This is a genomic window from Sphingopyxis sp. HIX, assembly GCF_001468285.1.
GTDB lineage: Bacteria > Pseudomonadota > Alphaproteobacteria > Sphingomonadales > Sphingomonadaceae > Sphingopyxis.
In genome coordinates this window covers 1-46,964 of sequence record NZ_LNSB01000043.1, presented here as the reverse complement: position 1 = coordinate 46,964, position 46,964 = coordinate 1, and the positions used below count along the sequence as shown (strand labels likewise).

The following is a 46,964-nucleotide window of genomic DNA, read 5'->3' as shown; positions in this document are numbered from 1 at the left end:
ACCCTATAGAATAATGTGAAGGACGTGGCGAAATGTTCCGCAGCTTTGCAGGACTACGCCGCGTTCCTCCGCATTACCGCTTCCTCGCGATAAAGCATCATCCACCGCCGCCTCGACGAGGTGCTTGAGGCCACCAACATCGTCGACCGCATGACCGGGCGGTCGCTCAACGCACAAGCCAAGGGGGCCGCGCTCTCGCGCTTCGAAAGCGCGAAGCAGCTCTTCTTCGGCCAAGTGCTGATCGCCATGAAACTGCCCACGCTCTTTGGCGCGATCGAGCATCATCTCGCGCGCGACCATCATGTCGTGATCCAGCTCGTGACCACCGCCGAGGCCATGCTCGAACGCCGGCTTGCGGGACTTGGCGCCGACGAACGCGCAAACCTTGAAATCGAGCTCTCACCCCGCGAGTATATGGTGGAATATCTCAAAACGGCCTTCCCGACGCGCATGCTGCGCGTCTTCAAGGGCACCGACGGTGAGCCTCGCTCCGAAATCGTCGTCGATGCGGCGGGCCATCCGATTCACAGCCAGGAAGCGCTTCGCGCGCGCGACGATCTCATAGAGCAACTCTGCGCGATGCCTGCGATCCCGAGTGCCCTTGACGCGATCATCTCCCGGTTCGGTACGGACCTTGTTGCCGAGGTGACCGGACGAAGCCGGCGGCTGTTGACCGATATGGTGGGGCGGCAGCGGATCGAACGGCGCACCGCGCGCAGCAATATCGCGGAGGCCGACGCCTTCATGGCGGGCGCGAAGCGGATCCTCATATTCTCGGACGCTGGCGGCACCGGACGGAGCTATCATGCCGATCGCAAATGCCCGACCGCGCACCGCCGCCGCGCGCACTTTCTTCTCGAACCGGGATGGCGGGCGTCCAACGCGATCCAGGGGCTTGGTCGCTCCAACCGCACCGACCAGCAAAGCGCCCCGATTTTCATTCCCGCGGCAACCAATTGCTGGGGTGAACGGCGCTTCATCAGCACGATCGCCCGCCGGCTCGACAGCCTCGGTGCCCTGACCCGTGGTCAACGCCAGGCCGGGGGCCAGAATCTCTTCGATCCTGCGGACAATCTCGAGAGCGACTATGCCAAGGATGCGCTCCAGCAATGGTACAGGCTGCTGCACCGCGGAAAACTCAAGAGTACCTCGCTTGCCGACTATGTCGGCATGACGGGTCTCAAGCTGGTCAACGAGGACAGCGGGGAACTGCTCGACAAGCTGCCGCCGATCCAGCGCTGGCTGAATCGCCTGCTCGCGCTCAGGATTGCGACTCAGAATGCCATCTTCGAGGAATATTTCGGGCTGATCCAGGCCCGCATTCAGGTTGCGCGGGAGGCGGGCACGCTCGACGTCGGTGTCGAGACGATCCTTGCCGATGAGATGCGCATCGTCGAGGAACAAGTGCTGCGGTGCGATCCGGTGAGCGGCGCTGAAACCAAACTGTGCCGGATCGAACTGAAACGTCGGCGGCGCGCCACGGCGCTTCCCGTCCTCCTCGATCAATGGCGCGACTGCGGCGATATCCAGTTCCTCCGCAACGAACGATCGGGCCGTGTCGCGCTTCGCGTGCCGTCCTGGTCGATACTCGATGACGATGGCCAATCGATCCGCATCTGGGAGCTCATCCGACCCACCGGTTCCGATCGCATTCGCGAGTCCAGGCTTGCTGCCAGCCACTGGCAGGCGACCGGAAAAGCCGACTTTGCGCGGCTCTGGCAGGCGGAATGCGAGATGGCGGCGCAGGAGGTCGAAACCAGCGACATCAACGTCGCAACGGGTCTTCTCCTGCCGGTCTGGGACAAGCTTCCCGATGATGACGTCCGCGTCTGGCGGATCGCGGACCAGGCCGGCAACGCCGTCCTCGGCCGCATCGTCTCGCCTGCGGGATTGGAGCGCCTCGCCGCGACATTTGGCATCAACATGGAGTTCGGCCTGACGCCGGCCGAGATCATCAGAGCTGCCCGTTCGTCCGAGGGCGTGGCAATTCCGGGCCTCGAACCGGCGCGTCTCCGCCGCGCGCTGGTCAATGACGAGCCTCGACTGGAAATCATGAACTATCCTCCGGACAGCCGTGCCCGATTGAAGGCGCTCGGCTGCTTTACCGAGATCATTGCTTACAAGACCCGGGTCTTTGTTCCCCCGAAGCAGGCCGAGGCGATCATCGCGGCCATCGGCGAGCCGATGGCCAGCCAGGCCGCCGCCTGATGGAGATTGACCGTCGGCACCCAGCGTGCCGGATTTTTATGTCGCGGGGCACGGGGCGCGGCTATTACAGCTCGGTCATGACCTTCGTACCCGAAGCCCAGTTGCAGGCCTATGCTCTGGCGCTGCTCCGCAAAGAACTGAAGCATCTGTCCCCTGGAGATTTTCAGGTCGAGAAGCGATTCAAGCTGCGGATAGGACATCATGAGGATGACTATGATGGCGCCGCGCTTTGGGAGGCCGAAGGTCGCGCCGACTTGCTCGTTCTTCACGGCAAGCGGCCACTCGCGCTCTTCGAACTCAAGCGCGAGGACAAGACTCTCAGCGAAGACCATGTTGGCCAGGGACGCAGCTATGCGGCGCAACTCCTCGATCGTCCGCCGCTGGTCATCGTGAGCAACGGCAAGGAGACATGGGTGCGGCAAGCCAGCAACGGCGAGCCGCTCGACCCCGGTCTGGACGGTGCGGACTTCGCGGAGAAGCTGTTCAGCAATATCGGCAAGGTCGCAGCGTCAAACCTCGCTTGGGCGATCGAAATGCTCATGGGTCCGGAGACGACCATCTGGGTCGAGGCCGTCCGCGCACGCACCGACGCGCTGATCGAGCAGCTCACCGGAGACCCCGATGATGCCCGGCTGCCTTATGGCCGTGATCTGCTGTTCGGTCGACGGGCCACCGTCGACATCCTCTCCATGCTCAACGATGGCGCCAAGGCCGTTGTCCTCGAAGGCGCGCCGCTCTCCGGCAAAAGCAATGTGCTGCGCGATCTTGCGCGCTTGACCCGCTCTTCTCCCGACTGGGCCATGTTGATGATCAACGCCGCCACGGCAGGTGCCGGACTCTTCCAGCGGATCGCCAATCTTTTCGAAGCGACGCTCGAATGGTCGCTTTCGCCGCAGGAAGTTCGGACATGGCTGCGGCGCATGTCCAAGTCGAACCGCAAGCCTGCTCTCATCCTCGCCGTGGATGGCGTCGCACCAGGTTCGGCCGTCGCCTCGGACCTGGAAGAGCTTGCCGAAACCGGCTTCGGCGATGCCTTGCGGCTCGTTCTGTCTACCGATCGCGCCGATACGATCCTCCGCGGCGCGAATGGCCGCACACCGGGTGCACTCGAGCCGGTCGCGAAAGTGATCGAAGTCGACCTTCTCGACGATCAGGAATTTCAATATGTCCGTGAAGCGATCGCACCCGCTCGCCTCTTCTTCTACGGCGGCGCCGAGCTAAGCCAGGAATATCGCAGGCCTTGGGTCCTTCGCGCCGCGCTTGCTGCCGGCTCCATACCCGATGACGAGGATATCGCGGCCTTTATTCCGGCATCCATGGGACTCAAGTTCGTTCAGACTGCCCGTCAGCACCTTTCGAAGGTGGGCGGCGATACCGCCCGGCTCTTTCGCCTTCTGGCACGGGACGCGCTCGCGGACGGCGGCGAGGTGTCCGACGCTCTCGCGTTGACGCAAGCCAATGCCCTGGTCGTTCGCCGTGACGCCTTCGGCCCTGCGTCGGACGCAGCTGCGACAGCGCTCGCTGCACAAGGCTGGGTCAAATGCAGCCGTCATCATGGCGGTGAGGATATCGTGGTTATTCGTGCGCCCGAGTTCCTGGTCAGCGAGCTCGCCTCCGAACTGGCCACACGCGTTTCCGAACGCCTGGCAGATGGCGCCGAAACAGCCGCAACGGAGCTCCTCTGGCAATCGCAGCGCTTTTTCCTGGGAGACCTGATCGGTGCCTGCGCCATCGTCGACCTCGCAGCGCGCCAGCGGGCCCTGCCTCTCGAACTGCTTGCTTTTCTGATGAACTTCTTCCCCGAAGCCGAGACCATGGCGGGCAAGCTGGTCAGTGCGGAAGGAGAAGATGGAAGGCCGTTCTACATGGTCTTTGACGAAAAGGGATGGGCAGCCCTTGCCGATGCAAACGGGAACCCGCTCAGCCCCTTCGAACGAGTCGATGAAGGCGATGAAGCCAGATCCTACAAGGACATGATCGCCTGGATGATCCTCTCTCAGCTTGCTCGTCTCCGCTCCGCATTCGGCGATTCCGACGGAGACCGTTTCGATTTCGAAATCATCACCCATCTCGGTCAATGCGGTTTCCCGCTCGTCAACGGCGGCCGGACACCGATGCGACATGCAATCGAAGACCTGGGAGGCACGGCAACGGTTCTGGACCCCGGCCATGCGCTTGCCGAACCCTTGACCGCCGCAATCCACAAATTGATTGCCGAGGAATGGCCGTCCCTCGACCCCTTTTTCGAGAAGGTCCGGGAGGCGAATGCGCTTCCTCTTACGGTTAGGGTCCAGCATGCGCTTTTGGCCCTGCGAAATTCTGCGGCACCCGGTTTGCCGGCATGGGTCGAGGCCAAACTTGAAGATTTCATTTTCCCGTTGCGCCAGGAACAGCAGGGCGCCGGCTTTCTCTAGGCGTCGGGCCTCTGACAGGACCCGGACACGGACTGACAATCTCCGCGCTCCGGGTCTGTTTCACCGCGACCGGTGCGCCGGATGTTGATCGAATTTCCCCGCTGGTCGGCTTCGGCGTACAAAATGCCGCAGCCTTGCGGCGGCGGCTTGAGGTAACGCCGCCCGCCAGGTTCACGGCATGCGATCGAACGTTCGTCCCTGCCGGATGCTCAGGCCGGATGCCGCGGAGCGGGACTCCTCCGGCTTTTCAGAAATGACCGCGTTGAGCCGAATATCCGGCCGGCGACGGTTGATCCGCCTGTGGTCGGAGGAGGGAGGGGGACAGAGAAGGGCGGAGCAGCGCGATGCTGTTCCAGATCCTCTATCAGGAGACCCTTCCCATGAACATGATGGCTCCCGCTGCGCGCGCCGCACAAATACCCTATAAGGTCGACATCAGTCGCGGCCGCAATATCAGCCGCGTGTCGTCCGAATGGTTTTCAAGACCCGACGACGAACGCTTCCTCTCGCTTCCCGACCTCTATCATCGCGTTCACGCGCGGGCCGAGGCGGCAACGACGCGCGTCGTCGAGAGCCGCACGGTGCGTGTATTCGCGCGCAGCGACGAACCTGAGCGCCTGACCCTGGCCGTACCCGGCCGTGACGAACCCGTCGCACCGACCAACTGGTCCTTCGGCCAGCTCTGCAGCCTCGTGGGCGCGCCGGCCTCCTATTTGCGGACTCTTCCCGCAGCGCTCGCCGGGATCAACATGCAACATGGCTTGATCGATCATCGCGGCGAGCAGGTGAAGCTCCTTGAGACCAGCGATGGCCGCGCCGAACTCCGCGCGGTCACGGGCCCCGATTATGGCCGCATCTGGGACCATGAACTCGTCTCCGCCGTCATGCGCATCGCCGGCAATGGCACGGGCGATACGCGCTGGAAGGTGCCGGGCGTCCTCGACTGGTCTACGATGCACTATAACCCTCATGTCGATGTCTCGCGCGACACGACGACGCTTTACGCTTCCGACCGCGACGTCTTCCTCTTCCTCGTTGACGACACACACCCGATCGAGGCCGGGAAACTGCCCAATGGCGACCCCGACCTCTTCTTCCGCGGCTTTTACTGCTGGAACTCCGAGGTGGGATCGAAGGCGCTGGGCATCGCAACCTTCTATCTGCGGGCGGTCTGCATGAACCGGAATCTCTGGGGCGTCGAGAATTTCCAGGAAATCAACATCCGGCACTCAAAATTCGCCGCCAATCGCTTCGCGCACCAGGCTGAACCGGCACTCGCGCATTTCGCAGACTCCTCGCCCGCCAGATTCGTCGATGGGATCAAGACGGCGCGCGAACGGATCGTTGCGCGCACCGATGAGGACCGGGCTAGCTTCTTGCGCAACCGTGGCTTCTCCAGGTCCGACACGCAGCAGATCATCGCGCGCGTCTTGAGCGAGGAAGGTCATCCGCCGGCATCGCTCTACGATTTCGTGAACGGCATCACCGCCGTCGCCCGCACGAAGTCGCACCAGGACAGCCGCCTCGAACTCGAAGGCAAGGCAAGAGGACTGCTCCAGCGGGCCGATTGAATGGCGCGCGCCGATAACACCGGCGTCCTGCCAACCCGGTCATCTCGGACGTGATCATGCCGAACCCGAATCTCGACACTGCCGGCGCTGATACGCCCGCGTCGATCAAACTCGCCATGGTCCGCCGTCCAGGTCAGCCTTGCCGCGCGGGCACGCTCGCTCTCGCGAGTCCGGCCGCGGATGACGACGCCGACCTCGATGCAGTCGCCTCCTGCATTACCGATATCACGAGCGGCGCACGCAAAGGCTGATGTTCGCTCCAACCATTCCAGCAACCCGCAGAAGAGCCCGGCCCCGGCGCCGGTCATTTGCATTTCAAGGAGTCCCGTTCATGACGACCACCCCGTCTGTTCTCACCTACGCGGTCCGCGTGGAATATTTCACTGGTGACGACGTTTTTGCCGCCGAGACGTTGCTTGTCGACCAACCCGCCAGCGGCGAAATCGAGGCGGCAGCGACGATCGCCGCCGAGGCCAGTCCCTATTTCAACGCGTCTGTCCCCGAGCTTTCCTATGCAATGACGATCGCGCCCTTCGACCCCGACGACCCCGAACCACCGCCAGCCGGCGCGCGCGCGGCCGGTCTGTACCCATTGCGGTTCGGACCAACTCGTGCGCGACGCCTCCGCGCGGTGGGATACGGATGCGCAGGACTGGACGATGTCGGGACTCTATGACTGCACGACCTGCGATATTTGCGGCGCGGAGAGCGACGATCTCGCGCGGTGGGTTCCCGCCGACCATGTGATGCCGCTCGACCGCTACCGGCGCGACCTCGCGGCCGCGCTCGGCGAGGAGGACATCGCCCAGGAATATGACTTTATCCAGTTCTGTCTCGGACACTTCCGGGAAATACCGATCGCGGAGGCCAAAGCCGCCTGGAAGGGGCGTGACCGCACGGCCACATGAGGGCCGCTGATTTTGATCCGGCGAGCCCCGCCCTCGCGGCAGCCCTCCGCCACGCCTGAGCAAAGGAGACCAATATCATGGAAACCGGACAATATCTCGTGCTCAGCACAGCGCACATACGCTGTGCGACCGGTCAGCTGCTCAGCGACTGGGCCGACCTGCCGCCCGTACGCCAGCCATTGCCCGTCGCGCCGACCCAATATGGCTGGTTCCTGCCTACCCGGATCGAGACCGGCAATACTGCGCGGCATCTGCCGAAGGAAATTCCTCCGATCCTGGCGCTCGGGCGGGCGTATGGCTGTGACTATATTCTCCTCGACTGCGACGGCCCCACCGAGGCGGTGCTGCCGACCTTTCCCTGGTAGCGGCGCGACGGAGGGAAGAGGGCTGGGGAGCAGGCAGCCCGAGCGATGCCACACCAAGAGGATGACCGTCATGTTCCGTCACGCCGCCCGCCGCGCCGGCGCCGCGCTTCAGCGCGCGGCCCGCGCTTGCCTTGCATCCCTGCGGTTTTTTTCCGCCGCGCCGGGCACCGCCGATCTCCGTTCTCGATACCGAGCCGCCGTTGACGCGCTTCCCGTCGACCAGCTCGCCGTTTTCATGATGCACCGCGTCGATGATCTGGCGATCAGCGAAATCGCGACCCGCCTCGGTATGACCAGCGCGGAGATCGAACACAATCTTGCCAATGCGCTGCATGCCATTGCGATCGCCCTTGAGGGCGACTGAACCTCGGCTCCGCGTTGTGCACACTATCCCGGACACTCCCATGAAGACCCTGTCACCTCTGCGGGCGCGCCTCGCCTCGTTCGAGCATGCCTATGTCCTCGCGACCCGTCTTCGGTATGCTACCGGCTGCAACCACTATGTGGTGCGCACAGGCGATCCGTTTCAACCGGTCCGTGTGACGGCTACGCTGCCAGCCCAACCCGGATGCGTGCTGGCCTGGATTCGATGACGGCGCTGCGCACCTCTCCTTGTCGCCCCGGGCGGGCGCCGGCTCCACCGCGAAGATCAGCGAGCGTGTCGTCCGCGGCGCACCGCCTGACGCGGTGTCGATGGCCGATTCCGTCCGCGACAGACCCGGGACGGCTCGTTTCGTTCCCCTCCATGCAGCACCCAAAAGCGGACGTTCGGGTTAGTCTGCCTCGCGACCGTCGCGGTCGGACCGGCAGCCTCCCACCGTCAGGCCCATGCCGGCAAAACGTCCGCGACGCCCCGGAGCGCCTCTGAAAAGCGTCGCGGCAATAGCCTTGGTTATTTCTTGACGCGCAGTATGAGACTGCCACAGTGCAGGCCAGCACTGTAATTCGGGGGCGGTCGCAAGATGAGCAAGCGAGGAATCGAGAGGGAATTTGCACGCCCGGCGGCAGTCGGCCGGCTGGCGGCCGGACGTGCCTGTTTCCGGGTGGAAACGGGGTTCCACGCACAAGGCAAGGTGGCCCATGGCTGACAGGAAAATCCTGCTTATCGAGCCGGGCTACAAGAATAAATATCCGCCCCTCGGCCTGATGAAGATCGCGCAGTATCACGGGCCCGACGGCAAGAAGGACCATGTCCGCTTTGTAAAGGGCGAGGATCCGAGCGTGCTGTCCAAAGCCTGGGACCGCATCTACGTGACGACATTGTTCTCGTTTGAATATCCCCGCATCGCGAACAGCATCGATTATGCTTTGAAGGTCGCGAACGGCCAGGCCGACAAGGTGTTCGTCGGTGGCATCGCCGCCTCATTGATGCACGAACGCTTTCTTGAGGAACGGCGCTGGCAGGGTGTACGCTTCATCAAGGGACTGCTTTCGGATGCGCCGGCAATTTCGCTGCAACTCGACGATTTTTCTGAGGAGCTCTATTCCGACGATCACGCGGGAATGCCCATAGAAGACCTCGTGCCCGACTACAGCATCCTCTCGCAGATCGACTATCAATATCCCGTCCGCGACGCTTATTTTGCGTACACGTCCCGCGGCTGCATTCGCAAATGCCAGTTCTGCGGCGTGCCAAAGCTCGAGGGCATGCAGCGTGACGTCGAATCGTTGACCGATATCGTCCGTGCGATCGACGAGAAATATGGTCCCAAGAAGGACCTTATTCTCATGGACAACAATGTTGTCGCAAGCCCGCGGTTCAAGGAGATCATCGCCGAGATTCGCGATCTCGGCTTCACCCCGGGCGCGAAGCTTTTGCGGTCGGGCTCGCGCGTCCCCGTTCAGCGCCGGGTCGATTTCAATCAAGGCGTCGATGCGCGCATTCTGTGCAAGGACCCGATGTACCTGCGGGAATTGGCATCGATCTGTCTCAAGCCCTTGCGCATCGCATTCGATCATCTCGGCGTTCGCAAGCCCTATGAGCAGGCGGTGCGCTACGCTCACGAACATGGGCTTACCGAGCTCTCGAATTACATGCTCTATAATTTCCACGATACGCCTGCGGATCTCTTCGAGCGCATGCGCCTCAACGTGACGCTGAACGAAGAACTCGACATTCGCGTCTGGTCCTTCCCCATGCGTTTCCAGCCGACTAACCGACCGGACCGCGGTCATATTGGCGAGCACTGGTCGCGCTACCAGCTGCGGTCGATGCAACTCATCCTTCAAGCGACACATGGTGTCGTGAGCGGCGCCCCCGAATTTTTCCGTCGGGCGTTCGGTGACACCGTGGCCGAATTCGAGAATATCCTGATGATGCCGCACGACATGATCTTCAACCGCGACTGGTATGACAAGCAGGGCGGGCGGGCCGAATATGATGACTATGTGGCCCAGGCCTCCCGGCTCTCGCCGGACCGGCGCCATGAACTGATAACGCTCCTTTCATCGTGCGACCCGCGCCATTATCCGACTTTGACCGAAATGACCGACGATGCGGCCGTTCGCAGCATCCTCCAATTCTATATGCCTCGCTCGAAGGAACTTCTTGCGGCAATCTGGAGCGGACGGGGTTCCTGGCCAAAGGTTGCCGCTGACCTCGGGGTTCCAGAGGACGAACGCGTTGAGGATGCGGGCCTTGACGCCGAAGAAGAGCCGATTGAGGCGTCGGCGAACCGAAAGGTGGCAGCATGAATACGATGATGCAGCTTGGTCGCGGCGACGCGGAAAGCCAACTCGAGCAGACCGCGACGGTTGGAAAGGACATCATCGAACTCCTCTCGACGGCGATGTATGTCGACCCACTTACGGTTTACCGGGAATATATTCAGAACTCGGCCGATGCGATCGATGCCGCGCGCGCCGCCGGGCATCCCGCCGGACAGGTCCAGATCGCGCTCGATCCCGCCGCGCGCACAATCGTCATTCGCGATGACGGGGACGGCCTGCCGATGCAGGGTTTCGCCGCAAGATTGACGGCTGTAGGGGCGAGTCTCAAACGGGGCACGCAGGCGCGGGGGTTTCGCGGCGTCGGCCGGCTGTCGGGACTGGCCTATGCGCGCGCGCTGACGTTCCGGTCGCGCGCGCGCGGCGAGGACATTGTGTCAACAATGCGATGGGACTGTCAGCGTATGCGCGCTGCGCTCAAGGACCCCGACGATCACCGCGATCTTCCCGCGCTGGTCGCGGCCGTCACAGAAACACATATAGAAACCGAAGCCGGCCCTCCCTTTTTCGAGGTCAGGCTCGAGGGGGTGGTGCGCCACGGTGACGACCGGCTCATGTCGCCGGGCGCCGTCGCCGATTACCTGTCCCAGGTCGCGCCGCTTCCGCTCAACACCGCCTTTTCGCACCGGGAGGGCATCGTCGCGAAGCTTTCGGCCGAGCTTGACATGGCCGGTATTGAAATTTCCATCAACGGCGAACCGCCGCTCATGCGTCCACATGTCGACGAGATCTTGGTAGAGGGCGTTCGTCCGCTTCGGCTGCATGAAATCAGCTTCGTGGAAATCCCGTCGACGGATGGCGGGACCGCGGCGCTCGGATGGATCGCCCATCATGATTATGAAGGCGCAATCCATCCTTCGACCAAGGTCCGTGGACTTCGCGTGCGCGCCGGCAATATTCAGATTGGCGATGCGGGCGTTCTCGCCGACGCATTCCCCGAACAGCGTTTCGACAGCTGGGCGGTCGGTGAAATCCATATTCTCGATCCCCGCATAGTCCCGAATGGGCGCCGGGACGATTTTGAGCGCAACATCCATCTCGCGAATTTGAAGAACCATCTCGCGCCGCACGGACGCGAGGTTGCTAACCGCTGCCGCACCAGTTCGCGGGAGCGCAAGCGGGTGCGCGATATCGAGCTCGAGCAAGCCTCCGCCCGCGAAGGGCTTTCAATCCTGAGACAGGGAAGCCTTGGTGCCGCCGAGCGCGACCGCGTGGCGCTTTCGGTCGAACTCGCGCTGATGCGTGCCGAGAAGCATACCGGCCAAACGGAGCTCGTCGTCGATGTGCATCAACAGACGCGCCTGGAGCTCGACGGGTTGCGCGAAGAGCTCGACATGCTGGCGTCCGACGAGCAGGCCCCCGCATCGCCACTTGACCGGCTGAACCCCGAACGACGCGCCTTTTACGAGGAAATGTTTGCTCTAATTTACAACTGCTCAGTCAACCGCTCGGCCGCAAAGGGCCTTGTCGACCGGATTATTGCCCAGATTGCCTGAGTGGTCTTCGGTGAGGGGCTCGGCAGGCGCGGAGCAGCCTTCAGTTTCGGGCTGGCGGCCCCATGCTCGCTATTTGGAACCGATCCGGACAATCGAATAGCATTGCACTTTCATTTGAACGCTCGAGACGAAGCATTGTCCGGCAATGGGCTGTTTCCAAACTCGAGTTTGTTCACCCTCGACTCAGAAGGTTGAATCAGTAATCAGTCGTCGCATCCAATAAAATTCTTGCGCGGGGCGGCTTTCACACAATGATATTTCCGGAAATCGCTCCCTCTCGCAGTGAGTGCATGCGGCAGATCCAGGAGGCTTTCCGGTCTGACGGCGCCCGGATTTATGTCGACGCAAGCGTTCTCATCCACTGCTACGAAATGAGCCGCAGTGCCCGCGAGGAACTGCTCAACGCGCTCGATTCCTTCGGGCCCAAGGTGCGTATTCCCGTCTGGTCAGCGAAGGAAACCTGGGATCATACCCGCGCGCTGCGGACAAAATGGCCCTTGAAAGCAACCGCCAAGACCCTGAGCAACTATATGGCGCGATTTCGGTCCGAAAGCCTTCGCTACGTCGATGAGCGCACCTTCGGCGACATGAGCATGGAGCAATTCTCACGCGAGCTTGATGGTTTTCTCGCTACGGGAGAGGCGCTCGCCAAGCGGGCCGAGCACATCGACCCCGGGCACGATGACGCAAATGCGCGCTTGCTGCCGTTCATCGCCGGTCACGCCCTCACATCCGACATGACGATCATCTACGATGAGGTAAACCGGACGGGCGAGGCGCGCTACAGTCATGACGTTCCTCCCGGCTTCGGCGATGGCGGCGTGAGGACTCAAAATGGAGAAGGCGAGGAAGGCGAAGGATCGGCCCAACTCAAGGGTAAGAAGCGCAACCGCTTCGGCGACCTTATCATGTGGCTCGAGGCGCTGCAGGATTGCGGTGCGCCGGAAGCCAAGCATCTTGTGATCGTGACACGCGACAACACCAAGAAGGACTGGGTCTATAATCCCGAACGCGTTGCGACCGACGAGGGCGGCCTCCTGCAGAATGGCGGCCTCATCACCCTTCCGCTCCCGCTTCTCGCACAGGAAGCGAAATTTCGCTGCCCGCACCTCGAAGGGATCCACGTGATCTCGCTCGAAATGCTCACGCACATTCTGCGGACAGGTCATGGCGCGCGCGTCACAAACCTTGTCCGCGCGCTTCAGCCCGATGTGGGCAACCCGCGCGGAAGCGTGCGCGACGGGCGCGCCGAACGACGCGGGGAAAGTGCCGAGGGCGAGCCCGTTGCCGTGAGCTTCGGATCGTCGGACATGATATTCGAGCCCGGGGAGGATACAGAAGGCCCGGTCTGGCGAGCGGTTAACGCGCTCCGTGCGGAAGGCTGGAGCATAACCAACGCGGCGGCCGCGGCGCTGACCGAATATATGCACCAGGTCAATGCCGATCAAGCCAAGCAAATTGGCCGGGGCATTGTCGCAGCGTCGAACGACGACGCGCTGAAGCCGATCGAACTCGCACAGCATGTTCTCAACGGCGACGAATATTCGGCGGAGATACGGGCCAACCTCCTCGTCGGCATGCTCGGCGAGACCTATTTTGACGAAAATGGCGAGCCGAGGAAGCCGACGGCGCACAGCGATATCACCGGTATCCTCTTCGATCACGCCGGCGACGCCGACACACGCGTCGCCTATGAAGCGACGATCGCGACGACACTCGATCCCTTCCGGAAACTCTATCTCGCTCTTCCGGGCGAACCGGAACGCGGCATCCCGATCGAACTCCAGCTCAGCGGCAGCCGCCTTATCGGTTGCCAGGCCGATGGAAAGGATTTGCTCGAAATGAATGCCCCTGAATCGCGTCAGCTCGTGAGCGGCGGCAAGAGCGAGGAAATGCCGGTCACTGATCTGCTCGCAGCACTGGCGCGCGAGTTCGTGGTCCCTGAGACCATGCTGACTCTCGAAGGCCCGACCAATTTCCAGATCGAACTTCCCGAGCGGATAGGTTTTGTCGGCTGGGGCCCGAACAGCGGAGAATTGCTGCGATGACGAAAGCCCAGGTGCCCGCCGACTCAGTGATCGTCGGATCCTATTCGCTCGAATCCCTGACCACGGGTATGTATGAAGATCCGCGGCACTGTATCCGCGAATATGTACAAAATGGCTATGACGCGATCCGTGCCGCGCGGGCCGTTGAACTGATCGGTCCGGCCGAAGGCCTCGTCACGGTTTCGATCAGCGGCTCGCAAAGTCGTCCCACGATCACCGTCAAGGACGATGGCACCGGCATTCCCTCCGCGCAGGCCGTCGGCATTCTCGTGTCTGTCGGCGCCAGCACCAAACGCTCGACGCTGAATGCAGGATTTCGGGGGATCGGGCGCCTTGCCGGCATCGCCTATTGTACGACCCTTCGTTTCTCCACCACCGTGGCCGGTGAGGATGTCGCGACCATCGTCGAGTTCGATTGCGGCCGCCTGCGAGGTTTCATGAAGCCCAGCGCGGACTATCAGGATATTCGCGAAGTCATCCGGCAATGCTCCACGAGCGACATCAGGACGGCACCGGTTGATGCCCATTGGACCGAGGTTGAAATGATCGGCCTCACCGGTGTCGGTCTCGAATTTGCCGAAATCGAAAAGCTGGTGCCCTATCTCCGACAGGTTTGTCCGACCGACTATTCGGATCGCTTCACCTTCGCGCCGCGCATCCGGAATTTCGCCGAGACAGTCGGACATCCGATCGGCTCGATCGAGGTTGAAACGCGCTACAAGCGCGAACGCACCCAGATCCTCAAGGCCTATGACGATGCGACGCCGACGAGCGATCCGCGCAAGCCATCGACCGTGAATGACATCGAACTCATCAACAACGCCGAGCTCGGCTGGCATGGCTGGATCGCCCGTTCGAACTTCAAGGGAGAACTTACCGACGACACGGTCGCAGGCGTGCGCTTCCGGATGAAAAATATCCAGATAGACGGGTCGAGCCTCATCGAGACTTTAGGGTCTGAGCTGACACTCGGTGGCACCGAAGGCCGCCTCCAACGCTACGCCGTCGGAGAGATTTTCATCACCAATCCCGCCGTAATCCCCAACGCGCGCCGCGACGGGTTCGAGGACAGCGCGGCCTGGCGCCAGATCCGCACTGACGTGAAGACGAAGGTCGCAAAGCGCGTCGTCACCCTCGTCCGGGAAGCCTCGAAGAGCCGGACGACGCTCCGCTCGATCGCCAGCGAAATAGCCGGGCTCGCGCGAACGATCGATGCGGAGTGGATCGAACCTGTCGTTGCCGACCGGGTCGCCGCCACCATCAATCGCATCCTTGCCCGGCTGAAGCCTGAGAAGCTCACCGGCGGAGACCCCGATGAGGTCGGTGGCCATGTGTCGAGGCTCAAGACATTGCAGGAGAAGCTCGACGAACTGCGCGCCCGCCCGAAACCGGAACCCGAGAGACCCCAGGAGGGAGGTGGCAACGTGCCTGCGCCGGAGGACGATGATGGCGGTGGTGCGGATGACGGCAACGACATTGGCGGCGGCAGCGGCGAAAGCGATGACGTCGGCGACGACGACAAGATGGATTCCCCCGACGCCTGGCCTGCCGACCGCATGCTGGCAGCTGTGCGCTTCATCATCGAATCCGAACAGGGTGCAGAGGAGGCGCAGCGCATATTCGCGGCTGCCGCTGCCCATCTTGCTGCGGGAGGACCATGACCCACGGGCTTTACGTCATCGCATCTCTCGCCGGATGAGCGCTGCCGCCCTGTTCCAGACGATATCCGTGAGAATCAGACCATGCTGCCGGACGGCAAAACAGAGCCCATAGGGAAAGATACTCATGTCGTGCGCCGAAGCGGTGCCTCGAGGAGCAGTTGCAGCGTCTTTCGCTTGCGCCTTATTCGGGCAATAATCTCCGTCACACGCGACGGCGACAATCCGAATTGCCGTCCGAGTGCCGCATAGCTTGCCCCTTCGCTATGCAGCCTCTCCATTTCGGCATTCCGGGCATCCTTCACCGTCATCGATCTTGTCCTCATATCGAGATCCCCGACGGCGTTTCGCCGTTGGACCGGTCCTCCCAGTATCTCGCCGCGAGATCATCACGCAAGTAGAAGTTCATTCTATGTTCCTGTCCGCTCTCCGGCTTCGAATTCTTCTCGTTCTGCCACTCCGGCGAAGGACGCTATAGCGATCCACGGCTTTGACTGGCTTTGGAACAAGCTTTTCTTCATGGTCCGTCCGCATCATGGATATGGAAAGGGGAATGGCCGGCCGATGATCGAACAGGAACAAGCCAGCTGGAAATCCCGTGACTATTTCGCCGAAATGTATGTGGCGGGCCTGATGGCCGACGCCGGCTGGAACCTCTATTTCCCGCACCGCGACCAGGGGTTCGACATGATCGCAACCTATGCTGCCGCCGACGGTATGATCGTCCGGCCAGTCCAGGTGAAGGGCAAATATCCGACCGAGGGAAAAACAGACAAGGCTCGCTACGGTTATGTGGGTCCGATCACGGCTTTTCATGACGACATGATCCTGGCAATCCCGCTCTTCGCAGGGCTCGAGGATCCTGCGCCGCGACACATCGCCTGGATGCCGCGCAAGGCCATTCGTCCCGCCGCCCAGGATCGCTGGCGATGCGAACCGGCGCGCTTCGTCGATGGCTTGCCAAAGCCCCGCGACACTTTTCTGGGATATTTCGACCAGGTGGGATTAATGCGCTGGGTCCTGCCCACCATCGATCCGATCCTGGCGGACTAGCCGCCGCGATGCCGCTAACCTTCAACATGCTGCTGCGCTCGGAAGGCATCGATCCGGCCGAGGTGCGCCTGCTCCGTCATCAGACCGAGAAGGAGCGTGGCCGCACACCTTATTCGCTCTGGCGCGACGATCCCGCTGCCTTCGAGCGATATCAATCCGTCCAGGACGTGAAACAGCGCAGCCATTTCCGCAGTGCCTTTTGGGCGAGCTTCGTGGCGCCGCCCGGCGGCGGCACCCTGTTCGTCGGCCTCTATCGGGTGAAGCTGATCGGCGCCGTCGCGGTCGGTGCGATCGACGCCTTCACCGGGCGGGGCATCGGCGAGGAGAAGGGCTGGGCGCAATATGATCAATATGACTGTATATTGATGCCGGATCTCGCTGACTATGTCGGCCGCCTGTCCATCCATTGGGGTGATAGCGCGAGCAGCCGCCGCGCCTGGAAGCAGCGGGCGGAGCTGCGCGACAAGCCGATCGTTGAGCTCTTGCGTGCCTTTCGCGAGGATCCCTTCCCGGGCTTCACCAATCTCGTCCGTCCGCTGTCCGAGGTCGAGACGATACCAGCGGCGTGGAAGGAAGTGCTCGCCGCCAGCCGAGGGGTCTATCTGCTCGCCTGTCCGCGCACGCGTGAACATTATGTCGGGTCCGCCTGCTCAGCCGGAGGGTTCCTCGCGCGCTGGCGCGATTATGTCGCGTCCGGTCATGGCGGCAATGTCGGCCTCAGAATCCGCGACCCTTCCGATTTTACGGTCAGCATCCTCGAGGTCGCGGGGTCGGCCGCCTCGGAGGCCGACATCCTTGCCATGGAAGCTCAATGGAAAGCGAAGCTTTTGAGCCGCACCATCGGCCTCAACCGCAATTGAGTAGGTGCGATGCGACCTTGCCCCTCGGTTGCCAGCCCGGCAGGAGAATACGGCCATGATGCGCGGTGACGAGATCGACCGGGAATTCCGGGCCATCGTGTTCGACTTCTTCTATTGGTTCTCGCGCTTCGAATTCGCGCTGAAGGAAAGGCGCTATCTGAAGTCGCATGTGGTCGGACGGAAAGCGGAACCGAGCTGGAAGGAATTCTGGGAAGCCCATGAAGGTGCGTACAAACTGACGCCCGCAGCCAAAGCGCTCATCGCGGCAAAACCCGAACGGCAGATCGTCGGCGAGCCCGACCATGATTTCGAAGAGCCGCCGATCCCCGAAGATGCCTCGGACCTCCAAGCACTGACGATATACGTCCGGACGGTCCGTAACAACCTCTTCCACGGCGGCAAGCATGGGCTTAGCTATTGGAGCGATCCGCCGCGTACCCGTCTTCTCCTCACGACCACGATCACCATTCTCGATGAGCTGGCCAGACTCGGCGGTTTTGGCGGCGATTATGATCTCTATTACTGAACCCCATGGCTCTCCGCCCGAACCCACCGCCTATTTTATCGATGAGAGCGGCCATAGCGGCGATCTCGCAGCCACCCGCGCGCTCGATTTCGCCGATCAGCCGGTCTTCGCGCTTGCCTGTATCGGCGTCGCCGATGCAAGGGCGCTCGGCGCCGAGATGGAACGCCTGCGCGGTGTCCATGGCTGCGGCCCGGGCGAGCTCAAATCGGCCATGGCGCGCTTGCCCCGGTTCGTGACCGACCTCGCGGCCTATCTGAAGGCGCGGGACTGCCCGGTCTTCATCGAGCTCGTTGACAAGCGCTTCTTTATCGCCACGCATGTTGTGACCTATCTGCTCTGCGGCGGGCTTGGCCTGGGCCAGGTGCCCGAACCTGTTCGCAACGCCGTCGCCGAATTCCTGACCGACGAACCGGCCGACGCTCTCCTGCTCGGCTATCTCGCAGCATGCCGCGAGCCGTCGCTCCCGGCTATCCGCGTGCTTCTCGATGAGCTGTGGGCCTGGTTCGACCCTCGGACGGAGACATCGCCAGAGTCGGCCAGTTTCTCACAATGGAAGCCCGAGACCGTGCCTGTCGGGCCGACGCCGACACAAGGGCCTTCCTGCCGCTGCCCGACCGGACCGAGTCCGACCGGATGGTCTGGATGCTGCCCAACCTGACATCGCTCGCTCATATCTATGGCCGCATCAACCTGTCCCGTGCCGGGGGTCTCGAAGGCGTGAGCCTCGTCCATGACGAGCAACTCCAATATGGCCGCGTTCTTGCCGACACCAAGGCGGCGATGGATGACCTCGCCCGGCAGGGGCCTGTCATGCATCTTCCCTTCGCCGACTATGACGTGTCCGGCGCCGCCGCGTTATGCTTCACCGCCAGCACGAACGATCTGTGCTTGCAGGCCAGCGATCTCCTTGCCGGTTGCGCCATGCGGTTCGCGCGCGATGCCGCGGACAAGCGGCGCCGGCTCGATCCGTCGCTGCGCGAGGCCTTTTTCGCGCTCTTGAGGCTCACCGACGCGTCCAGGGGCCACGGTGTCAATCTCGTCTTCACCTATGCGGCGCTGGGCCGGATGGGCATACCGGTCCACCGGGCGTTCTGAACGCCTTGTGGGAGGGAGGGCCTAAAGCGGCCAAACTTCGCGGGGGAGCGTGAGATGATCCATATCGAACCCCTGATGACGCGCTTGAGCGCCCGACGTCCGATCTTCCACTCGGAGGCGGACTTTCAGCACGAACTGGCGATCGAACTCCGCGCCATGGATCCCGCGCTCGCGCTGCGGCTCGAATATCCCTTCGGGCTCGGTGCGCGCGCCAGCCTCGATATCCTGCTCCGAAAGAAGAACGTACTGGCCGGCCTCGAGCTCAAATATCTGTGCCGCGCCGCCGATGTCTCGGTCGCCGGCGAGGCGTTCCGCCTGCGCCATCAAAGCGCGCACGACATCCGCCGCTACGACGTCTGCAAGGATGTCGTCCGCATGGAGGCCTTCTGCGAACGCTTCGGCGCCACCGGCGGCGTCCTCATCCTCACCAACGACCCGGCCTATTGGTCGCCGCGCCGGCACGCCGACACGTTCGACGCCGCGTTCAACCTCGCCGACCTTCGGGTGCTTGGCGGCACGCTGGCCTGGGCCGAGGGCGCCGGCTCGGGAACGACCAGGGGGCGGGAGGTGCCGCTGGCAATCGCCGGTAGCTATCCGCTGGCTTGGCGCGACTATGCCGATGTCGGTGGAGCCGGCGGCCGCTTGCGCTATCTCTTTATCCCCATCGGCTGCGTCGAAACCCGAGGCGCCGCGGACGCTTGAGCATCGCGTCGTAGCATGTCGTCGCTATTTTCAGCCACGGCTCCGCTAGACCCAGACCGCGGAGCCATAGGCACGTCGGAGCGCGCGACGCCGCTCTTCTTCGCGGCGGGCCTGCGCCCGGGCTCCTTCGGGCCTGATCTCGCAATCAAGATCGTAGAGCGACGCCTTGGCCATGTTGAAGCCCGCATTGAGAGTCTCGCGGCCAAAATCGTCGGTATGGGGCTTCGCGTCGAACCCGGCATGGATTGCGGCCGCGATCAGCAGGCCATTGGGGACATAGACCGGCCCGAGCTTTTCGCCGCCGGGATAGCGGCATTCATAATTCTCGGCGATATGCTTCAGCCAATAGCTGTTGGTCGCGGGCCGGATCGTTTTCGTTCGTTCGACCCGCGCGACGAAGGCGAGACTGGCGAGGAAGGGTTCGGCCGAATGACCGCTGACCAGCTCGGCCCGGTCGTCGTCGAAGCGCTGGCGCCGCACCGCTGCCGTGTCGTCCGGCTGCCATTCGCCGATGCCGAAGCCGCTAGCGGTCAGCGTCGGATAGCGCTCGGCTACCTGCTCGAGTGCAGCCTTGGCGACCGCTCGGTACAGTGCCGTACCCGGACCGTGGAAGTCATGCTGCGCCAGATAGGCCGTAAACGCCGCGCCATCGGCGACGGCATGATGACCCGCGTCCGTATTCGCCTTGAGCGACGCATAGGTCCGGTATGCCAGCCCCCGCGCGAGCGCTTCGCAGCGGTGCGACGATTTGACCTCGGGCAGCGCCTTGGTCAGCGAACGTTTGACCGCATCGACAGCGGACGCAGTGACGGAAATGGACAGGGTGAACATTGAGCACCTCCAGGAGGGGCATGGCCGTTCGCCGATTACGCAGCTGCCCGGTGGAAGGGTGCCTCGGGATCATGATGCAAAAGCTCGATGGTCTTCGGACGTTTGACCCGGCGACAGGTCACAGGTGTCCAACCCGAAATGCGATATAGGAATCCCGGTTCGGCGCCGCAAGGGGCTGCGCAGCGGTTCGCTCTGAACCATTCCGCTGACGGAGGTGAGCGAGGACGGCTGCCCGCTGGCGCGGGCACCGCCGCTCTATCTCCGCGTCGCTCGCGCGCCGCTCCGACCGAGCGCCGGCTGCGCCGGATCTCGGCCCTGCCGGATGACGATAGGCTCCCGGGGGAAGAAAGGCGCGGGGTGAAGGATAGGGTGGATGTGGAGATCAGCGGCGCTAGCGGAAAGGCCGCGGACGGCGGTCGGCCGCGTCGGCGGAGGCCTCGAGATCGGCAGCAAGCTGACGCAGCGCCCGTGCGGCGCCCAGCCGTTCGAGGCCGTCGCCATGCGCGGCCGCGCTGCCGCGCTCGGCGCGGGACCGCGCCAGCCGCGCGACCGTTCGCATCGTCTCCGAGTCCATGGGTGCGATCATAGCGCCCGAGCCACCATGAAGCGAGCCTCGGTGCGGCGGCGAAGGTGAAGATCCCCTTGCGCGTCGGCACGCGGCCGCGGCGGTGGGACAGAGAGGAGAGAGGGCTTTTGGAAGGTGTCGCTTGGGACTGGCCTGAGCGACATATGTCAAAGGAAAGTCTCATGAATATCGGTGAATTCAACGTCCGCAATGGCCGTCTCCTGGGTTCGATCGCCACCCGCACGATCGATCTGCCGCGCCTCGGCCTCCGTCCCGTCGAAAGCGACAATGACCGCGCCCCGGTCTTCGAGATCATCGCGCTCAATGTCGGCAATCGCTGGGTCCAGGTCGGCGCACTCTGGGAAGCCGTCGCCAAGCACACGACCGGCGAGGTGTTTCTCCAGGGCTCGATCGACGATCCGGGCCTCGCCGAACCGCTCCCTATCGCGCTCTTCGGAAGCGATGAGGATGGCTATCGCGTCGCCTGGCGTCGCCCGCAGCGGCGCGACGATTTCGGTCCCGCGATCCGCTCGGGCCGCGCCGGCGATCCCTCGGGGGATCAGGGCGGCTTCGGCGACAGCACCGCTGGTCGCGACGGTGGCGTGATGGGCGACGAGCAGCCCGTCGATGACGAGATCCCCTTCTGACGGGCGGCTTGGCCGGGCCGGGGGCGTTCGCGCGCCCGGCCCTTTTCTCTTCTTTCATTGGAAAGGTCAGGACATGACGCACAGCCGTCCCCCAAGCATCGACCGCTTTGCCGACCTCAAGCAGCTTTATGCCGAAGCGATCGCCACCCCCGAATTCCAGGCCGCTTTCGGCGACCCGATGCCTCTCTCGATCATCGAGGCCGGGGACGAACCCGGCGAGCATGACATGCCCGAGCCGATCGCGGCGCAGGCCGAATGCGGCGGCATCGTCGCCGCCATCTTCGATCTGTTCACCGGCACGCGGCTCGAGCCCTTCGCCCCCGACATCGCCTGGGGCATCGTCAATTCCTTCCATTTCGTGGCGGGCAAGATCGAACGCCGTGAAGATGCGGTCGCCGGGGACCTTGGCGAGCTCGCCCGCCGCCCCGATCTCAGCGAGGTCTATGCGACGAGCCTCGAGGAGAAACAGATGCTCTGCCGCTCGCTCGCCGAGCAGCGCGGCGCTCTCGAATGCATGCGCGATTATGCCGCCGAGATGTACCGCGCCCTCGCGGGCTGGCCCTGGTCCCCGGCCAGGGGCTCGCGCGTCTCGACCGTCGCGACCGCGAGCCAGGTCGCGGTGCAGGACTTCCTGCGCGAACGCCAGCTCGCGGCGCGCGAACGTCATCTGCCGCAAGGGCCGATCATTGTCTTCTCCGGCCCTGCCCAATGGGAGAATTGGCAGCCGATCTGGGCGAGGCTCGACGCGATCAAGGCGCGCGTCCCGCACATGACGTTGGTCACGACGGGCCAGCGCAAGGGCGCCGACGCGATCGCCGCGGCATGGGCCGCGCGCCCCGAAAACGGGGTGCCGCTCGTCGCTTATGGTCTCTATGGTTCGGGCAAGAAGATCGCCTTCAACCGCAACCGCAAGCTCGTCGACCTAAAGCCGGTCGAGGCCTTGCTCTGTGAAGGATCGGGCCTCCAGGCCAATCTCTATCAGCTGCTCCGCAAGGCCGGCATCCCAATCCACGCCTTCCGCAAGACCGACGCGGCGATCCCGGCGGATGCGCCGCGGCGCCCCGGGGCCGCCGCCCCGGCCGCGCGGGCGGCGTGAGGGGGCCATGGCGTTCCCCGCGCGCTGCCGCGACACTTATGCCCTGCTCCTGCGCGCCGCCGAACGGCGTGACCTGGCGCTGATGGAATGCACCGGCCGCGCGACGGGCGCCCCGGTCTATGTCCTGTGCGAGATGCGGCGCGAAGGCGGCGGCCATGTCATCACCCCGCTTGCGCATCTCCATGACGGCGACCCCGCCGAACTCATCTGGCCACCGGGGCACCAGCCGACTCCCAGTTGAACCTCAAGGGCGACCCTCCTTTCGGAGTGGTCGCCTTTTTTGTTCACTCGGTCAGCAGAGCGAGCCGTCGAAGCGCGGCAGCGAGCGCCTCGCGATGCGTGTCCGCGCCGACCGCGTCCGGTACGCCGGTCGCGCGCAGCGTCACCTTGGTCCCGCTCTGTGCCGCCTCGATCAGTGTCTCGAACGTCATGGCGGCGATCTCGCGACGGTCCTCGCCGAGAAAGCGGACTCTCTCCAGTACCCGTTCGTCCGCCAGGAAATCGACGAAATGGCCCTCGACGAGGTCCTTGCCAGGCGCCGACACACCATGAGCTTCATCCGCGTAACGCAGCTCCAGGCGATAGCCGCCGCCGGCCCTGGGATCGAGCGCCGAGAAGCCGCCATCGACCCCTTCGGGAATCCGCCACGCCTTCAGCGTCTCCGGGTCGAGAAAGGTCCGGAAGAGCATGCGCGGGCTCGCCAGGATGATTCGTGACGTGCTGTCGACCCGTTCCCCCTGTTTCGGCGCACTCAAGACCTGTCATCCTTTCATGGCTACCCCGGTGCCACAGGGGCGGGGTGATCGTTGGTGCCGCCCCCCGGTCTTTTGAGGGTGGCGCCTGGGGCGCACCATTTGCGAATCGGGGGCATCGAGCCCCCGCTTCGCAAGCCTCTTCTTCTCTCTCAACTCTTTTCAGCATGGCACGGGGACGGCGCCGGCCTCAAGCACGGCGGGGCCCCACCATTTTCCTTGGCGGGGCGGGTGCGGCGCCTGTCCTTCGGGCCTCGGTGTCCGCCAAGGAAAATCGTGACCCCCACCGCCGCTTCGCGGCCCGCTGCGCGGGTCCTTGACCCCGTCGCCCGGAGCCCGTGCCGGAAAGAAGACCTCTTTTGTTTCAAGGAGGTTCTCATGACGACGATCAAATATACCCGTACCGCAGACGAAATCGCCGACCTCATCGCCGAGGAAACCGCAAGCCCGGCCTTTGAACAGGCCTTTACCGAAACCGGGGGCGGCTTTCGGATGAGTTACGCCGAGGACGAGACCGACGCGGCGATGCCGCTCGCCCGCGAGGCGGAGCTGGCAACCGAGATGGTGGTGCGCACCTTCTTCGACCTGTTCCGCGATACCCGCCTCGAAAACCTCGCCGACCGGATCGCTTGGGGCATGGTGCACAGCCTCCACAAGGTCGCGGGCCAGCTCGACGGCGAAGCCGACAAGGCGGCGCTCAAGGTCCGGGACCTCATCCGCGACGCCGACGGAAGCGAGGTGTTGTCCGCCGAACTGGAGGAGGCCCAAAGGCTCTGCCAGTCCCTCGATGAAGCGCGCGACGCGATCGACTGCATGCGCGACCATGCCGCCCGCTCCTTCGCCGCCGAGACCGGCCGCCCATGGTCGGCGCCACGGGGATCCCTGGTGTCGAGCAAGCGCACGGCTTCGGTGGTTGCAGCCGCCGACTTCCTCGCCGCCCGCCGTCAGCAGCGCATCGACCGCCACGCGCCGAAGGGGCCGGTCGTGCTCTTCTCGGGCGGCCAGAAATGGGAGGATAGCGGTACTCTCTGGAACCGGCTCGACAGCATCCGCGCGCGCGTGCCCATGATGGTCCTGGCAACCACCGCGCAGGACAAGGGCTGCGACGCCATCGCCGCCGCATGGGCCGCGAGCCGCAAGGTGCCGCTGGTCGCCTTCACCCTTGCCAAGTGGCGGAACATGGGGGACCGGGCAGGGTTCGCGCGCAACGACGCGATGCTGGCCTTGAAGCCGGTGGAAGCGATCGTCTGCGAAGGCAGCGGACTCCAGTCGCACCTCGCGCGGGGCGTGCGGGCTAAGGGCATTCCGGCGCATTTCTTCCGGCTGTCCGATCAGCGCCACGCCGCCTGAGGGCGGAAAAGGGCCGGTCCGGGCTTTCCCGGATCGGCCCTTTTTCTTGTGCGGGAGGACATTCGCCGAGCTCCAGGACCCCGTATCGGGGTCCATCGCCCGGCGATGCGATGCCGCGCTTCGCTGAGCGGCATCGGCCTCCTGCGCGCGGCTCCGCCGTGCTCGTCGCAGGGACGCCGTTCCGGCGATGACCGGGGTTCAGGTAGCAGCCGCCGGGAGCGCCTTCAGCGCTGCCACAGCGGCCGCACCGCCCGCCCTGGTCGCGAGGACGAGCACGTCCTTATACTCGCGTTCGGTCAATTGTTCCACCGGGATTTCGGCAGCGAGCGCGCCATAGCGGGCGCGGATCTGGCGGCGCACCGCCTCGGCTTCGTCCGCGAGCTTCCTCTGGTCATTGTCGATCTTTGCGAGACGTTCGCGGTCGGTCATCTTGGGCATGAACTGTTCCTTCGAAAAGAAGGTCCGCCCGCCGCTCTTTCTTATCCGCAAAATCACCCAGTGACGCAAGGACATAGGATGGGCCGGCGTGCCGCCGGCCGAAGAGAATGATCCCCTCCGGGGGGCCCCGCGCCTTCCGGCACGAGGCGGCGCAGCGCGAAAAGCGCTGCGAAGCGAGGACGCACGCCGCAAGGGCGTTTGTAATGCACCGTACGCACGGGTGCTGCGGGCGCAAAATCGCCGGAAAAGTGCCGGTTTTGCGGGTCACAAAATGGCGGACGCGATGTCTCCGATCGTCCGACGGCGTCTGACCCTTCCGCGCAAGAAACGGGCTAACCCGCTGATATCATGCGTCATACTGCGTCTGACGCCGGCAGACGCGATAAGATGTTGAGATCATGGTGCTAATCTGCTATCAAGCGGGTGCTTCATCACGCTCGGCGCTGTTCAAGGATCAGTGCTTGGCCAGAATAACGCTCCGTCTCGACGATGCGCTGCATGACCGGTTGGTTGCCGCTGCGCGAGGGATCGGGACTACACCCTCCGCCTATATCCGGGATATCCTTGACCGGTACGAAGGTCATGATCCGGCCGGCTATCACGCCCGGTTCGACGAGCTTCATGCGACCGCGATCCAGACGCTCGCGATCCTCGCCAAGTCGATCGGTCGGCGGTCGCCCGAGACCCTCGAGGAGGGACTCGCCGATGCCCGGCGCCTGCTCCGCGAAAGGGGGCTGCTCGACCCCGAGCAGGACCGCGCATGAGCATATTCCGCCATGACACGCTGGGCTCCTGGACGAGAGGCGGTCAGGCGATCGTCCACAACGTCCGGATGACCACCCAGGTCTTCTATCAGACCTGTCTCGCCGGGATCATCCTCTGGATAGGGGGTGTCCTCTGGTACGCGTTCGAGAAATCCACCGACTATGAGCGCTTCGTCCTCCTGAAGCTCGCGCAGGCGGCGATGATCGGGGACACGGTCCCCGGCGCCGCCGCGCCCCTTCTGTTCAGGACGCCTGCAGGCCGCGAATATTGGGTGAGTCCCGGGGCGCTCCTTGACTCCGGCATCGCCGAGAAAACGCTCCATGCCTTCGAAACCTATCTCCTCCAAGGGGCGGCGCTCTCGGGGGTGTTCGCACTCGCGATGCTCGCCTGGGCCTGGTTCTATTTCACCCGGACGGGCAGGGGACTCGGCTCCAACCAGTTCCTGCGCGGAGCGCGCTTCGGGACAGTCCGCCAGGTTCGTCGGGCGCTGCGCTGGCAGCCGCGCGGGAGTTTCGAGATTGGCGGCGTACAAGTGCCCGAGGCCTTCGAGCCCGAGCATATCCTGATCTGCGGTGCGCCCGGAACCGGCAAGACCAACATCATCGTCAAGATGCTCGACGGCATCCGCAAGAGAAAGCGTCGGGCTATCGTTTATGACACCGCGGGGACCTTCGTCGAGAAATTCTACCGCCCCGGGATCGACGTGCTGCTGAACCCGCTCGATGCCCGCGCGGACGCCTGGTCGCCTTGGGTCGATGTACCCCGCGACTATCATTATGACCAGATCGCCGAGTCCACGATTCCGGACAAGGCGGGCGATCCCTTCTGGGCGAAGGCGGCGCGCGGGACACTGGTCGCGGTGCTCCGGAAACTTGCCCGGCAGGAGCGGACCCTGGTCTCGATCCTGCTCGACACGCTGCTCCGGTCCAAGCTCAAGGATCTCGCCGCTTTCGCTGCCGGAACCGATGCCGCTGCCTTCATCTCGACGGAAGGTGAGCGCACCTCGGCCGGCATCCAGGCCGAGCTTGCCTCGGTGATGCGCAGCTTCTCCTATCTCGACGATACCGTCGATGGGCTGTCGATCCGCGACTGGGTGGCGAACGAGAAGGATGACAGCTGGCTTTTCATCACCGTGAAGGCCGACCAGCTTCCTTCGCTCCGGCCGCTTATCACGGTCTGGCTCGACATCGCGATCAGCGCGATCATGAGCATGGCGCCCGATCGCGACCGGCGGCTCTATTGCGTCATCGACGAACTCCCGACCCTCCAGAAGTTGCCATCACTTTCCGACTTCCTCGCCCGCGCCCGGAAATATGGCGGATGCGGTATCTTGGGGTTCCAGAGCTATCCCCAGCTCGAAGCAACCTACGGAATCCAGGATGCCGCCGCGATCACCGGCTATTGCTCGACTTGGGTGGCTTTGCGCGCGAACGACACCCCTACCGCCAAGCATGTCAGCGAGAATCTCGGCCAGGTCGAACAGGTCGAGGCCAATGAGGGCATGAGTTACGGCGTCAACGACATGCGCGACGGGGTCAATCTCTCGCGGATGCAGGTGACCCGGCCTTTGGTGATGCATACCGAGGTCACCAATCTTCCGAACCTTGCAGGCTATCTCCGGTTCGGCCGCAATCTCCCGGTTGTCCGCTTCGAGGATCGCTACAACAAGGTGCGGTCGGTGGCGGTCGCGTTCGAGGAACGAATCGATCCGCCGATCCGCCTCGATGCGCCTGGCGGTGCGGCGCTGCTGACGGAAACTCCCGCGGCGGCGAGTAAGCCGAAGCGCCGCCGCCCGGGTGACGATGCGCCGATGCTGCCACTTCCCGAGCCGCAGCCGCCGAAGAATGCTCCAACGCCCGTAGACCCGGAACCAGGGGCGCCCTCGCCACGGCCTCAGCCGGAAATCACCCTTTTCGGCAAGCCGGCGGGGTTCCGCCTGCGCCAGCACGGTCGCCGCGATGGCGACCGCGATGAGGCGAGACCGGCATGATCCATCCACGCCGCCTGAAGGGTACGCCTCGCAACCTGTCCCGCTACTACTCGGTGGGGGATTACTATACCAAGGGTGTCGACGAGCATTCGGAATGGGGTGGCCGGATCGCCGCTGAACTCGGGCTTGAGGGCAAGGTCGATCCAGCCATCTTCGAGGCGTTCCTCGAAGGTACGGTTGCCGGCCAGCAACTCGGCCGGCACAGGCAGGACGGCCGGATCCAACATCACCCCGGATGGGACTTCGCGGTCAGTGCGCCCAAATCCGTGTCGATCTTGGCCCTCGTCGCCGAAGACACGCGCATCGTGGCCGCGCATGAGCGCGCGGTCGGCGTCGCGCTTTCCTATCTGGAGGAACATGCAACGCTACGCCACCGCGATGGAGGTACGATTGTCCACGAGACGACCGGGCGCCTGATCTTCGCGCGGTTCACCGAACACGCCTCGCGCGAGCTCGATCCGCATCTCCACACCCATGTCGTCGTAATGAACATGACTAATCGCGCGGATGGCGCGCAAATGGCCAGCCTCGAGACCCGCGCCATGTTCGCCGAGCAGATGACCGCGGGGCAAGTCTATCGGAGTGAACTCGCGCACGCGCTGAGAGAGCTTGGCTATGCCGTCGATTTCGACCCTCGCAAGGGTCTTTTCGAGATCAGGGGCGTTCCGCGCGAACTGATCGAGACTTATTCGACCCGCGCCGCCCAGATCGAGGAACATGCCCGTGAGCACGGTCTCACAGGGCAGGCGGCGCGGCGCATATCCTTCTACGAAACCCGCGGACCCAAGGAACGCGCGTCGCTGGATGATTTGCATGGGCGCTGGACCGCTCGCCTCGAACCCCATCGGGAGATGCTGGACAAGCTGATCCTCGCCGCAGCTCAAACCGGCGAGCGGATGATCCCGGTCGAGCCGATGACCGCCGCGCGCGCGATGCTGTTCGGCATCCGGCAGTCGGAAGGCCGCGAGGCTGTCAATAATCTCGGACAGTTCCTCCGCACCGCGCTCGCCAGTCATGTCGGCGAGGTGCGGCTAGCCGACATCCGCCCTCTTGTCGAAGCGCACGAGGATCGCGCGAAGCTCCTCGTGACCCGGCACGAGACGGGCGACGCTGTGCATGTGCGCGGGCGGACCACGCGGCGCACGGCACGGCTGGAGCTCGCGCTTGTCGATCATCTGGCACTGGCGCTAGGAGACGCCGTTCCGGTCGCGCCGCGCGAACGGCTGGAGCGGATGAGCGAGGAAGCGGGGCTGAACGCAGCGCAGGAGGCAGCGCTCCTCCATATCGGCACGACGACTGATCGTGTGGTCGGTGTTCATGGTGTCGCCGGCGCGGGGAAGTCGACGCTGGTCAAGGCACTCCGTGAAGCGGCGGATCCGGACACGGCGATCATCGCGCTCGCCCCGACTTCGTCGGCCGCCGCGAATCTCGGCGCCACCGCGGGAATAGAGTCGCGGACGGTCGCGAGCCTTATCGCGGGCGGAGGGTACGGCCTCGATGACCGGCATGCGCTGGTGCTCGACGAGGCGGGCCAGCTCGGCAACCGGCAGGCGCTACGGGTGCTGGAGATCAGCCGGCTGACGGGAGCGCGGCTGATCCTGCTCGGTGACAACCGGCAGACGGGTGCGATCGAACAGGGCAAGGCCTTCTGGCTGATGCAGCGCCTGGGGCTCCCGAAGGCCGAACTTCCCGAATCGGTCCGCCAGGAAACGCGGGCGATGAAGGCGGCAGTCACCCAGGCCCGGCTTTTCAACTATGCCGCATCAATCGCCAATCTCGACAAGGTGTCGAGCGGAGAAGCCGCCGACAAGCTCGCCGAGGAGCTCGTCCGCGAATGGACGCATCTCAAGCCTGAGAACCGGGCGAACACCAATATCCTTGTCCTTGAGAATGCGACCCGGCTTATCGTCAACACCAAGGTGCGCGAGGCACTGAAGACCGAAGGCGCGGTCGCGGCCCAAGAGACCCGTCTCGCTGTGCTAACCCCTTCAGGCCTGACGGATCAGGAGAAGCATTTTGCGCGCTTTTATTCGGGCGGACAGGTGCTCGTTTTCTCGCGCGAGAATGCCGGGCTCGGCATCGCCCGAGACACCGAATATCGGGTCGTTGGCATCGGGCGCGACGCGCGCGGACGACAGATCGTCCGCCTCGTCGACGAGAATGGCAGGACCATTCGTTGGGATCCGAGCCTTGGGCGGGCCTCGCAGGTTAATGTGTTCAAGGCGGAGGAACGCGACCTTGCGGCGGGCGACCGCGTTCAGTGGCGTCTGGTGTCGCATGATCTCGGCGTCCGCAATGCCGACCGCGGAACGGTCGAGCGGCTGGAGGGCGCGCAGGCGACGATCCGCTGGGACCGCGACGGGCGTGTGCAAACGATCGATCTCGGCCGGCACAAGAATTGGGACCATGGCTATGCCGAGACCGTCTATTCGGCGCAGTCCAAAACCTATGACCGCGTCTATGTGCTTGCCCCGGTCAACTCCCCGCTGGTCACGGGCCAGAATTATTACACGGCGATCACGCGTGCGCGGTTTGGCGTAAAGCTCTGGACTGAGGATGAGAAACGGCTCGTCGACCGGCTCGAACGGCGGTCCGGTGAGAAGACGTCGGCGCTTGAAGGCTTGGGGCGTCTCCACCGCGACAATGAGCGAAGCCGGACTGCGCGGCATGGAGGTCGTCTCGATAAGCTGCGTGACGAGCAGCGGCATGACCGTGAGGAGCGGATGATGGCCGACCGCGCTCGACGCGAGCAGACAGAGCCCCCTGACTTCCGCTCCTATTTCGCAAACCGGGCGTTGTCGGCAGCCGAGACGATGGACAGATTCTTCCGCTCGATCCTCGACGGAGACCGGTCTTCGCGGCGCGCGTCATCCGATAGCTCGCAGGCTCCGCAGCCATCTCCCGACCATGCGAGTGAAGGAGGCCGTCATGACCGCTAACCGCCTTTATTGGATATCGATCGTAGTCACCGCGGTTGCCTTGTCGCCAGCTAGTGCCACGTTTGCCAGAGCGGAAAGCACTGCTGGAGAAGCAAGGATTGCCCAATGCATTCGCGCCGCCGCCGGCGGCCGTCAATGGCTTGAAAGGACGCTTTGGGGCTTGCGTGATCAGGAAGGCGGATGGATCGGGGCCGAGGTCAAGAACAGCGACGGCAGTCACGACCTTGGACCGCTTCAGGTCAATAGTTGGTGGGTAGGCAAAATCGCTTCGATGACAGGTCGCTCGCCCGAGATAATTCGGTGGTGGCTCGCGAACGATGCCTGTTTTAATGTCGATGCTGCACGATGGATATTCCTTTCGGGCCTTCACGCGACCGGCGACTACTGGAAAGCGATCGGCAAATACCACAGTCCAACTCTTTGGCGGCAGCGTCGCTATGCGAACGCCGTTTCCGAGCACTTGCGTCGCCGCTTCGGTGCAAACCTGTTTTCTCGACGGGCAGGCGTGACCGGACCGAGTCCGATATTCGACACGAGATCTAAGGACTGATGAAGTGAGAAAAATGAACTCCGAAGGAATTGCCCAAGCTGTGGAGCCATTGGCGGTCCGAATCCCTCTAGCTGCGCAAATGCTGGGTATCGGCAAATCGACCTTATATGAGATGATCGCCGCTGGTGAGATTGAAACAATCAAAATCGGCAGATCCACTCTTGTTCCCACGGATAGCCTTCGCGCGTTCCTGGCTAGGCGCCGTAATCCGATCTGAACAAGCATTTCCAGAACCCGTCCTTGGCCGTGTCACTCCGCTGATCGGTGCAGTCGCTTGGCGGCTCGATGTCGTCGTAAAAATCGAAACTGCGGCTTTGAGGGCTGCCGTCCAAGATCATTTCACCAAGGAGAAATGCACAAGCTGACAAAACTAGCCAGCGAAGTAGCATCGGATATTTCGTGAGCGTAACGCTTACCAACGCCGCTCCTGTTACGAAGAGCAGGAAGCCCAGGATGAGACCAAAGCTCCACCATCACGAACGATTGCCGCCGCTTTTCGGCGGATTGAAGGTTTGAATCCGAAGGCTTGGCGCCAAATCCGACGATGAATGAATTCTGGGCGCTTTACGGCCGCAGACCGTTCATCATTCCTGCCAGCTGCTGGTCCGCAATCGGCCCCGTTGCCGCAAGTTTTGGGATGGCGATGCCAAAACCACTGGCGCCACCGATCGATTGCTGATGGCCTCCGGCACCCTCCTACGCAAAGAGTGAGATTGAAACGTCCGCTTTTCGCGATCAGCGCCTAGAAGCGGATGAGGTGGATGGCTCCCGCTCACGGCATCTAGGTGCCAAGATGGGTTGCTGTCATGCAACCCGAGCAAAGGAGCCACCCACCATGGAGATTAGCACGATCGGCCTGGATTTGGCCAAGAACGTTTTTCAGGTTAACGGCATCAGTGCGACCGGCGAGGTCGTAATTCGCAAGGCGCTGCGGCGATCGCAGATGCTGCCGTTCTTCGAGAAGCTGCCGCCGTGCCTGGTAGGCGCCGAGGCGTGCGGGACGTCGCATCACTGGGCGCGCGAACTGACCAAGCTGGGTCATGAGGTGCGGCTGATGCCGGCGGCTTACGTGAAGCCCTATGTGAAGCGCGGCAAGAACGACGCCGCCGACGCGGAAGCGATCTGCGAAGCGGTCACACGCCAGACGATGCGGTTCGTGCCGATCGAGTCGCGCGAGCAGCAAGCGGCCTTGTCGCTGCATCGTGTGCGCAGCCTGTTGATCAAGCAGCGCACGCAGCTGGTCAACATGATGCGCAGCGTGCTCGCCGAGCTGGGCGTCGCCATCCCGGTTGGTATCGTAAAGGCACTGCAGATGGCGCGCGAGATCGTCGACGGCGAGTCGAGGCTCGATTTGCCGACCGAGGCGACCAATGTCGTCACCATGCTGGCAGAGGAACTGCTCCAGCTTCACACCCAACTGCGTAAGCTCGACCTGCGTCTCGCCGCTCGGCAGCGCAGCGACGATCGAGCCCGACGTCTGGCAACTATCCCTGGTATCGGGCCGATCGGTGCGACCGCGCTCGCCGCGTCGGTGACCGACCCAATCCAGTTCTCGTCAGGGCGCCAGTTCGCCGCCTGGCTGGGGCTGACCCCGCGGCAGAGCTCGAGTGGCGGTAAGGAACGCTTGGGGCGCATTACCAAGATGGGCGACAGGTATCTTCGGCAGCTCCTGGTCGTCGGCGCAACCGCGTTGGTCCGATACGCCAAACATAAACCCGGCACGGTCGATCCGCGCTTTGTCGCTCTGCTCGCCAGAAAGCCCGCGCGCGTGGCCTCGGTCGCCATCGCTAACAAGATGGCGCGGATCGCATGGGCGATCATGGCGCGCGGCGGCGTCTTCGAACGCGGGCATGCGCCAATGCTGGCGGCCGCATAGACCGAGAACTTAGCTGAGGAGATCAGCTTCACGAGGTTGTGAGAGCGAAGGATGTGATGGCAAAACCGGTCGAACCGGGAACAAGGACAACCCAAAGACTGTCATAGGCGTAATAGCCTGCAAAGCCGATCGGACCTTGTTCACGGACCCCATCAGGGCCAGCAGTCTACACCGACTGCATCAACAGGCCGGACAGACGACTGCAACCGACCAACGGCCAGATCATCACTTTACACTTGCAACGCGGGAGCCATCCACAGACGACGGCCCTCTACAGGCCATTGCTCTTATGTTGTCTGACCGTCTCGCTGACGGATAGCGTCTGTTTGAGATCCAAGGCGCCACTCGAGCCACTAGCTTGGGCAGGCCGAAAGGCGCGGCGAGGCAACGGGTGAGAACAAGGCTCTCAGAGAGCGATTATTGGCAACGCCGAATCTGGAGCCAGATGGATTCTCTTGTCTGTCGGCGACCACCAAGGTCCGCTAATGATCGGCGTCGCGATGACACCCATATGGCACCCATAGCAGCACCTGGGTGTCAAATTGCGCCAGGGTGCCCGGGGATAGTGTCTATTATTCTGATATTATTGGGAAATTTGGTGGACGCACTAGGGCTCGAACCTAGGACCCGCTGATTAAGAGTCAGCTGCTCTACCAACTGAGCTATGCGTCCACTGCCGTTTCCGGCGCGCTTCGAAGTGCCGGGGAAGTCCCCTTTGCTGCGAAGCGAGCGGCCCGCTATCATGGCCGTGCGGGGATGGCAATGGCCCGGGCGCTATTTCACCGATTATTTTTTCAGCGGAACCGCCCGCCGGCCTTTTTCGTGTCATTCTCGATCGCCAGCACGATGCCGACGCAGGTCATGATCGTCAGCATCGACGAGCCGCCATAGGAGAAGAGCGGCAGCGGAATGCCGACCACGGGCGCGAGCCCCATCACCATCATCAGGTTGATCGCGATGTAGAAGAAGATCGTCATGGTGAGCCCCGCGGCGGCGAGCTGGCCGAAGCGCGTGCGCGCACCCAGCGCCACCCGCGTCGACCAGCGCAGCAGCAGGAAAAAGAGCCCGAGCAGCACGAGCCCGCCGATCAGCCCCCATTCCTCGGCCATCGTCGCGAAGATGAAGTCGGTATGTCCCTCGGGCAGATAATCGAGGTGGCTCTGCGATCCGTTGAGGAAACCCTTGCCGCCGATGCCGCCCGATCCGATCGCGATCTTCGACTGGCTGATATGATAGCCGGCGCCGAGCGGGTCGCTTTCGGGGTCGAGGAAGATCAGCACGCGCTTCTGCTGATAATCGTGGAGGAAGGAGAAGAGGATCGGCAGCGCGGCGACGCCCGCCGCGGCGGTGCTGCCGAACCACCAGAAGGGCAGGCCGGCGCAGAACATCACGATCACCCCGCCGATGCAGATCGCGAGCGCGGTGCCGAGGTCGGGCTGGAGCATCACGAGTGCCGCGGGAAAGCCGATCATCACCAGCGCCGGCCACAGCGCGGTCCAGGTCCGCGTGCTGCCCGGCGGCAGCTGGGTATAGAAACGCGCGAGCGCGAGCACGATCGCGACCTTCATCAGCTCGGAGGGCTGGAGGTTCATGAACCCCAGGTTGAGCCAGCGCTGGCTGCCCCCGCCGACGAAGCCGAGCAGTTCCACCGCGATCAGCAGGATCAGGATACCGATATAGCCCAGATAGGCGAAATCCTCGAAAATCTTGATGTTGAAGCGCCCGATCACGAGCGCAACGGTCAGGAAGACGAGGAAGCGTACGCCCTGCTGCAGCGCCCAGGGCGACCAATTGCCCCCCGCCGCCGAATAGAGGACGAGCAGCCCGAAGCCGGTGATGCCCGACAGGATCGCGATCAGCTTCCACGGGACACGCTGGACGGCGGCTGGGACCGGGATCATTGCGGGATCTCCGGATCGGGGTCGCTCGACGCGCCGCTCTTCCACGCCGCATAGTCGCGGTCCATGCGTTCCTTGATCGTCCCGCCCCAGCCGGCCTCGAAGGTCTCGAGCGCCTCCATCGCCTTTTCGCGGTCGTAGAGGAAGGTCATGAAATCCTTCGCCACCGGTGCTGCGGCGCGGCTGCCGCCCATACCGTGCTCGATCACGATGCCCGCGGCATATTTGGGTTTGTCGACCGGCGCAAAGCAGACGAACAGGCCGTGGTCGCGAAACCGCCACGACCCGCTCTTGCCGTTGCCGGTGTTGAGCCCGCGCACCTGCGCGGTGCCGGTCTTGCCCGCCATCGCGATGCCGTCGAGCGGCAGTCGGCTGCGCCCCGCGGTGCCGCCCGGGCCGTTGACGACCAGGTCCATGCCGTGGCGCGCGACCGCGAAGGCATCGGCCGAATAGGGCAGGGGATCGTTGCGGAACTGGCGGTTGACGAGCCGCGGATAGAGCTTGCGCCCCGACGCGATGCGCGCCGCCATCACCGCAAGCTGGAGGGGGTTCACGCTGACATAGCCCTGGCCGATGATCGCGTTCAGCGAATCCGACGCCGACCAGGCCTGGTCGTATTTGCGCATCTTCCACGCGCTGTCGGGGATGGTGCCGTACCGCTGATTGCTGCCCGCGAGCTGGAATTCCTCGCCGAGCCCCAGCATCTTCGCGGTGGGGGCGAAGGCGTCATAGCCCAGGCGGTGCGCGAGCCAGTAGAAATAGCTGTTGCAGCTCTTCATGATCGCCGTCGGCATATCGACGCTGCCGTGCGTGCCGAGGCAGCGGAAGAAGCGGCTGCCGAGGCGGTAACCGCCGATGCAGGTGTGGCGCTCGCTGGGGTCGACGCCATGCTCGACCGCGGCGATCGCGGCCATCGGCTTCAGCGTCGATCCCGGCGGATAGAGCCCGCGCGTTGCCTTGTTGATCAGCGGCTGGTGGTCGTCGGCGCGCAGCCAGGCATATTCGTTGCTGCTGATCCCGTCCGAAAAGCTGTTCGGGTCGAAGCTGGGCATCGAGACGAAGGAGAGGATGTCGCCATTGTCGCAGTCGATGACCACCGCGGCGCCCGATTCGCGCCCCATGCGCCGCGCGATATATTCCTGCAGGTCGGCGTCGATCGTCAGGTGGACGGTCTTGCCCTGCTTGTCCTCGGTCGTGTCGAGCTCGCGCACCACCTTGCCGCGTGCGGTGACCTCGACGCGCTTGGCGCCGGGCTCGCCGCGCAGCATCGGCTGGAAATATTTCTCCAGCCCGTCCTTGCCGACGCGAAAGCCGGGGGTGATGTAGAGCGGATCCTTGTTCGCCGCCTGATATTCCTCGGCGGTCGGCGCGCCGACATAGCCGATCAGATGGCCGACCGCGGCGCCGGTCGGATAGTTGCGCGCGAAGCCGCGCTGCGGCGCGACGCCGGGCAGGTCGGGCAGACGGACGAGGATCGAGGCATAATCGGCTTCGGACAGGTCCTCGGCCACCGCGACGGGCTGGAAACCCGACGCGGCTTTCAGGTCGCGGTTGATCCGCTCCATCGCGTCGCCATCGAGCCGCAGCAACGTCCGCAGCTGCCCCAGCACCAGCTCCTTGTCGTGCAGCCGGTCGGGGATCAGGTCGATGCGCAGGCTGACGCGGTTGTTCGCGAGCGCCTTGCCGCGCCGGTCGACGATCCAGCCGCGGCGCGGCGGGACCAGCGTCAGATTGACACGATTGCTTTCCGATTCAAGGACATAGTGATCGTTGTCGATAATCGATATATAGGCCATGCGCGCGGCGAGCGCGCCGCCGATGACCATCTGTCCGCCGCCGACCAGCATCGCACGGCGCGTGAAGGTCATGCCCCTCCAGGCTTCGGTGATCGGCGGGCTTTTCTTGCGAAACATGGCGCGGAATCTATCGGCGTTTCAGGCGGAAATTGTCAAACTTGCCGGTCAGCCGAAGGAAGAGCGGCACGAGCAGCGCCGAGATGACGATCTGCGGCGCGACGAGGCCGAGGACGCGGCCCACATGCGCGTCGGGATGTGCGATCAGCGCGGCGAGCGCCTGGATCGCGGCGACGAGCAGCGCCGCGACGCCCCAGTCGTGGATGAAGCCGCGCCAATAGACGCGCTGCGAGAAATAATGGATCGCGATCGTCGCGAGCGTCCAGAGCCCGACCGCGGTGCCGATCGGCGCGCCGCTGAACAGATCGTCCCACAGCCCCAGCGGCAGCCCGATCCACACCGGCCACATCTCGATGCGCAAGAGCTGCCAGCAGAGGAAGAGCAGCAGTCCGAGCGGCGGCAGCACCGGCGAGCTCGCGACCATCGGCAGCATCAGTGGCAGCGCCGAGGCGAGCATCACCGTCGCGACGGGCACCGCGCGCATGCGCCAGCGCGACGCGGGTTCGCGCTGCAGGGGCGCGGCGGCGCGGTTCATGGCGCGGTCTTGGGCGCGGGCGCCGCGGCCGGGGCGGGCGGACGCGCGGCCTGCGCCTCGATATTGTCGGGCGTATAGGGGCGCAGTACCGACACCGCGTCGACTTTGGCGGGGTCGGCGAGCGGACGGGCTAGTGCGCCCTCGCTGGTGCGGCGCACGACGATCGCGACGGGGATGTTCGGCGGATAGAGGCCACCGGTGCCCGAGGTGACCATGATGTCGCCCGGCTTGAACGGGTTGTTCGCGATATTGAGCGTGCGGATGTCGAGGTCGCCGTTGCCGCGGCCATAGGCGAGTGCGGGCAGCCCATCGCGTGCGCGGCGGATCGGCACGATATTGTCGATGTCGGTGAGCAGCAGCACCTGCGACACCGACGGCCCGCTCGACAGCACGCGGCCGATCAGCCCGTCGGCGCCGCGTACCGGTTGTCCCGCCGCGACGCCCAGGTTGCGCCCGATGCTGAGCAAGGCGATGCGCTTGCTGCTGGTCGAGGTCGAGGTGAGCAGATAGCCGTTGGCGACCCCCGTCTTGTCGGCCTCCTGCAGCTTGAGCAGTGCTTTCAGCTGGCGGTTCTCTTCCTGCAGCGCGCTCGTCGCGACCAGCTGCCGCCGCGCGTCGGCGAGTTCGGCGCGCAGCCGGCTGTTCTGCGATCCTGCGCTCACATAGGCCGAGACCGCATCGTCGATGCCCGAGATCGAGCCGATGACCGATCGCGTGCCGCGCGCGACGGGCGCGGTGACCTCATGGCTCGCGACGCGCAGCGCCGCGAAACCCACGGGGTCGGCAACCGACAGGATCGCCAGCAACAGCCCCGTCACCGCCCCGGTCACCGCGATGACATAGGCGACGAACAGGCTCGTCTGGGCCTTTCGGGATTGCCCCGGACGCCGAGCTGCCGGGCGGGTCATGGGGGAACGCTACCCTTCGATCAGGCTTGCTGGAGCACGCCGCGGAAGGCGGGGTCCTCCATCGCGCGGCCGGTGCCGATCGCGACGCAGGTCAGCGGGTCGTCGGCCACCGTGACGGGCAGCCCCGTCGCGTCCTTCAGCAGCTCGTCGAGCTCGGCGATCAGCGCGCCGCCGCCAGTCAGCACGATACCCTGGTCGACGATGTCGGCCGCAAGTTCGGGCGCTGTATTCTCGAGCGCGATGCGCACGCCCTCGACGATCGTGCCGATCGGTTCGGACAGCGCCTCGGCGATCTGCGCCTGGTTGATCGAGATTTCCTTGGGCACGCCGTTGACCAGGTCGCGGCCCTTGATGTGGATCGTCAGGCCCGTGCCGTCGGCGGGGATGCGCGCGATGCCGAAATCCTTCTTGATCCGCTCCGCGGTGGTTTCGCCGATCAGCAGGTTGTGGTGGCGGCGGACGTAGGAGACGATCGCCTCGTCCATCTTGTCGCCGCCCGCGCGGACCGAGGTGGTGTAGGCGAGGCCGCGGAGCGAGAGCACCGCGACTTCGGTGGTGCCGCCGCCGATGTCGACGACCATCGAGCCGATCGGCTCGGTCACCGGCATGTCGGCGCCGATCGCGGCGGCCATCGGTTCCTCGATCAGCCACACTTCGCTGGCGCCGGCGTTCGACGCGGCGTCGCGGATCGCGCGGCGCTCGACGCTGGTCGAGCCCGAGGGGACACAGATCACGATCTCGGGGCTGCGGAACGCGTTGGGCTTGCCGCCGTGCACCTTGGTGATGAAGTGCTTGATCATCTCTTCGGCGATGTCGATGTCGGCAATGACGCCGTCGCGCAACGGACGGATCGCCTCGATGCTGTCGGGGGTCTTGCCCATCATCAGTTTCGCATCGTCGCCGACGGCCTTCACGCGGCGGTGGCCGTTCAACGTCTCCATCGCGACGACCGAGGGTTCGTTGAGCACGATGCCCTTGCCCCGGACATAGACCACCGTATTGGCGGTGCCGAGGTCGATCGCCATGTCTTGGGAATTGAACTTAAGCCAACGCGAGAAAAAGGACATCGATCGTCATTCCTGTCTGCCTTGCGAACGGAGCGCCCCGTCGCCGTCATTGCCGACGCGATCCCGTCCGGGGGCAGGACTAATCAGGGGGAGATTCCGGCCTGTCCAAGGGGGGCTGGCTGGACAAAATGATCAGGCTGTGCGGGTGGGTCGCGAATTGCGTCCGACTGCGCTAGGGAAGGGATTATGTCAATACGCCGCCTGCCGGAAACGCTCGTAAATCGGATCGCAGCCGGTGAAGTGGTCGAAAGACCGGCTGCGGCGCTCAAGGAACTGGTTGAAAACGCCATAGACGCGGGTTCGACGCGCATTTCGGTGCGAATCGCCGACGGCGGCATCGCGCGAATCGAGGTCGAGGACGACGGCTCGGGAATGACCCCCGCCGATATGGCGCTGGCGCTCGAACGCCATGCCACCTCGAAGCTGCCCGACGACGCGATCGAGCGCGTCACCACGCTCGGTTTCCGCGGCGAGGCCTTGCCCTCGATCGCCAGCGTCGCGCGCCTCACCATCGAAAGTCGCATGCCGGGCGCCGACGGCTGGAAGCGCGTCGTCGACAATGGCGCGCTCGTCGCCGAGGGACCCGCGGCGCTCGCCAAGGGCACGCGCGTGCTTGTCGAGGACCTCTTCGCGCGCATCCCCGCGCGGCGCAAATTCCTGCGCAGCGGGCGCAGCGAATATGCCGCCTGCCTCGACGTGGTGAAGCGCCTCGCGATGGCGAACCCCGGGGTCGGTTTCACCATGGAGCATGACGGGCGCCGCGTGCTCGACGTCCAGGGCGGGCAGGACCGGCTCGCGCGCGTCGCGGCGCTCACCAGCCGCGATCTCGCGGCGAATAGCATCGGGGTCGATCTCGACCGCGGCGAGGTGCATCTCGGCGGCGTGATCAGCCTGCCGACTTACAATCGCGGCATATCCGACCACCAATATCTCTTCGTCAACGGCCGCCCGGTGAAGGACCGGCTGCTCGTCGGCGCGCTCCGCGGCGCCTATGCCGATCTGCTCGCGCGCGACCGCCACCCCGTCGTCGCGCTGTTCCTCGACGTGCCCGCCAGCGAGGTCGACGTGAACGTCCACCCCGCGAAGACCGAAGTCCGCTTCCGCGACCCGCAGCTCGTGCGCGGGATGATCGTCGGGGGCCTCCGCCGCGCGCTCGACGAACATGGCTTCCGCAGCGTCCAGCGCCCCGCCGAGGCGGCGCTCGCGGCGTGGCAGCAGGAGCCGGTGGCGCCCGCGCCGACGACCGGCTTCCTCTTCGGCGCCGCGCCGCGCGGCGAGCCCGCGGTGCACCTGTTCGGCGCCGACATCGCGCCGCCGTCGCCCGAGGTCGCGCGCGTCTACGACCGCCTCGTCCCCTTCGCCTCGCCCGCGCCGCTCGCGGGCCGCGCCGAGGTCGCCGTCGCGCCGGTGCCGGTGGCCGGGGACCATCCGCTCGGCATCGCCCGCGGCCAGATCGCGCGCACCTACATCGTCGCCGAGGCCGAGGACGGTCTCGTCATCGTCGACCAGCACGCCGCGCACGAACGGCTCGTGCTCGAGCAACTCCGCCACGGCATGGCGGGCCGCGCGGTGCCGTCGCAGGGCCTGCTGCTCCCCGAGGTCGTCGAACTCGACGAACCCGCGTGCGACCGGCTCGAGGCCGCCGCGCCGCAGCTCGCCGCGCTCGGGGTCGAGCTCGAACGCTTCGGCCCCGCCGCGGTGATGGTCCGCGCGACCCCGGCGATGCTCGGCGCGATCGACTGTACGAAGCTGGTCACCGACATCGCCGACGACCTCGCGGGCTACGACGCCGCGCTCGGGCTCAATGAAAAGCTCGAACTCGTCGCCGCGACGATGGCGTGCCACGGCTCGGTCCGCGCGGGGCGCACGCTGAGCGCGACCGAAATGAACGCGCTGCTCCGCCAGATGGAAGTCACCCCCCACTCGGGCCAATGCAACCACGGCCGCCCGACCTGGGTGAAGCTCGCGATGGACGATGTGGAGAAATTGTTCGGGCGGAAGTGAATGGTTGGGGCACGGTAGCTTTGGTTGGATGTCTGCAAACGGCCGGGAGCTGCCGTTGAGGGATGGAACTAATTTCCCCTCCCGCAGGCGGGAGGGGCAGCGAGACTTGGGCGCTTGCGCCCTAGTCGCAGCGGGGTGGGCCATTGCAGCGTTGCTGCCCACCCCCAACCCCTCCCGCAAGCGGGAGGGGAGATCGACGTCCGCTCCCCACCCCAAAGCCGACATAGCCTTCAAAAAAAGAGGCTTTCCTACATTATCCGGCTGTGCCAGCCTTCGTCCGGCTCTTTCAGTTGGTGGACAAAAACGCGAGACGCACCGCAAATACTCAGCATATCGCAGCGTTCAAATCGGCGTCGCATAAGGCTGAACTTTACTGAACTTTGGAATATCGCGCGGCCCTTGTTCAGCTATGCAGGAAGTGCATCACGTCGCCGTCGTGCACGACATAGGCCTTGCCCTCGGCGCGCAGCTTGCCGGCTTCGCGCGCCTTCGCTTCGCCGCCCAGCGTGACATAATCGTCATAGGCGATCGTCTCGGCGCGGATGAAGCCCTTCTGGAAATCGCTGTGGATCTCGCCCGCCGCCTCGGGCGCGGTGGCGCCGGTGTGGACGGTCCAGGCGCGCGCTTCCTGCGGCCCGACGGTGAAGAAGGTGATCAGGTGGAGCAGCTCGTATCCCGCGCGGATGACGCGCGCGAGGCCGGTTTCGTGCAGCCCCATCTCTTCGAGGAACTCCATGCGGTCGGCCATGTCCATCGTGACCAGCTCGCTCTCGATCGCGGCCGAGACGACGACCGCCTGCGCGCCCTCGGCCGCGGCGCGAGCGAAGACCTTTTCGGAGAAGGCGTTGCCGTTGGCGGCGCTGCCCTCGTCGACGTTGCACACATAGAGCACGGGTTTCGAGGTCAGGAGCTGCGCGTTGCGCAGCGCGCGGGCTTCCTCGTCGTCGCGGGGTTCGACCAGCCGCGCGGGCTTGCCTTCGCGCAGCAGCTCGAGCGCCTGACCGAGGACCCCGGCGGCGGCCTTTGCTTCCTTGTCGCCCTGCGCGGCCTTCTTCGCCAGCGCGGGCACGCGCTTTTCGAGGCTTTCGAGGTCGGCGAGCAGCAGCTCGGTCTCGACCGTCTCGGCGTCGGCGACGGGATCGACGCGGTTCTCGACATGCTGGATGTCGTCATCCTCGAAGCAGCGCAGCACATGGACGATCGCATCGACCTCGCGGATATTGCCGAGGAACTGGTTGCCCAGGCCCTCGCCCTTCGACGCGCCGCGGACGAGGCCGGCGATGTCGACGAAGGCGAGCTGCGTCGCGATGATCTTCTTGCTGCTCGCGATCGCCGCGAGCTTCTCCAGCCGGTCGTCGGGCACCGCGACATTGCCGATGTTCGGCTCGATCGTGCAGAAGGGATAATTCGCCGCCTGCGCCGCCGCGGTCTCGGTGAGCGCGTTGAACAGGGTGGACTTGCCGACATTGGGCAGCCCGACGATGCCGCATTTGAAACCCATAAAAACTCCGTGAGCATTCCGGCGTCGCGCCGGTCTTTGCCCGCGCCCCTAGAGGGATTTCGAGCCGTGCGCCAGCCTCGGCGCCGCGATAATGGTTGCGCAGGGTTCAGCCTTGGCCCTTTATCGCCTCTGCGATGACGAGATATTTCCGATGGATCGCGGCAGCGGGCCTGCTGGCGGGCGGGGCCGTGGGCGCAGCGGCGCTCGGCCCCGACGATTTCGAGGCCGGTGTTTTCGCCGAACTCAACCGCTTCCGCAGCGATCCCGCCGGCTATGCCGACATATTGCGCGCCTATCGCCCGCGTTTCGAGGGCCGGCTGCTGCGCGGGCGCGACCGCGACGAGATCGACATCATGACCCGCGAGGGCGTCGCCGCGGTCGACGAGGCGATCCGCGACCTGCGTCCGGCGAAACCGCTCGGCTCGCTCGAACGCGGCGCGGTGCTCGAACGCGCGGCGGCCGACCATGTCGCGGCGCAGTCGCGCTCGGGCGCCGTCGGTCATTACACCGGCGGCCGCGGCCCGGGCGAGCGCGCGAGCGCGCGCGGCGGCGGTCCCTATGTCAGCGAGGTCATCACCTATGGCCACCACAGCCCGGCGGGGGTGATCCACCAGCTGCTGATCGACGACGGCGTGCCCGACCGCGGGCATCGCCACAGCTTGCTGCGGCCCGAGCATCATTATGCCGGCGTCGCCTGCGGGGCGCACAAGGTCCATCGCACGATGTGCGTGATCATGTTCTCGCCCACTCCCGACGGCTCGCCCCCGCCGCCGCCGAAGCGGGGACCCTGACCACCGACGATGTGGCTTGCGGGCTGTATTATTTCGTCATAGCAGTGGAATCGTCCTGATTTCGGGGAGATAGCGATGCGCCGTGCGAAACTGGCTTTGGCCCTGCCGTTGTTGATGGCCGCCAACGCTGAGGCGAAACCCGTCGCCGACCCGGCCGTGGTCGCGAAGATCGCAAAACAGGCGATGACCGCGACCGGGGCGCGCGGGCTGGCGATCGCGGTGATCGACAAGGGCAAGGTCGTCTCGGTCCAGAGCTTCGGCGAGCGCAATGCCAAGGGCGAGCCGCTGACCCCGCAGACGATCATGTACGGCGCCTCGCTGACTAAGGCGGTCTTCGCCTATACGGTGCTGCGGCTGGCCGACGAGGGCAAGGTCGACCTCGACAAGCCGATCGCGGCGCTGCTCGAAAAGCCGCTGCCCGAATATGGCAATCTCGACGCTTACGGCAATTGGGGCGACCTCGCCGGCGACGAGCGCTGGCGGACGGTGACGCCGCGGCACGTGCTCAACCACAGCACGGGTTTCGCCAATTTCCACTTCCTCGAACCCGACCAGAAGCTGCGCTTCCACTTCGATCCGGGCAGCCGCTACGGCTATTCGGGCGAGGGGATCATGCTGCTCCAGTTCGGGCTCGACAAGGGGCTGGGGCTCGACACCGGGCAACAAGTCCAGCGGCTGGTCTTCGACCCGCTGAAGATGTCGAATTCCAGCCTCGTCTGGCGCCCCGATTTCGCGGCCAATTACGCCGATGGCTGGACGCTCGACGGCGGCGTCGAGGCGCATGACGAGCGCGGCCGCGTACGCATGGCGGGGTCGATGGACACGACGATCACCGATCTCGCCAATTTCGCGGCGGCTTTGGTGTCGGGCGAGGGGCTTTCGAAAAAGGCGCGCGGCGAATTGCTGCGCCCGGGCCTGCCGATCCGCTCGGCCGGGCAATTCCCGACGCTGGCGGGCGATGTACCCGCGGCGCAGCAGCACAAGGGGCTCGCGGCGAGCGTCGGGTTGATTACCTACACCGGGCCGCAGGGCCCGGCCTTCTTCCGCGGCGGGCACAATGACTCGACGGGCAACACGCTGGTGTGCGTCGAAAAGGGCCAGCGCTGCGTGCTGATCATGTCGAACGACGTGCGCGCAGAGGCGGCCTTTCCGATGATCGTGCGCGATATCCTCGGCGATACGGGGACACCGTGGCGCTGGATCTTCGGCGATATGAAGTTCGTCTGAGGCGGCCGCCCGCTCCCGGCGTTAGGGAGCGGGCGGCGCGCGATCAGTTGCCGACCGGCTGGTTGTCGGTACGGCGCACCACGATCGTCGACGAGCGCGGCTGCTCGCCCGCGACCGGCCAGTTGCCCGTCGGATGCTGGATGTTGACGAAGAAGGTCTTGAGGTCCGGCGTATAGGCAAGGCCGGTGATCTCGCAGCCGAGCGGCCCGACGAGGAAACGCTTCGACTGCTTGGTCGCCTGGTCGACGAAGAACATCGCATTATGGCCGAACGCCTGGTCGATCGTCTTGCCCGCGACGCCCGAATTGCCCGGGACGCTGTGGTCGGTCTGCACCCACATGCGGCCCTGCGGGTCGATGCGCAGGCCGTCGGGGCTCGAGAAGGTGTCGCCGTTGATGTTGCCGGTCAGGTTGCTGCCCCCCGACGCCAGCGACGGATCGCCCGCCAGCAGGAAGATTTCCCAGCTGAACTTGGTCGCCAGCGGCGAATCGCCTTCCTCGCGGAACTTCAGGATATGGCCATGCAGGTTGCTGACGCGCGGGTTCATCGGGTCGGTGACGCGGCGGCCGCTGTTGTTGGTCAGCGTGACGAAGATCGACTTGTTGTCGGGGGCGACCGTGACCCACTCGGGGCGGTCCATGACGGTACCGCCCGCGACGCGCGCCGCCGATGCGGTGTTGATCAGCACATCGGCCTGGCTGTTGAAATTGACGATCGTCGGCGCCGGCGGCGTCGTGCTCTGGCTGACGTTGCCGGGGTCCGACGCGCCCGCGGTCAGGCCGTTCTGCCCGACGACCAGCGCGCGCCATTCGCCCGTGCCGTCGGCGTTGAAGCGCGCGACATAGAGGGTGCCATAGTCGAGCAGCTCGGTGTTCGCGGCGCGGTTGCTCGTGCTGTAGGCGCGGTCGGGCACGAATTTATAGATGCAGCCCGGGGTGCTGTCGTCGCCCATGTAGAAGGCGACGCGGCGGTCGGCATTGGTCATGAAGGCGACATTCTCGTGGCTGAAGCGGCCCATCGCGGTGCGCTTGGTCGGCGCGGCGAGTTCGCGCAGCGGGTCGATTTCGACGACCCAGCCATAGTCGCGTGCGGGCTGCGTCGGGTCGAGATAATTGTCGGTCGTCTCTTCGCAGGTGAGATAGGTGTCCCACGGCGTGCGGCCGCTCGAGCAATTGTTGAGCATGCCCTTGATGCTGCCCGACAGCAGGCCCGCGGCGGGGCCGCCCGCGCGGTAGGCGCTGTTGCCGGTGTAGCGGCGGTTGTAGGTCGACCCCGGCTGGACCGCCCATTTGCCGTCGCTGCCCTTGGCGATCTCGACGACGCCGATGCCGACCGCCGACAGCGCGATCGCCTTCTGGTCGGCGGTGGCGGTCGCGGCATTGTAGCTGCCCGCCATCAGGATGTTGAAGTCGGGATATTCGTAATTCATCGCCAGGATGCCGCGGTTGTTCGCGTCGACGCCCGGGAAAGCGAAATATTCCATGCCGTCATGGTTGCCGCCGGCCCATTTCTCGGCGACCGCGGGGCTGGCGGGGAAGCTGCCCGCATAGGGCGTGCCGGTCTCGACCGAATCGCCGGCCTTCAGCAGCACGTCGACCGTGTAGCCCGCGGGCACGGTGATCATGTCGTTCTGGTTCGCCGCGACCGAGGTGAAATTGACCGCGAAGCTGGTCGGGGTCGGCGTGGGGGT

The 46,964-nt window shown here is 64.6% G+C and carries 43 protein-coding genes and 1 tRNA gene; 31 read left to right on the top strand and 13 right to left on the bottom strand.

Annotated features, from left to right (window positions below; all coding sequences use genetic code 11):
* Window positions 1–120 precede the first annotated feature (120 nt).
* The 12 genes from ATE62_RS18205 (at window position 121) to ATE62_RS18155 (ending at window position 15,398) form a co-directional block, all read left to right on the top strand.
* The gene (locus tag ATE62_RS18205) at window positions 121–2,208 is read left to right on the top strand and encodes a strawberry notch C-terminal domain-containing protein (protein ID WP_231736311.1); all 2,088 of its coding nucleotides are present in this window, start codon (window positions 121–123) and stop codon (window positions 2,206–2,208) included.
* 77 nt (window positions 2,209–2,285) lie between these two features.
* Entirely contained in the window at window positions 2,286–4,622 is a 2,337-nt protein-coding gene (locus ATE62_RS18200) for a type I restriction enzyme HsdR N-terminal domain-containing protein (protein ID WP_156416890.1), read from the top strand.
* Window positions 4,623–5,002: 380 nt separating this feature from the next.
* Window positions 5,003–6,193 carry a hypothetical protein gene (locus ATE62_RS18195; RefSeq protein ID WP_058809154.1) on the top strand — a complete coding sequence of 397 codons (1,191 nt, stop codon included), beginning with the start codon at window positions 5,003–5,005 and terminating at the stop codon, window positions 6,191–6,193.
* Between the two features lie 50 nt (window positions 6,194–6,243).
* Entirely contained in the window at window positions 6,244–6,444 is a 201-nt protein-coding gene (locus ATE62_RS23405; protein WP_058815264.1) for a hypothetical protein, read from the top strand.
* 80 nt (window positions 6,445–6,524) lie between these two features.
* Window positions 6,525–6,869, top strand: a complete 345-nt coding sequence (locus ATE62_RS23400) for a hypothetical protein (protein ID WP_058799773.1) — start codon at window positions 6,525–6,527, stop codon at window positions 6,867–6,869.
* Window positions 6,853–7,101: a hypothetical protein gene (locus ATE62_RS18185; RefSeq protein WP_058539846.1), complete on the top strand. Its 249-nt coding sequence runs from the start codon at window positions 6,853–6,855 to the stop codon at window positions 7,099–7,101. The genes ATE62_RS23400 and ATE62_RS18185 overlap by 17 nt, the downstream gene beginning before the upstream one ends.
* A gap of 77 nt (window positions 7,102–7,178) precedes the next feature.
* Entirely contained in the window at window positions 7,179–7,466 is a 288-nt protein-coding gene (locus ATE62_RS23705; RefSeq protein WP_058539847.1) for a DUF5983 family protein, read from the top strand.
* Between the two features lie 70 nt (window positions 7,467–7,536).
* Window positions 7,537–7,830 carry an RNA polymerase sigma factor gene (locus ATE62_RS23700; protein ID WP_197411715.1) on the top strand — a complete coding sequence of 98 codons (294 nt, stop codon included), beginning with the start codon at window positions 7,537–7,539 and terminating at the stop codon, window positions 7,828–7,830.
* 716 nt (window positions 7,831–8,546) lie between these two features.
* On the top strand, window positions 8,547–10,160 hold the full coding sequence (locus ATE62_RS18170; RefSeq protein ID WP_058809149.1) for a hypothetical protein: 1,614 nt from the start codon (window positions 8,547–8,549) through the stop codon (window positions 10,158–10,160).
* Window positions 10,157–11,689 (top strand): ATP-binding protein, encoded by a 1,533-nt coding sequence (locus ATE62_RS18165; RefSeq protein WP_058809148.1) that lies wholly within the window; start codon window positions 10,157–10,159, stop codon window positions 11,687–11,689. The genes ATE62_RS18170 and ATE62_RS18165 overlap by 4 nt, the downstream gene beginning before the upstream one ends.
* Window positions 11,690–11,979: 290 nt before the next feature.
* Window positions 11,980–13,737 carry a PIN-like domain-containing protein gene (locus ATE62_RS18160; RefSeq protein ID WP_058809147.1) on the top strand — a complete coding sequence of 586 codons (1,758 nt, stop codon included), beginning with the start codon at window positions 11,980–11,982 and terminating at the stop codon, window positions 13,735–13,737.
* Window positions 13,734–15,398, top strand: coding sequence for an ATP-binding protein (locus ATE62_RS18155; protein WP_058809146.1), 1,665 nt, complete (start codon window positions 13,734–13,736; stop codon window positions 15,396–15,398). The genes ATE62_RS18160 and ATE62_RS18155 overlap by 4 nt, the downstream gene beginning before the upstream one ends.
* Before the next feature lie 122 nt (window positions 15,399–15,520).
* Here ATE62_RS18155 and ATE62_RS23395 read toward each other — a convergent pair whose 3' ends face one another.
* Entirely contained in the window at window positions 15,521–15,706 is a 186-nt protein-coding gene (locus tag ATE62_RS23395) for a hypothetical protein (protein ID WP_156416892.1), read from the bottom strand.
* A gap of 253 nt (window positions 15,707–15,959) precedes the next feature.
* Here ATE62_RS23395 and ATE62_RS18150 point away from each other — a divergent pair, with 253 nt between their 5' ends.
* The 6 genes from ATE62_RS18150 to ATE62_RS18125 are packed head-to-tail and all read left to right on the top strand — an operon-like array spanning window position 15,960 to window position 19,631.
* Window positions 15,960–16,448 (top strand): hypothetical protein, encoded by a 489-nt coding sequence (locus ATE62_RS18150; protein ID WP_058540022.1) that lies wholly within the window; start codon window positions 15,960–15,962, stop codon window positions 16,446–16,448.
* Between the two features lie 8 nt (window positions 16,449–16,456).
* Window positions 16,457–17,308 carry a GIY-YIG nuclease family protein gene (locus tag ATE62_RS18145; protein ID WP_058809145.1) on the top strand — a complete coding sequence of 284 codons (852 nt, stop codon included), beginning with the start codon at window positions 16,457–16,459 and terminating at the stop codon, window positions 17,306–17,308.
* Window positions 17,309–17,363: 55 nt separating this feature from the next.
* Window positions 17,364–17,834, top strand: coding sequence for a hypothetical protein (locus ATE62_RS18140; protein ID WP_058815266.1), 471 nt, complete (start codon window positions 17,364–17,366; stop codon window positions 17,832–17,834).
* Window positions 17,818–18,492 (top strand): hypothetical protein, encoded by a 675-nt coding sequence (locus tag ATE62_RS18135; RefSeq protein WP_058809143.1) that lies wholly within the window; start codon window positions 17,818–17,820, stop codon window positions 18,490–18,492. Before ATE62_RS18140 ends, ATE62_RS18135 begins: the two co-directional genes overlap by 17 nt.
* Window positions 18,477–18,929, top strand: coding sequence for a hypothetical protein (locus ATE62_RS18130; protein WP_058815267.1), 453 nt, complete (start codon window positions 18,477–18,479; stop codon window positions 18,927–18,929). The genes ATE62_RS18135 and ATE62_RS18130 overlap by 16 nt, the downstream gene beginning before the upstream one ends.
* A gap of 54 nt (window positions 18,930–18,983) precedes the next feature.
* Window positions 18,984–19,631, top strand: coding sequence for a hypothetical protein (locus tag ATE62_RS18125; RefSeq protein WP_058809141.1), 648 nt, complete (start codon window positions 18,984–18,986; stop codon window positions 19,629–19,631).
* 45 nt (window positions 19,632–19,676) lie between these two features.
* Here the strand turns inward: ATE62_RS18125 and ATE62_RS18120 are convergent, their stop codons facing one another.
* Together ATE62_RS18120 and ATE62_RS18115 are read right to left on the bottom strand one after the other, a co-directional pair.
* Window positions 19,677–20,462, bottom strand: a complete 786-nt coding sequence (locus ATE62_RS18120; RefSeq protein ID WP_058809140.1) for a hypothetical protein — start codon at window positions 20,460–20,462, stop codon at window positions 19,677–19,679.
* 391 nt (window positions 20,463–20,853) lie between these two features.
* Window positions 20,854–21,048, bottom strand: coding sequence for a hypothetical protein (locus ATE62_RS18115; protein ID WP_231728035.1), 195 nt, complete (start codon window positions 21,046–21,048; stop codon window positions 20,854–20,856).
* Between the two features lie 161 nt (window positions 21,049–21,209).
* Here ATE62_RS18115 and ATE62_RS18110 point away from each other — a divergent pair, with 161 nt between their 5' ends.
* The 3 genes from ATE62_RS18110 to ATE62_RS18100 all read left to right on the top strand — a co-directional run bounded on the left by ATE62_RS18110 (window position 21,210) and on the right by ATE62_RS18100 (window position 23,011).
* Entirely contained in the window at window positions 21,210–21,674 is a 465-nt protein-coding gene (locus ATE62_RS18110) for a DUF736 domain-containing protein (protein WP_058809138.1), read from the top strand.
* A 73-nt stretch (window positions 21,675–21,747) separates the two neighbouring features.
* Window positions 21,748–22,770, top strand: coding sequence for an SLOG family protein (locus tag ATE62_RS18105; protein ID WP_058809137.1), 1,023 nt, complete (start codon window positions 21,748–21,750; stop codon window positions 22,768–22,770).
* 7 nt (window positions 22,771–22,777) lie between these two features.
* Complete coding sequence (locus ATE62_RS18100) at window positions 22,778–23,011, top strand: DUF6117 family protein (protein ID WP_058809153.1); 234 nt, start codon at window positions 22,778–22,780, stop codon at window positions 23,009–23,011.
* A 43-nt stretch (window positions 23,012–23,054) separates the two neighbouring features.
* Here ATE62_RS18100 and ATE62_RS18095 read toward each other — a convergent pair whose 3' ends face one another.
* Window positions 23,055–23,525, bottom strand: coding sequence for an SRPBCC domain-containing protein (locus ATE62_RS18095; RefSeq protein WP_156416893.1), 471 nt, complete (start codon window positions 23,523–23,525; stop codon window positions 23,055–23,057).
* Window positions 23,526–23,900: 375 nt separating this feature from the next.
* Here ATE62_RS18095 and ATE62_RS18090 point away from each other — a divergent pair, with 375 nt between their 5' ends.
* Window positions 23,901–24,872, top strand: coding sequence for a DUF2493 domain-containing protein (locus ATE62_RS18090; protein ID WP_058809135.1), 972 nt, complete (start codon window positions 23,901–23,903; stop codon window positions 24,870–24,872).
* Window positions 24,873–25,070: 198 nt separating this feature from the next.
* Here the strand turns inward: ATE62_RS18090 and ATE62_RS18085 are convergent, their stop codons facing one another.
* Complete coding sequence (locus tag ATE62_RS18085; protein WP_058539864.1) at window positions 25,071–25,310, bottom strand: hypothetical protein; 240 nt, start codon at window positions 25,308–25,310, stop codon at window positions 25,071–25,073.
* 461 nt (window positions 25,311–25,771) lie between these two features.
* On the opposite strand from ATE62_RS18085, the gene ATE62_RS18080 reads away from it, so the two are divergent.
* The 6 genes from ATE62_RS18080 to ATE62_RS18060 all read left to right on the top strand — a co-directional run bounded on the left by ATE62_RS18080 (window position 25,772) and on the right by ATE62_RS18060 (window position 33,430).
* Window positions 25,772–26,074: a CopG family transcriptional regulator gene (locus ATE62_RS18080; protein WP_058539870.1), complete on the top strand. Its 303-nt coding sequence runs from the start codon at window positions 25,772–25,774 to the stop codon at window positions 26,072–26,074.
* Window positions 26,071–28,065, top strand: coding sequence for a type IV secretion system DNA-binding domain-containing protein (locus tag ATE62_RS18075; RefSeq protein ID WP_058809134.1), 1,995 nt, complete (start codon window positions 26,071–26,073; stop codon window positions 28,063–28,065). Before ATE62_RS18080 ends, ATE62_RS18075 begins: the two co-directional genes overlap by 4 nt.
* A complete protein-coding gene (mobF, locus tag ATE62_RS18070; protein WP_058809133.1) occupies window positions 28,062–31,004 on the top strand; it encodes a MobF family relaxase in 2,943 nt (980 codons plus the stop codon). The genes ATE62_RS18075 and mobF overlap by 4 nt, the downstream gene beginning before the upstream one ends.
* On the top strand, window positions 30,994–31,554 hold the full coding sequence (locus ATE62_RS22990; RefSeq protein WP_231728036.1) for a lytic transglycosylase domain-containing protein: 561 nt from the start codon (window positions 30,994–30,996) through the stop codon (window positions 31,552–31,554). The genes mobF and ATE62_RS22990 overlap by 11 nt, the downstream gene beginning before the upstream one ends.
* Before the next feature lie 13 nt (window positions 31,555–31,567).
* Window positions 31,568–31,771 (top strand): helix-turn-helix domain-containing protein, encoded by a 204-nt coding sequence (locus ATE62_RS22985; RefSeq protein WP_082660189.1) that lies wholly within the window; start codon window positions 31,568–31,570, stop codon window positions 31,769–31,771.
* Window positions 31,772–32,389: 618 nt separating this feature from the next.
* Window positions 32,390–33,430 (top strand): IS110 family transposase, encoded by a 1,041-nt coding sequence (locus ATE62_RS18060; RefSeq protein ID WP_058809132.1) that lies wholly within the window; start codon window positions 32,390–32,392, stop codon window positions 33,428–33,430.
* A gap of 596 nt (window positions 33,431–34,026) precedes the next feature.
* Here ATE62_RS18060 and ATE62_RS18055 read toward each other — a convergent pair.
* The 6 genes from ATE62_RS18055 to ATE62_RS18030 form a co-directional block, all read right to left on the bottom strand.
* Window positions 34,027–34,102, bottom strand: a tRNA-Lys gene (locus ATE62_RS18055).
* A 122-nt stretch (window positions 34,103–34,224) separates the two neighbouring features.
* Window positions 34,225–35,331, bottom strand: coding sequence for a rod shape-determining protein RodA (gene rodA / locus ATE62_RS18050; protein WP_058809131.1), 1,107 nt, complete (start codon window positions 35,329–35,331; stop codon window positions 34,225–34,227).
* Window positions 35,328–37,241 carry a penicillin-binding protein 2 gene (gene mrdA / locus ATE62_RS18045; RefSeq protein ID WP_058809130.1) on the bottom strand — a complete coding sequence of 638 codons (1,914 nt, stop codon included), beginning with the start codon at window positions 37,239–37,241 and terminating at the stop codon, window positions 35,328–35,330. The genes rodA and mrdA overlap by 4 nt, the downstream gene beginning before the upstream one ends.
* Before the next feature lie 10 nt (window positions 37,242–37,251).
* Window positions 37,252–37,776 (bottom strand): hypothetical protein, encoded by a 525-nt coding sequence (locus ATE62_RS18040; protein WP_058809129.1) that lies wholly within the window; start codon window positions 37,774–37,776, stop codon window positions 37,252–37,254.
* Window positions 37,773–38,684, bottom strand: coding sequence for a rod shape-determining protein MreC (mreC, locus tag ATE62_RS18035; protein WP_058809128.1), 912 nt, complete (start codon window positions 38,682–38,684; stop codon window positions 37,773–37,775). Before mreC ends, ATE62_RS18040 begins: the two co-directional genes overlap by 4 nt.
* A 20-nt stretch (window positions 38,685–38,704) precedes the next feature.
* Window positions 38,705–39,751, bottom strand: coding sequence for a rod shape-determining protein (locus tag ATE62_RS18030; RefSeq protein WP_058809127.1), 1,047 nt, complete (start codon window positions 39,749–39,751; stop codon window positions 38,705–38,707).
* 186 nt (window positions 39,752–39,937) lie between these two features.
* On the opposite strand from ATE62_RS18030, the gene mutL reads away from it, so the two are divergent.
* Complete coding sequence (gene mutL, locus ATE62_RS18025; RefSeq protein WP_058809126.1) at window positions 39,938–41,755, top strand: DNA mismatch repair endonuclease MutL; 1,818 nt, start codon at window positions 39,938–39,940, stop codon at window positions 41,753–41,755.
* A 403-nt stretch (window positions 41,756–42,158) separates the two neighbouring features.
* Here mutL and ychF read toward each other — a convergent pair whose 3' ends face one another.
* The gene (gene ychF, locus ATE62_RS18020; protein ID WP_058810645.1) at window positions 42,159–43,256 is read right to left on the bottom strand and encodes a redox-regulated ATPase YchF; all 1,098 of its coding nucleotides are present in this window, start codon (window positions 43,254–43,256) and stop codon (window positions 42,159–42,161) included.
* A 134-nt stretch (window positions 43,257–43,390) separates the two neighbouring features.
* Between ychF and ATE62_RS18015 the strand changes: the two genes are divergently transcribed.
* On the top strand, window positions 43,391–44,047 hold the full coding sequence (locus ATE62_RS18015; protein WP_058810644.1) for a CAP domain-containing protein: 657 nt from the start codon (window positions 43,391–43,393) through the stop codon (window positions 44,045–44,047).
* Window positions 44,048–44,122: 75 nt separating this feature from the next.
* Window positions 44,123–45,274, top strand: coding sequence for a serine hydrolase domain-containing protein (locus tag ATE62_RS18010; RefSeq protein WP_058810643.1), 1,152 nt, complete (start codon window positions 44,123–44,125; stop codon window positions 45,272–45,274).
* Between the two features lie 43 nt (window positions 45,275–45,317).
* Here ATE62_RS18010 and ATE62_RS18005 read toward each other — a convergent pair.
* The coding region (locus ATE62_RS18005) for a PhoX family protein (protein WP_058818573.1) at window positions 45,318–46,964 on the bottom strand (1,647 nt) is incomplete at its 5' end.

Coding starts and splice junctions, on each gene's coding strand:
- ATE62_RS18200 (WP_156416890.1), top strand. CDS start 2,286: ATGACCTTCGTACCCGAAGCCCAGTTGCAGGCCTATGCTCTGGCGCTG.
- ATE62_RS18195 (WP_058809154.1), top strand. CDS start 5,003: ATGAACATGATGGCTCCCGCTGCGCGCGCCGCACAAATACCCTATAAG.
- ATE62_RS23400 (WP_058799773.1), top strand. CDS start 6,525: ATGACGACCACCCCGTCTGTTCTCACCTACGCGGTCCGCGTGGAATAT.
- ATE62_RS18185 (WP_058539846.1), top strand. CDS start 6,853: ATGTCGGGACTCTATGACTGCACGACCTGCGATATTTGCGGCGCGGAG.
- ATE62_RS23705 (WP_058539847.1), top strand. CDS start 7,179: ATGGAAACCGGACAATATCTCGTGCTCAGCACAGCGCACATACGCTGT.
- ATE62_RS23700 (WP_197411715.1), top strand. CDS start 7,537: ATGTTCCGTCACGCCGCCCGCCGCGCCGGCGCCGCGCTTCAGCGCGCG.
- ATE62_RS18170 (WP_058809149.1), top strand. CDS start 8,547: ATGGCTGACAGGAAAATCCTGCTTATCGAGCCGGGCTACAAGAATAAA.
- ATE62_RS18165 (WP_058809148.1), top strand. CDS start 10,157: ATGAATACGATGATGCAGCTTGGTCGCGGCGACGCGGAAAGCCAACTC.
- ATE62_RS18160 (WP_058809147.1), top strand. CDS start 11,980: ATGCGGCAGATCCAGGAGGCTTTCCGGTCTGACGGCGCCCGGATTTAT.
- ATE62_RS18155 (WP_058809146.1), top strand. CDS start 13,734: ATGACGAAAGCCCAGGTGCCCGCCGACTCAGTGATCGTCGGATCCTAT.
- ATE62_RS23395 (WP_156416892.1), bottom strand. CDS start 15,706: ATGACGGTGAAGGATGCCCGGAATGCCGAAATGGAGAGGCTGCATAGC.
- ATE62_RS18150 (WP_058540022.1), top strand. CDS start 15,960: ATGATCGAACAGGAACAAGCCAGCTGGAAATCCCGTGACTATTTCGCC.
- ATE62_RS18145 (WP_058809145.1), top strand. CDS start 16,457: ATGCCGCTAACCTTCAACATGCTGCTGCGCTCGGAAGGCATCGATCCG.
- ATE62_RS18140 (WP_058815266.1), top strand. CDS start 17,364: ATGATGCGCGGTGACGAGATCGACCGGGAATTCCGGGCCATCGTGTTC.
- ATE62_RS18135 (WP_058809143.1), top strand. CDS start 17,818: ATGATCTCTATTACTGAACCCCATGGCTCTCCGCCCGAACCCACCGCC.
- ATE62_RS18130 (WP_058815267.1), top strand. CDS start 18,477: ATGCTGCCCAACCTGACATCGCTCGCTCATATCTATGGCCGCATCAAC.
- ATE62_RS18125 (WP_058809141.1), top strand. CDS start 18,984: ATGATCCATATCGAACCCCTGATGACGCGCTTGAGCGCCCGACGTCCG.
- ATE62_RS18120 (WP_058809140.1), bottom strand. CDS start 20,462: ATGTTCACCCTGTCCATTTCCGTCACTGCGTCCGCTGTCGATGCGGTC.
- ATE62_RS18115 (WP_231728035.1), bottom strand. CDS start 21,048: ATGATCGCACCCATGGACTCGGAGACGATGCGAACGGTCGCGCGGCTG.
- ATE62_RS18110 (WP_058809138.1), top strand. CDS start 21,210: ATGAATATCGGTGAATTCAACGTCCGCAATGGCCGTCTCCTGGGTTCG.
- ATE62_RS18105 (WP_058809137.1), top strand. CDS start 21,748: ATGACGCACAGCCGTCCCCCAAGCATCGACCGCTTTGCCGACCTCAAG.
- ATE62_RS18100 (WP_058809153.1), top strand. CDS start 22,778: ATGGCGTTCCCCGCGCGCTGCCGCGACACTTATGCCCTGCTCCTGCGC.
- ATE62_RS18090 (WP_058809135.1), top strand. CDS start 23,901: ATGACGACGATCAAATATACCCGTACCGCAGACGAAATCGCCGACCTC.
- ATE62_RS18085 (WP_058539864.1), bottom strand. CDS start 25,310: ATGCCCAAGATGACCGACCGCGAACGTCTCGCAAAGATCGACAATGAC.
- ATE62_RS18075 (WP_058809134.1), top strand. CDS start 26,071: ATGAGCATATTCCGCCATGACACGCTGGGCTCCTGGACGAGAGGCGGT.
- mobF (WP_058809133.1), top strand. CDS start 28,062: ATGATCCATCCACGCCGCCTGAAGGGTACGCCTCGCAACCTGTCCCGC.
- ATE62_RS22990 (WP_231728036.1), top strand. CDS start 30,994: ATGACCGCTAACCGCCTTTATTGGATATCGATCGTAGTCACCGCGGTT.
- ATE62_RS22985 (WP_082660189.1), top strand. CDS start 31,568: ATGAACTCCGAAGGAATTGCCCAAGCTGTGGAGCCATTGGCGGTCCGA.
- ATE62_RS18060 (WP_058809132.1), top strand. CDS start 32,390: ATGGAGATTAGCACGATCGGCCTGGATTTGGCCAAGAACGTTTTTCAG.
- rodA (WP_058809131.1), bottom strand. CDS start 35,331: ATGATCCCGGTCCCAGCCGCCGTCCAGCGTGTCCCGTGGAAGCTGATC.
- mrdA (WP_058809130.1), bottom strand. CDS start 37,241: ATGTTTCGCAAGAAAAGCCCGCCGATCACCGAAGCCTGGAGGGGCATG.
- ATE62_RS18040 (WP_058809129.1), bottom strand. CDS start 37,776: ATGAACCGCGCCGCCGCGCCCCTGCAGCGCGAACCCGCGTCGCGCTGG.
- mreC (WP_058809128.1), bottom strand. CDS start 38,684: ATGACCCGCCCGGCAGCTCGGCGTCCGGGGCAATCCCGAAAGGCCCAG.
- ATE62_RS18030 (WP_058809127.1), bottom strand. CDS start 39,751: ATGTCCTTTTTCTCGCGTTGGCTTAAGTTCAATTCCCAAGACATGGCG.
- mutL (WP_058809126.1), top strand. CDS start 39,938: ATGTCAATACGCCGCCTGCCGGAAACGCTCGTAAATCGGATCGCAGCC.
- ychF (WP_058810645.1), bottom strand. CDS start 43,256: ATGGGTTTCAAATGCGGCATCGTCGGGCTGCCCAATGTCGGCAAGTCC.
- ATE62_RS18015 (WP_058810644.1), top strand. CDS start 43,391: ATGACGAGATATTTCCGATGGATCGCGGCAGCGGGCCTGCTGGCGGGC.
- ATE62_RS18010 (WP_058810643.1), top strand. CDS start 44,123: ATGCGCCGTGCGAAACTGGCTTTGGCCCTGCCGTTGTTGATGGCCGCC.